The organism is Stenotrophomonas sp. 82F1, from assembly GCF_056861525.1.
On record NZ_JBSPUD010000001.1, the window covers coordinates 399,545 to 448,081 of the forward strand.

Annotated in this window: 53 protein-coding genes, 6 tRNA genes, 1 pseudogene and 1 riboswitch (1 of these 61 running past the window's edge); of the genes and pseudogenes, 43 read left to right on the forward strand and 17 right to left on the reverse strand. The window is 65.5% G+C overall.

Annotation, left to right across the window (positions count from 1 at the left end; genetic code table 11):
• On the reverse strand, positions 1 to 314 hold the 5' end (the start) of the coding sequence (locus AC13GI_RS01775; protein WP_089240063.1) for a MipA/OmpV family protein. It extends 454 nt beyond the left edge of the window; the window shows 314 of its 768 coding nt (coding positions 1-314); the start codon lies at positions 312 to 314; the stop codon falls past the left edge of the window.
• Between the two features lie 143 nt (positions 315 to 457).
• Between AC13GI_RS01775 and AC13GI_RS01780 the strand changes: the two genes are divergently transcribed.
• From AC13GI_RS01780 to AC13GI_RS01850, 15 genes are all read left to right on the forward strand, one after another.
• Positions 458 to 1,129, forward strand: a complete 672-nt coding sequence (locus tag AC13GI_RS01780) for a response regulator transcription factor (RefSeq protein WP_025875225.1) — start codon at positions 458 to 460, stop codon at positions 1,127 to 1,129.
• Position 1,130: 1 nt separating this feature from the next.
• Positions 1,131 to 2,474: a sensor histidine kinase gene (locus tag AC13GI_RS01785; protein ID WP_380654850.1), complete on the forward strand. Its 1,344-nt coding sequence runs from the start codon at positions 1,131 to 1,133 to the stop codon at positions 2,472 to 2,474.
• Between the two features lie 70 nt (positions 2,475 to 2,544).
• The gene (locus AC13GI_RS01790) at positions 2,545 to 4,956 is read left to right on the forward strand and encodes a DNA internalization-related competence protein ComEC/Rec2 (protein WP_482995324.1); all 2,412 of its coding nucleotides are present in this window, start codon (positions 2,545 to 2,547) and stop codon (positions 4,954 to 4,956) included.
• Positions 4,957 to 4,959: 3 nt separating this feature from the next.
• Positions 4,960 to 5,622 carry a MotA/TolQ/ExbB proton channel family protein gene (locus AC13GI_RS01795; RefSeq protein ID WP_025875219.1) on the forward strand — a complete coding sequence of 221 codons (663 nt, stop codon included), beginning with the start codon at positions 4,960 to 4,962 and terminating at the stop codon, positions 5,620 to 5,622.
• Positions 5,623 to 5,625: 3 nt separating this feature from the next.
• A complete protein-coding gene (locus tag AC13GI_RS01800) occupies positions 5,626 to 6,048 on the forward strand; it encodes an ExbD/TolR family protein (protein ID WP_025875217.1) in 423 nt (140 codons plus the stop codon).
• Entirely contained in the window at positions 6,045 to 7,793 is a 1,749-nt protein-coding gene (gene msbA, locus AC13GI_RS01805) for a lipid A export permease/ATP-binding protein MsbA (RefSeq protein ID WP_099820048.1), read from the forward strand. Before AC13GI_RS01800 ends, msbA begins: the two co-directional genes overlap by 4 nt.
• Positions 7,793 to 8,812 carry a tetraacyldisaccharide 4'-kinase gene (gene lpxK / locus AC13GI_RS01810; RefSeq protein ID WP_482995325.1) on the forward strand — a complete coding sequence of 340 codons (1,020 nt, stop codon included), beginning with the start codon at positions 7,793 to 7,795 and terminating at the stop codon, positions 8,810 to 8,812. The genes msbA and lpxK overlap by 1 nt, the downstream gene beginning before the upstream one ends.
• 75 nt (positions 8,813 to 8,887) lie before the next feature.
• Entirely contained in the window at positions 8,888 to 9,661 is a 774-nt protein-coding gene (gene kdsB / locus AC13GI_RS01815) for a 3-deoxy-manno-octulosonate cytidylyltransferase (RefSeq protein ID WP_482995381.1), read from the forward strand.
• Positions 9,658 to 10,146, forward strand: a complete 489-nt coding sequence (locus AC13GI_RS01820; RefSeq protein WP_099820050.1) for a low molecular weight protein-tyrosine-phosphatase — start codon at positions 9,658 to 9,660, stop codon at positions 10,144 to 10,146. Before kdsB ends, AC13GI_RS01820 begins: the two co-directional genes overlap by 4 nt.
• The gene (locus AC13GI_RS01825; protein ID WP_482995326.1) at positions 10,143 to 11,555 is read left to right on the forward strand and encodes a hypothetical protein; all 1,413 of its coding nucleotides are present in this window, start codon (positions 10,143 to 10,145) and stop codon (positions 11,553 to 11,555) included. The genes AC13GI_RS01820 and AC13GI_RS01825 overlap by 4 nt, the downstream gene beginning before the upstream one ends.
• Complete coding sequence (uvrC, locus tag AC13GI_RS01830) at positions 11,552 to 13,396, forward strand: excinuclease ABC subunit UvrC (RefSeq protein WP_367785452.1); 1,845 nt, start codon at positions 11,552 to 11,554, stop codon at positions 13,394 to 13,396. Before AC13GI_RS01825 ends, uvrC begins: the two co-directional genes overlap by 4 nt.
• 17 nt (positions 13,397 to 13,413) lie before the next feature.
• Positions 13,414 to 14,040, forward strand: coding sequence for a CDP-diacylglycerol--glycerol-3-phosphate 3-phosphatidyltransferase (pgsA, locus tag AC13GI_RS01835; RefSeq protein WP_099820053.1), 627 nt, complete (start codon positions 13,414 to 13,416; stop codon positions 14,038 to 14,040).
• Between the two features lie 242 nt (positions 14,041 to 14,282).
• Positions 14,283 to 14,358 (forward strand) — tRNA-Gly (locus tag AC13GI_RS01840).
• A gap of 138 nt (positions 14,359 to 14,496) precedes the next feature.
• Positions 14,497 to 15,603, forward strand: coding sequence for an NAD(P)/FAD-dependent oxidoreductase (locus AC13GI_RS01845; RefSeq protein ID WP_482995327.1), 1,107 nt, complete (start codon positions 14,497 to 14,499; stop codon positions 15,601 to 15,603).
• A 105-nt stretch (positions 15,604 to 15,708) separates the two neighbouring features.
• Positions 15,709 to 15,784, forward strand: a tRNA-Gly gene (locus AC13GI_RS01850).
• Positions 15,785 to 15,851: 67 nt separating this feature from the next.
• Here AC13GI_RS01850 and AC13GI_RS01855 read toward each other — a convergent pair.
• A complete protein-coding gene (locus AC13GI_RS01855; RefSeq protein ID WP_482995328.1) occupies positions 15,852 to 16,199 on the reverse strand; it encodes a hypothetical protein in 348 nt (115 codons plus the stop codon).
• A 161-nt stretch (positions 16,200 to 16,360) separates the two neighbouring features.
• Here AC13GI_RS01855 and AC13GI_RS01860 point away from each other — a divergent pair, with 161 nt between their 5' ends.
• Genes AC13GI_RS01860 through AC13GI_RS01875 form a run of 4 tightly spaced genes read left to right on the forward strand, consistent with a single transcriptional unit; the run spans position 16,361 to position 20,640 of the window.
• Entirely contained in the window at positions 16,361 to 17,857 is a 1,497-nt protein-coding gene (locus tag AC13GI_RS01860) for an efflux transporter outer membrane subunit (protein WP_482995329.1), read from the forward strand.
• Positions 17,854 to 18,993, forward strand: a complete 1,140-nt coding sequence (locus tag AC13GI_RS01865; RefSeq protein WP_482995330.1) for an ABC transporter permease — start codon at positions 17,854 to 17,856, stop codon at positions 18,991 to 18,993. The genes AC13GI_RS01860 and AC13GI_RS01865 overlap by 4 nt, the downstream gene beginning before the upstream one ends.
• Before the next feature lie 10 nt (positions 18,994 to 19,003).
• Positions 19,004 to 19,732 (forward strand): ABC transporter ATP-binding protein, encoded by a 729-nt coding sequence (locus tag AC13GI_RS01870; RefSeq protein ID WP_482995331.1) that lies wholly within the window; start codon positions 19,004 to 19,006, stop codon positions 19,730 to 19,732.
• Entirely contained in the window at positions 19,729 to 20,640 is a 912-nt protein-coding gene (locus AC13GI_RS01875) for an HlyD family secretion protein (RefSeq protein ID WP_482995332.1), read from the forward strand. The genes AC13GI_RS01870 and AC13GI_RS01875 overlap by 4 nt, the downstream gene beginning before the upstream one ends.
• Before the next feature lie 10 nt (positions 20,641 to 20,650).
• On the opposite strand, the gene AC13GI_RS01880 is transcribed toward AC13GI_RS01875, so the two are convergent.
• The 3 genes from AC13GI_RS01880 to AC13GI_RS01890 all read right to left on the reverse strand — a co-directional run bounded on the left by AC13GI_RS01880 (position 20,651) and on the right by AC13GI_RS01890 (position 23,992).
• Positions 20,651 to 21,094 (reverse strand): hypothetical protein, encoded by a 444-nt coding sequence (locus AC13GI_RS01880; protein WP_482995333.1) that lies wholly within the window; start codon positions 21,092 to 21,094, stop codon positions 20,651 to 20,653.
• Positions 21,095 to 23,356, reverse strand: coding sequence for a T6SS immunity protein Tdi1 domain-containing protein (locus AC13GI_RS01885; RefSeq protein ID WP_482995334.1), 2,262 nt, complete (start codon positions 23,354 to 23,356; stop codon positions 21,095 to 21,097).
• A gap of 177 nt (positions 23,357 to 23,533) precedes the next feature.
• Entirely contained in the window at positions 23,534 to 23,992 is a 459-nt protein-coding gene (locus AC13GI_RS01890) for a hypothetical protein (RefSeq protein WP_482995335.1), read from the reverse strand.
• Positions 23,993 to 24,066: 74 nt separating this feature from the next.
• Here AC13GI_RS01890 and AC13GI_RS01895 point away from each other — a divergent pair.
• The 4 genes from AC13GI_RS01895 (at position 24,067) to AC13GI_RS01910 (ending at position 25,211) form a co-directional block, all read left to right on the forward strand.
• A tRNA-Gly gene (locus AC13GI_RS01895) sits at positions 24,067 to 24,142 on the forward strand.
• A 154-nt stretch (positions 24,143 to 24,296) separates the two neighbouring features.
• Positions 24,297 to 24,372 (forward strand) — tRNA-Gly (locus AC13GI_RS01900).
• 66 nt (positions 24,373 to 24,438) lie between these two features.
• Positions 24,439 to 24,512, forward strand: a tRNA-Cys gene (locus AC13GI_RS01905).
• Between the two features lie 129 nt (positions 24,513 to 24,641).
• Positions 24,642 to 25,211, forward strand: a complete 570-nt coding sequence (locus AC13GI_RS01910) for a DUF998 domain-containing protein (RefSeq protein WP_482995336.1) — start codon at positions 24,642 to 24,644, stop codon at positions 25,209 to 25,211.
• A 46-nt stretch (positions 25,212 to 25,257) separates the two neighbouring features.
• On the opposite strand, the gene AC13GI_RS01915 is transcribed toward AC13GI_RS01910, so the two are convergent.
• Positions 25,258 to 25,899: a flavin reductase family protein gene (locus AC13GI_RS01915; protein WP_482995337.1), complete on the reverse strand. Its 642-nt coding sequence runs from the start codon at positions 25,897 to 25,899 to the stop codon at positions 25,258 to 25,260.
• 105 nt (positions 25,900 to 26,004) lie between these two features.
• Here AC13GI_RS01915 and AC13GI_RS01920 point away from each other — a divergent pair, with 105 nt between their 5' ends.
• On the forward strand, positions 26,005 to 26,709 hold the full coding sequence (locus AC13GI_RS01920) for an ArsR/SmtB family transcription factor (protein ID WP_482995338.1): 705 nt from the start codon (positions 26,005 to 26,007) through the stop codon (positions 26,707 to 26,709).
• A 133-nt stretch (positions 26,710 to 26,842) separates the two neighbouring features.
• Positions 26,843 to 27,112 (forward strand): hypothetical protein, encoded by a 270-nt coding sequence (locus tag AC13GI_RS01925; RefSeq protein ID WP_482995339.1) that lies wholly within the window; start codon positions 26,843 to 26,845, stop codon positions 27,110 to 27,112.
• Positions 27,113 to 27,125: 13 nt separating this feature from the next.
• Here the strand turns inward: AC13GI_RS01925 and AC13GI_RS01930 are convergent, their stop codons facing one another.
• Positions 27,126 to 28,208, reverse strand: coding sequence for an alpha/beta hydrolase family protein (locus tag AC13GI_RS01930; RefSeq protein WP_482995340.1), 1,083 nt, complete (start codon positions 28,206 to 28,208; stop codon positions 27,126 to 27,128).
• Between the two features lie 261 nt (positions 28,209 to 28,469).
• On the opposite strand from AC13GI_RS01930, the gene AC13GI_RS01935 reads away from it, so the two are divergent.
• Both AC13GI_RS01935 and AC13GI_RS01940 read left to right on the forward strand, forming a co-directional pair.
• Entirely contained in the window at positions 28,470 to 28,985 is a 516-nt protein-coding gene (locus AC13GI_RS01935; protein WP_346577614.1) for a P-loop nucleotide/nucleoside kinase family protein, read from the forward strand.
• 94 nt (positions 28,986 to 29,079) lie between these two features.
• A complete protein-coding gene (locus AC13GI_RS01940; RefSeq protein ID WP_482995341.1) occupies positions 29,080 to 29,913 on the forward strand; it encodes a cupin domain-containing protein in 834 nt (277 codons plus the stop codon).
• A gap of 3 nt (positions 29,914 to 29,916) precedes the next feature.
• Here the strand turns inward: AC13GI_RS01940 and crcB are convergent, their stop codons facing one another.
• Positions 29,917 to 30,309 (reverse strand): fluoride efflux transporter CrcB, encoded by a 393-nt coding sequence (gene crcB / locus AC13GI_RS01945; RefSeq protein WP_099820067.1) that lies wholly within the window; start codon positions 30,307 to 30,309, stop codon positions 29,917 to 29,919.
• An 81-nt stretch (positions 30,310 to 30,390) separates the two neighbouring features.
• Positions 30,391 to 30,454: riboswitch (Fluoride riboswitch) on the reverse strand.
• A gap of 22 nt (positions 30,455 to 30,476) precedes the next feature.
• Complete coding sequence (locus AC13GI_RS01950; RefSeq protein WP_223880016.1) at positions 30,477 to 30,917, reverse strand: helix-turn-helix domain-containing protein; 441 nt, start codon at positions 30,915 to 30,917, stop codon at positions 30,477 to 30,479.
• 78 nt (positions 30,918 to 30,995) lie between these two features.
• Between AC13GI_RS01950 and AC13GI_RS01955 the strand changes: the two genes are divergently transcribed.
• Together AC13GI_RS01955 and AC13GI_RS01960 are read left to right on the forward strand one after the other, a co-directional pair.
• Positions 30,996 to 31,205 (forward strand): helix-turn-helix domain-containing protein, encoded by a 210-nt coding sequence (locus AC13GI_RS01955; protein ID WP_099820068.1) that lies wholly within the window; start codon positions 30,996 to 30,998, stop codon positions 31,203 to 31,205.
• A gap of 351 nt (positions 31,206 to 31,556) precedes the next feature.
• Complete coding sequence (locus tag AC13GI_RS01960; protein ID WP_025875165.1) at positions 31,557 to 31,793, forward strand: hypothetical protein; 237 nt, start codon at positions 31,557 to 31,559, stop codon at positions 31,791 to 31,793.
• Between the two features lies 1 nt (position 31,794).
• Here AC13GI_RS01960 and AC13GI_RS01965 read toward each other — a convergent pair whose 3' ends face one another.
• The gene (locus AC13GI_RS01965) at positions 31,795 to 32,844 is read right to left on the reverse strand and encodes a 4Fe-4S dicluster domain-containing protein (RefSeq protein ID WP_380655479.1); all 1,050 of its coding nucleotides are present in this window, start codon (positions 32,842 to 32,844) and stop codon (positions 31,795 to 31,797) included.
• Positions 32,841 to 33,125, reverse strand: coding sequence for a hypothetical protein (locus AC13GI_RS01970; RefSeq protein WP_089240191.1), 285 nt, complete (start codon positions 33,123 to 33,125; stop codon positions 32,841 to 32,843). Before AC13GI_RS01970 ends, AC13GI_RS01965 begins: the two co-directional genes overlap by 4 nt.
• Positions 33,126 to 33,305: 180 nt before the next feature.
• On the opposite strand from AC13GI_RS01970, the gene AC13GI_RS01975 reads away from it, so the two are divergent.
• Both AC13GI_RS01975 and hemN read left to right on the forward strand, forming a co-directional pair.
• Positions 33,306 to 33,746: a group III truncated hemoglobin gene (locus AC13GI_RS01975; protein WP_380655475.1), complete on the forward strand. Its 441-nt coding sequence runs from the start codon at positions 33,306 to 33,308 to the stop codon at positions 33,744 to 33,746.
• Between the two features lie 44 nt (positions 33,747 to 33,790).
• Complete coding sequence (gene hemN / locus AC13GI_RS01980) at positions 33,791 to 35,200, forward strand: oxygen-independent coproporphyrinogen III oxidase (protein ID WP_380655472.1); 1,410 nt, start codon at positions 33,791 to 33,793, stop codon at positions 35,198 to 35,200.
• 9 nt (positions 35,201 to 35,209) lie between these two features.
• On the opposite strand, the gene AC13GI_RS01985 is transcribed toward hemN, so the two are convergent.
• The gene (locus AC13GI_RS01985) at positions 35,210 to 35,689 is read right to left on the reverse strand and encodes a hypothetical protein (protein ID WP_380655469.1); all 480 of its coding nucleotides are present in this window, start codon (positions 35,687 to 35,689) and stop codon (positions 35,210 to 35,212) included.
• A gap of 303 nt (positions 35,690 to 35,992) precedes the next feature.
• Between AC13GI_RS01985 and AC13GI_RS01990 the strand changes: the two genes are divergently transcribed.
• The 6 genes and pseudogenes from AC13GI_RS01990 to AC13GI_RS02015 all read left to right on the forward strand — a co-directional run bounded on the left by AC13GI_RS01990 (position 35,993) and on the right by AC13GI_RS02015 (position 39,016).
• On the forward strand, positions 35,993 to 36,169 hold the full coding sequence (locus AC13GI_RS01990; RefSeq protein WP_230110705.1) for a hypothetical protein: 177 nt from the start codon (positions 35,993 to 35,995) through the stop codon (positions 36,167 to 36,169).
• Between the two features lie 157 nt (positions 36,170 to 36,326).
• On the forward strand, positions 36,327 to 36,881 hold the full coding sequence (locus AC13GI_RS01995; RefSeq protein WP_230110704.1) for a hypothetical protein: 555 nt from the start codon (positions 36,327 to 36,329) through the stop codon (positions 36,879 to 36,881).
• Positions 36,882 to 36,972: 91 nt separating this feature from the next.
• Positions 36,973 to 37,110: pseudogene (locus AC13GI_RS02000) on the forward strand (SOS response-associated peptidase family protein); the annotation flags it as partial.
• 106 nt (positions 37,111 to 37,216) lie between these two features.
• Positions 37,217 to 37,699, forward strand: coding sequence for a hypothetical protein (locus AC13GI_RS02005; RefSeq protein WP_230110703.1), 483 nt, complete (start codon positions 37,217 to 37,219; stop codon positions 37,697 to 37,699).
• A gap of 219 nt (positions 37,700 to 37,918) precedes the next feature.
• Positions 37,919 to 38,458, forward strand: a complete 540-nt coding sequence (locus AC13GI_RS02010) for a GNAT family N-acetyltransferase (protein WP_482995342.1) — start codon at positions 37,919 to 37,921, stop codon at positions 38,456 to 38,458.
• Between the two features lie 48 nt (positions 38,459 to 38,506).
• On the forward strand, positions 38,507 to 39,016 hold the full coding sequence (locus AC13GI_RS02015; protein ID WP_482995382.1) for a hypothetical protein: 510 nt from the start codon (positions 38,507 to 38,509) through the stop codon (positions 39,014 to 39,016).
• Between the two features lie 63 nt (positions 39,017 to 39,079).
• On the opposite strand, the gene AC13GI_RS02020 is transcribed toward AC13GI_RS02015, so the two are convergent.
• The 3 genes from AC13GI_RS02020 to AC13GI_RS02030 all read right to left on the reverse strand — a co-directional run bounded on the left by AC13GI_RS02020 (position 39,080) and on the right by AC13GI_RS02030 (position 40,996).
• Positions 39,080 to 39,673, reverse strand: a complete 594-nt coding sequence (locus tag AC13GI_RS02020) for a hypothetical protein (RefSeq protein ID WP_482995343.1) — start codon at positions 39,671 to 39,673, stop codon at positions 39,080 to 39,082.
• Positions 39,674 to 39,872: 199 nt separating this feature from the next.
• Positions 39,873 to 40,757: a tyrosine-type recombinase/integrase gene (locus AC13GI_RS02025; protein WP_482995344.1), complete on the reverse strand. Its 885-nt coding sequence runs from the start codon at positions 40,755 to 40,757 to the stop codon at positions 39,873 to 39,875.
• Between the two features lie 152 nt (positions 40,758 to 40,909).
• Positions 40,910 to 40,996: transfer RNA gene (locus AC13GI_RS02030), tRNA-Leu, on the reverse strand.
• A gap of 115 nt (positions 40,997 to 41,111) precedes the next feature.
• On the opposite strand from AC13GI_RS02030, the gene AC13GI_RS02035 reads away from it, so the two are divergent.
• The 5 genes from AC13GI_RS02035 (at position 41,112) to AC13GI_RS02055 (ending at position 46,234) form a co-directional block, all read left to right on the forward strand.
• Positions 41,112 to 42,134 carry a TraB/GumN family protein gene (locus AC13GI_RS02035; RefSeq protein ID WP_482995345.1) on the forward strand — a complete coding sequence of 341 codons (1,023 nt, stop codon included), beginning with the start codon at positions 41,112 to 41,114 and terminating at the stop codon, positions 42,132 to 42,134.
• 58 nt (positions 42,135 to 42,192) lie between these two features.
• On the forward strand, positions 42,193 to 42,645 hold the full coding sequence (locus tag AC13GI_RS02040) for a BLUF domain-containing protein (protein WP_240196353.1): 453 nt from the start codon (positions 42,193 to 42,195) through the stop codon (positions 42,643 to 42,645).
• 111 nt (positions 42,646 to 42,756) lie between these two features.
• The gene (locus tag AC13GI_RS02045) at positions 42,757 to 44,043 is read left to right on the forward strand and encodes a nucleotide sugar dehydrogenase (protein WP_482995346.1); all 1,287 of its coding nucleotides are present in this window, start codon (positions 42,757 to 42,759) and stop codon (positions 44,041 to 44,043) included.
• Positions 44,044 to 44,088: 45 nt separating this feature from the next.
• Positions 44,089 to 45,711, forward strand: a complete 1,623-nt coding sequence (locus AC13GI_RS02050; protein ID WP_099820075.1) for an FMN-binding glutamate synthase family protein — start codon at positions 44,089 to 44,091, stop codon at positions 45,709 to 45,711.
• A gap of 61 nt (positions 45,712 to 45,772) precedes the next feature.
• A complete protein-coding gene (locus tag AC13GI_RS02055) occupies positions 45,773 to 46,234 on the forward strand; it encodes a GNAT family N-acetyltransferase (RefSeq protein WP_482995347.1) in 462 nt (153 codons plus the stop codon).
• 25 nt (positions 46,235 to 46,259) lie between these two features.
• Here AC13GI_RS02055 and AC13GI_RS02060 read toward each other — a convergent pair whose 3' ends face one another.
• The gene (locus tag AC13GI_RS02060; protein ID WP_482995348.1) at positions 46,260 to 47,507 is read right to left on the reverse strand and encodes a TIGR03862 family flavoprotein; all 1,248 of its coding nucleotides are present in this window, start codon (positions 47,505 to 47,507) and stop codon (positions 46,260 to 46,262) included.
• Entirely contained in the window at positions 47,494 to 47,928 is a 435-nt protein-coding gene (locus AC13GI_RS02065; protein ID WP_099820078.1) for an FKBP-type peptidyl-prolyl cis-trans isomerase, read from the reverse strand. The genes AC13GI_RS02060 and AC13GI_RS02065 overlap by 14 nt, the downstream gene beginning before the upstream one ends.
• A gap of 68 nt (positions 47,929 to 47,996) precedes the next feature.
• On the opposite strand from AC13GI_RS02065, the gene AC13GI_RS02070 reads away from it, so the two are divergent.
• Positions 47,997 to 48,362, forward strand: coding sequence for a DUF6164 family protein (locus tag AC13GI_RS02070; protein ID WP_089240209.1), 366 nt, complete (start codon positions 47,997 to 47,999; stop codon positions 48,360 to 48,362).
• The last annotated feature ends 175 nt before the right edge of the window (positions 48,363 to 48,537 follow it).

Below are 48,537 nucleotides of genomic sequence, written 5' to 3' on the forward strand. Positions count from 1 at the left end.
TGTGGATCGTTCACGTCGTCGGTCTTGAAGCGCAACGTGTAGGGCGTAGCCACGGCCGACACGCGCAGGCCATCGGCCTTGTAGAGGTTCATGCCGAGCGAGCCAGGGCTGGCGAAGAAGCGCTTGCCCTGCCAGGACAGCGCCGGCAGCACCAGCGGCTTGTCGTCATAGTGCGCGTAGGCGCCGGTGGTCGCGCCGAAGGTGATGCCGGCCTGTACGCCCGGGGCCTGTTCCTGCGCGTTTGCCAGCAGCGGCGTGGAGAGAGCGACGGTGCACAGCAGGGGGCGCAGCAGGGCGGGGGGCAGCGAGGTCATCAACGTACTACTTTGCGGGGATGGCGGTGCATGCTGCGCGCACAACATTGTCGGAACATTGCGCGGGCGCAATCTGCTGCATCGGCGCCACTTGCACGCCGAAGGCACTATGATCGGCTCCGTTTTCGGTTGCCGAGCCCCCGATGCGCATTCTCCTGGTCGAAGATGATCCCGATCTCTCGCGAGCCCTGCAGTCCGGGCTTGAGCGCCAGGGTGTGGTCGCCGACGTGGTTGGCAGCCTGGCCGAGGCGGCGCTCGCCCTGCGTGAGCCGGTGCACCAGCTGATGCTGCTTGATCGGCAGCTGCCGGACGGTGATGGCGTGGGTTTCGTGGCGACCGCCCGTGCCCTGCGGCCGAATTTGGCGGTGATCATGCTCACCGCCAAGGGGGGGCTGTCAGACAAGGTGGAGGGGCTGGATGTCGGTGCCGATGACTACCTGGTCAAGCCGGTAGCGATCGAAGAGTTGATGGCGCGGATCCGCGCCGTATCGCGTCGACCGTCGGCCATGGTGACCCCCCGGTTGCGGCTGGGCCGGCTGGAGTTTGATTTCGAATCGCTGCAGGCGCAGGTGGATGGACAGCCGGTGGCACTGCCACGGCGGCAGGTACTGGTGCTGCAGGCGCTGGCGATGCGGCAGGGTCGTACGGTCACCCGCAGTGCGCTGGAAGCGGCGGTGTACGGGTTCGATGATGAGATCCAGTCCAATGCGCTCGACGCGCATATCTCCAAGCTGCGCAAGGCGCTGCAGCAGGCCGGGGCAGGCGTGGAGATCCACGTGATCCGTGGCGTCGGCTACCTGCTGGCGGAGGCCTGAGATGGCACGACCGATCCGTTCGATCACGCTGGGTCTGGCATGGCGGTTGTTCCTGGCGCAGGCTTTCACGGTGTTGTTCGCCGTGGTTGCGTTGATCCTGACGTGGGGCGACAAGGACACCTGGGGCATGGACATGTTCATGGCCGAGAGCGCAGCCAACGCCGTGCACAGCGAAGGCGGCCGGCTGGTGCTGGATGAAGCGCGCTGGCAGAAGCTCGATGCGCGTGCCGGTGGCAACCTGTGGTTCGCGGCAGTCGACGATCGCGGCGCATGGCTGCAGCGCGGCACGCTGCCTGCCATCCACGCGCCGCTGCTGGCCCGCCTGCCGACACTGGGTGCCACCGAGCTGGGGTCGCTGGTACCGCCGTACCTGGACGTGGCGCGGGTGATGATCCGCAACGAGGACGGCCGCCGCATCACGGTAATGGTGGGCGGGGCGCCGAAGGGCGGCCTGCTGGATGGCGCGTTGATGGTGCTGCGGTTGATCGGCCTGTGGTTCTTCCTGCCGTTGATCGTGGTCACGCTGCTGGTGATGCCGACGGTGATCCATCGGGCCATGCGTGGCGTGCGCCGGTCGGCGCAGCAGGCCAAGGAGCTGGATATCGGCCAGCCCGGTGCGCGCCTGGACGCGCAGCTGGTGTCGACCGAGGTGGCGCCTCTGGTCGAAGCGTTCAACGATGCGATCGACAAGGTGCAGCAGGGCTACGCAGCACGCGACAAGTTCCTGGCCGATGCCGCGCATGAACTGCGGGTGCCGATTGCGGTGGTGCAGGCGCGCTTGTCGCAGTTGCCGCAGGGGGAGTTGAAATCGCAGTTGCTGACCGATGTCGCCCGCCTCGGCAACGTCGCCGAGCACCTGCTCGACCTGCAGCGCCTGGACCGCAACATCGCCGCGTTGCAGCGGCTGGACCTGGCGCATGTCGTGCGCGAAGCGGCCGCCGACCTCGCGCCGCTGGTCGTTGGCGCCGGCTATGGCTTCGAAGTGGATGCGCCGGAGACGCCGGTCTGGATCCATGGTGATGGCCTGGCACTGGGCCGGGTGATCGCCAACCTGGTGCACAACGCCATTGTCCACGGCGGCGGGCGCGGCACCATCTGCGTGCGTCTGGACCGGCAGGGCCTGCTGGAAGTCAGCGACCAGGGCGCCGGTGTGCCGGTCGGTGATCGTGAGGCGATCTTCGAGCCGTTCCACCGCCTGCGTGCCGCTGGCAGCGGCAGCGGCCTGGGCCTGCATCTGGTCAAGGAGATCGTGCAGCACCACGGTGGCACGGTCAGCGTGGGCGAGGCGGTCGGCGGCGGCGCCAGTTTCCGGGTCAACTTCCACCGCGGCAACGTGCGTCGTTAGTGGGGCGCTGACAGCACCGCACGGCGTTGCCTGATGGTTGCGTGAGGCCGTACCACGGCACGCTGTGTCGATGGCTGCCGATCGGACCGTGTCGCCGTTGCTGGGCCCCGCGTGCGCAGCCGGCGTGGTCACCGGCGCGTTGGCCTGCGTGCTGTTGCCTGTGTTGCCACCGCTATGGGCGTCTGTTCCGGCAGCCGCGTTCGCGGCGTTGGGCTGGGTATTGCGCTGGCGCGGGCGCGCGGCGGCTGCGTTGCTGTTCGGCCTGGCCTGGACGTCCTGCCATGGATACTGGGCACTGCAGGCGCAGCTGCCGGCCGGTGCTGCCGCGCAGGATGTGATCGTCCGGGGTCAGGTCGTCGATCTGCCAAAGCAAGCGCTTGGATACACCCGGTTCGAGTTCCGGGTCGATGCGTCCGATGCGACCCCGATGCTGCGCGGAAAGCGGCTGCAGGTGTTCTGGCACGCGCCCCGGCGCGGGCCGGTCGACGCCGGGACAGATCAGAGACATCGCCTGCACGCTGGCGCGGACTGGCAGTTGTCGCTGCGCGTGCGGCCGCCACGCTCGCGCATCAACCCGGGCGGCTTCGATGGCGAGCGGCACGCGCTGCTGCACGGATTGGCCGCGAGTGGCAACGTGCGTGACGCCGGCGCTACGCGGCAGCTGCGCCCCGCACATGGCCTGCCGGCCTGGCGCGAGCGCACCAGTGCGGCCATCGCCACGCAGATCGCACACCCCTCGGCGCGGTTCATCCAGGCCCTGGCGCTGGGCGATACGCGTGGCCTGTCCGATATCGACTGGGCGCAGCTGCGCGCGCTGGGCCTGACCCACCTGATCGCCATCTCCGGCTTCCATGTCGGTCTGGTGGCGGGCTTCGCCGCCTTGCTGTGTTCTGTTCTCTGGCGGTCCTGGCCAGGACTTGCCGGGTTCTGGCCACGACCGCAGGCGGCGGCCTGTGCCGCTGCGGTGGCGGCGGCCGGCTATGCCGTTGTTGCAGGCAGCGAGCTGCCGACCGTGCGCACCGCGTTGATGATCGCGGTGGTGGCGTTGGCGCGCGTCGTCCGCCGTCCGGTGACGGTCGCACAGGGCCTGGCGCTGGCCGCGTTGGCGATGCTGCTGCCGGCACCGCTGTCGGTGCTGTCTGCGGGCTTCTGGCTCAGTTTCGGCGGCGTCCTGTGGTTGTTGTGGTGCCTGCCGCAGGGGCGGCCGAAGGGGCTTGCTGCAATGCTGCGCGGCGCTCTGGCAGGACAGGGGGTGGCCAGCGTCGCTCTGCTGCCGCTGGCAGTGGCGCTGTTTGGCGGCACCGCACGGCTGGGGCCGCTGGTGAACCTGCCGGTCATTCCGCTGTGGAGCCTGCTGGTAGTGCCTTTGGCCCTGCTGGGAACCGCTCTGGAGGCCCTGCGCAGCGGGGCAGGGCAGTGGCCCTGGCGCGCGGCAGCCTGGGTGTTCGATGCCAGTTGGCAGCTGATGCGGCCGTTGGCCGAGCACCCGCAGGCAATGTGGTGGCTGGCGCAGGGGCCTGCCTGGGCGTTGCCGGCGGCCTTGCTGGGGGTGTTCTGGTGGCTGTTGCCACGCGGTGCGGGTGCGGTGCTTGCCGGGTCATTGCTGTGCCTGCCCCTGCTGTGGCCGGCACGGTCGGCGCCACAACGGGGCGAGCTGGAACTGGTGGTGCACGATGTCGGCCAGGGCACGGCGGTGCTGTTGCGGACCGCCCACCACGCACTCTGGTACGACGTCGGTCCGCCCGCAGGCAGCGAGGGCGAGGAGCGGATGCTGCTGCCGACGTTGCGCGCGTTGGGGCAGGCACCTCCGGCGCGGGTGATGATCAGTCACGACCACCTTGACCACAGCGGCAACCTTGCTGCGCTGCGCCGGCAACTGCCGGGGTTGGAGATACTGGCGCCACGGGGCAGTGCGATTGCCACTGCCGGCACCTGCCAACAGGGACTGCGCTGGCAATGGGACGGGGTCGATTTCCAGGTGCTGCACCCACCTGACGCTGTCCCGGCCGCTGGCATGAAGGGCGCCGACAACGAGGCCAGTTGCGTGCTGCGGGTTGCCGGCGCCCATGGGGTGGTGCTGCTGCCCGGCGACATCGGTCGGCCAGGCGAGCAGGCGCTGCTGGCGGGCGCTGCCGGCGCGCTGCGTGCGGACGTGGTGCTGGTGCCCCATCACGGCAGCGGGGGCAGCTCCACTGCGGGCTGGGTGAAGGCGGTGGCGCCGCAGCTGGCGCTGGTCTCGGCCGGGCACCAGAACCGCTTTGGCCACCCGAAGCGTGACGTGGTGCAGCGCTGGCAGGCGGCCGGCGCCGAAGTACTGTCCACCGCCGAGTCCGGCGCGATCCGCGTATGGCTTGGCGCACAAGGCCTGCAGCTGCGTGAACAGCGTATCCACGCAGCCCGGTGGTGGGATGCCGCTGGGCGGGCACGGTCGGCTGCTATCCTATCGCCGATCGAACAAGCGGCCGTTGGGCCGGAGGGTTGAAACGTGTGGGAACTGGTCAAGGCCGGTGGCTGGCCGATGGTGCCGCTGCTGCTGTTGGGCGTACTGGCTTTGGCAATCGTCCTGGAGCGTTTCTGGTCCCTGCGGCGTAACGAGGTGCTGCCACCTGGCCTGGGCCAGGAAGTGCGCAACTGGGCCGCGCGCGGCAAGCTTGACCCGGCGCACCTGCAGACCCTGCGTGCCAACTCACCGCTGGGCGCCCTGCTGGCCGCCGCACTGGAAGCGCGCAACCGCCCGCGCGACCAGATCCGCGAGCGCATCGAAGACACCGGTCGCCACCTGGTGCACCGCATGGAGCGTTTCCTCAACGCGCTGGGCACCATCGCCTCGGCCGGCCCGCTGCTGGGCCTGCTCGGCACCGTGGTCGGCATGATCCAGATGTTCCTGGGCATCCTCGACCACGGCGTGGGGGATGTGAACCAGCTTGCCGGCGGTATCGGCAAGGCGCTGGTGTGCACCGCCACCGGCATGATCGTGGCGATCCCGGCGCTGATGTTCCACCGCTTCTTCAAGGGCCGCATCCACGGCTACGTGGTGGAGATGGAGCAGGAAGCCAGCGCATTGCTGGATACGCTGGATGGTCGCCCCGGGGTGATGACCCCGGCTCCCGCCGCGCGCGCGTCCTCCGCCGCCACGGCAAAGGCCTGATCGATGCGTATCGGCAACGACCGGTCCCAGGATGAACCGCATATCGACCTGGTGCCGCTGATCGACGTCATCCTGGTGCTGATCATCTTCTTCGTGGTCACCACCACCTTCGATGCGCGTTCGACCCTGCAGGTGCAGCTGCCGACCGCCAGCCAGCAGCAGACCAACGAGCCGCCGCGATCGCTCAGCGTGTTGATCAACGCGGACGGCCGCTATTTCGTCAACGATCAGGAAGTGCTGCGCAGCGACGTCGAATCGGTCAAGCAGACGATCGCCGCCGTCGCCGGCAGCGACCGTGAACAGACCGTGCTGCTGCGTGCCGACGCACGCACTCCCTACCAGGCCGTGGTCACCGCGCAGGATGCGCTGGGCCAGCTCGGCTTCCGTCGTATCGCCATTGCAACAGCGCCAGAGGTGCGTCCATGAGTTCCCATCACGCGCCAGTGTGGCCGATCTACAAACGTCTGCTGGGCTATACCCGCACCTACTGGGTGTTCATGATCGGCGCGGTCATCGCGATGGTGGTCGAAGCCCTGGCCGGCTATCACTTCACCAAGCTGATGGAGCCGCTGGTCAACCGCGGCTTCGTCAACCCTGAGCCGCGCATGGCGGTGATCCTGCCGCTGACCATCCTCGGCCTGTTCCTGATGCGCAGCGTGGCCACCTGGGTCAGCGACTACACGCTGGCCAAGACCGGCCGCAGCGTGGTCCGCGACCTGCGCGAACAGGTGCTGCAGAAGTACCTGCACCTGCCGTCCTCGCACTTCGACGCCGAAGCGACGCCGGTGATGGTCAGCCGCCTGAACTTCGATACCGAACAGGTCACCCAGGCCAGCGCCGATGCGCTCAAGACCGTGGTGGCCGACACCCTGACCATCATCGCCATGCTGGCGGTGATGCTGCAGATGAGCGTCAAAGTGACCTTGGCGATGCTGGTGGTGGTGCCGCTGATCGGCGTGATCGTCTCCTACGTGGGCAAGCGCTACCGGCGCATCAGCCGCGGCATCCAGGACGGCATGGGCACCATGGCGCAGACCGCCGAGCAGTCGCTGGCCGCGCAGCAGGAAGTGAAGGTGCACGGCACCCAGCAGCACGAGATCTCGCGCTACTCGCGCCTGGCCAACCGCATGCTGGCGCTGAACATGAAGGTGGAAGTGACCCGCGCGGCGGCCTCCAGCGTGGTCCAGTTCCTGGCGGCGCTGGCGCTGGCGGTGATCGTATGGGTGTCCACCCGCGAAGCGCTGGCCGGCAAGCTCAATGCGGGCCAGTTCATGGGCCTGATGACCTCGATGATGGCCATCATTCCGTCGCTGCGCCGGCTGACCAGCGTGCAGACCTCGATCTCGCGCGGCGTGGCCGCTGCCGAGCGCCTGTTCGGCATCATCGACATGCCGGTCGAGCGCGACGAGGGCAAGCACACGGTGCAGCGCGTACGCGGCGAACTGGCCTTCGAGCACGTCATGCTGCGTTACCGCGAAGACAGTGGCATCGCCCTGGACGACATCAGCTTCGTTGCCAGGCCGGGTACGGTCACCGCCATCGTCGGTCGTTCCGGCAGCGGCAAGACCAGCCTGATCCGGCTGGTGCCGCGCTTCTACGAACCCAACGGCGGCCGCATCCTGCTCGACGGCGTTGCCCTGGATGACTACCCGTTGGCCGATCTGCGCAGGCAGGTGGCCATCGTCGGCCAGAAGGTGATGCTGTTCGACGACACCATCGCGGCCAACATCGCCTACGGCATGGATGCAACCGACGAGCAGATCCGCGCGGCGGCCGAAGCGGCCAATGCCTGGGAGTTCATCGCACGCATGCCGCAGCAGCTGCAGACGCCGGTGGGGGAGAATGGCGCGCTGCTGTCCGGCGGGCAGCGCCAGCGCCTGGCGATCGCCCGCGCGATCCTGCGCGACGCGCCGATCCTGATCCTGGACGAGGCCACCGCGGCGCTGGACAACGAATCCGAGCGCCTGGTGCAGGACGCCCTGCAGCGCCTGATGCCCGAACGCACCACGCTGGTGATCGCGCACCGCCTGTCGACCATCGAGCATGCCGACCAGGTGCTGGTGATGGACCATGGCCGCATCGTTGAGCGAGGCACCCACCAGGAACTGCTGTCGATGGGTGGCCTGTACCAGCACCTGCACAACATGCAGTTCCGCGAAAGGCAGGACTGATGGCGGGCAAAGGTACCCAGACCCCGCCGTACTGGTATGACGGCAGCCCGGTGCCGTGGCCGATGCGATTGCTGGCACCGCTGTACGCGGGCGTCACCGCGCTGCGCCGGCGCCTGTACCGCCGTGGCTGGTGCAAGCGCCATGCGCTGGCGGTGCCGGTCATCGTGGTCGGCAACATCACCGCTGGCGGCACCGGCAAGACGCCGCTGACCATCGCTCTGGTCGAGCGCCTGCGCGCCGCGGGCTGGAAGCCCGGCGTCGCCAGCCGCGGCTACGGCCGGGAGCAAGCGGACAAGGCACGTTGGGTGGAAGCCGATACGCCGACCGCCCTCGGTGGCGACGAGCCGGTGCTGATCGCCTGGAAAACCGGCGTGCCGGTGCGCGTGGACAGTGATCGCGTGGCGGCGGGCAAGGCGTTGATCGCCGCCGGCTGCGACGTGATCGTCTGCGATGACGGCCTGCAGCACTACCGGCTGGCGCGCGACATCGAGATCGAGGTGGTCGATGCCCAGCGTCGCTATGGCAATGGCCTGATGATCCCCGCCGGCCCGCTGCGCGAGCCAGTCAGCCGCGCCGCCGAATGCGATTTCCGTGTGGTCAACCTGGGCCAGGCGGATGCAGCGACGGCTGCCCAGGCCTGCGGCTTCGGCCAATGGCCGATGGCCCTGCACATCGACAGTGCACAACCACTGGCCGGTGGACGGGCGCGTCCGCTCTCGTACTTCGCGGGCCAACGCGTGCATGCCGTGGCCGGCATCGCCCATCCGCAACGCTTCTTCGACATGCTGCGCGCGCGTGCGATCGGCGTGGTGCCGCACGCCTTCGCCGACCATCACGCCTACCAGCCGCAGGATCTGTCCTTTGGCAGCCAGTTGCCGGTGCTGATGACCGAAAAGGATGCCGTGAAGTGCCGTGCGTTCGCCAACGACTGGCAGTACGCCGTGCCGCTGCGTGCCGAACTGCCCGCTGCATTCTGGATCGCGCTGACCGATCGCCTGGACAAGCTGCGACCGAACTGAGGGGCCGTGCGGCGCTTGCAAATGCACGCCGCCGGCCGCATTCCTGCTGTATCGCGCCTGCCGAGTACCGCCCGCATGACCGAGTTCGTTGTTGCCATCCCGGCCCGCTATGCCGCTTCGCGGCTGCCGGGCAAGCCGCTGCGCCTGCTGGGCGGAGAGCCCATGGTGCTGCATGTGGCCCGCCGCGCGCTGCAGGCCGGCGCGGGTGAGGTCTGGGTCGCGACTGACGACCAGCGCATTGCCGACGCCTTGTCCGGCCTCGGGGAAGTGAAGGTGGCGATGACCGCTGCTTCGCATGCCTCCGGCACCGATCGCCTGGCAGAATGCGCGCGCATCGCTGGCTGGGCTGAGGACACCGTGGTGGTCAACCTGCAGGGCGATGAACCGTTCGCACCGGCTGCCGGCATCCGCGCCGTCGCCGCGGCACTGGTGGAAGGCAGCGCGCCGATGTCGACCCTGGCCACGCCGGTCGAGGATGCACACACGCTGTTTGACCCCAACGTGGTCAAGCTGGTGCGCAACGTGCGCAACGAGGCCATGTACTTCAGCCGTGCGCCGATCGCCTGGCATCGCGACGGCTTCGCCCGCAGTCGCGAGATCCTGCCCGAGGGCCACCAGTGGCTGCGCCACATCGGCATCTATGGCTACCGTGCCGGCTTCCTGCAGCAGTTCGCCTCGATGCCCCCGGGCACGTTGGAACAGGTGGAATCGCTGGAGCAGCTGCGCGTGCTGGAAGCGGGCTATCCGATCGCCGTGGCGATCTCGCCCGAACCTTTCCCGCCGGGCATCGACACCCCTGAAGACCTGCAGCGCGCCGAAACGCTGCTGCAGGCGATGGCCGCGCGATGAAGCTGCTGGTCGTCTGCCTCGGCAACATCTGCCGTTCGCCGATGGCCGAAGGCGCGCTGCGCGCCCGCCTGGATGCCTCGGCGCTGGCGGGGCGGGTGCAGGTCGACTCGGCCGGTACCGGTGACTGGCATGTGGGCCAGCCACCCGACCGGCGAGCCATTGCGTGCGCGGCCGGGCATGGCGTGGACCTGGGCAGCCTGCGCGCGCGGCAGCTGCGGCCGCAGGACTTCGACACCTTCGACTGGATACTGTGCGCCGACGAGGCCAATCTGCGTGATGCCGCGCGCCTTGCCACCGCCGACCAGCGCGAGCGCCTGGCGCTGTACCTGCCGTGGTCGGGCGGGCAGGGCGAACGCGCGATTCCCGATCCCTATACCGGTGGCAGCGATCATTTCGAACAGGTCTGGTCGCTGGTCGACGCCGCTGCCGAACGTACCGTGGCACGCCTGTTGCATCACGCCGACTCCGGCATAATCGGGCCATGAACATCCAGCCCGTCCCGGACCTGCCCGAGTTCGCCGCCTGGCTCAATGCCGCGCCCTGCACCCTGACCGAACTGCGTGGCCGGCCGGTCGCGCTGTTGTTCGTCAACGCGGCTTCAGCGTGGAGCGCGCAACGGCTGGCCGAGTTCAGCCAGTGGCTGTCACGCCACCCCGGCAAGCTGCAACCCCTGGTGCTGCAGGTACCGCGTTTCGATTTCGAGCGTGATGCCACGGCTGCATTGAAACTGCTGCGCCGCCAGGGCCTGACCATGCCGGTGCTGCTCGATGCCGATTGGGATGGCTGGCGCCGCTTCGGCGTCACCGCGTGGCCGACCATGGTCTTGCTGGACGCGCAGGGTCGCGAACAGCAGCGCTTGATCGGCCAGGGCGTGCCCGGCGAGCTGGAGCGGGCCCTGAATGCCCTGTGCGAGGGTGCGCCGTCGGCTCCTTCGCGCGGCGGCAGCGAACTGCACCCCGAGCCGCGCCAGGCGCTGCGATTCCCCATGGGGCTGGCAGTGAACCAGGAACGGCTGTACATCGCCGACAGCGGCCACCACCGCATCCTGGAATGCAGTCACGGCGGCCGCGTGCTGCGCCAGTTCGGCCTGGGCACCGCCGACTTCATGGACGGCAACCTCGCCGAAGCTGCTTTCCACCGGCCGCAGGCGCTGGCGCTGGAGCGCGAGTCGCTGTACGTGGCCGACACCGGCAACCACGCCGTGCGCCGCATCAACCTGCTGACCGGCCTGGTCGACACGCTGTGCGGCAACGGTCGTCCGGGCGCTCCCGAGGAAGGGCCGGTGGCGCAGCCACGACAGGTGTCGCTGGATCATCCGGTCGGCCTGGCCATCGCCGAAAACCAGCTGCACATCGCCATGGCCGGCGACAACCGCATCTGGAGCTATCACCTCGGCCAGCGCAGCCTGCAGTGGCGTGCCGGCAGTGGCGCCATCGACGAGCGCGACGGCAGTGGCCACCTGGCCGCGTTTGCCCAGCCCACCGCCGTGGCCGTGGTCCAGCAGGTGCTGTACGTCGCCGACGCACTGGGTTCATCGATCCGTTCGCTGCAGCTGCGCGGCGATCTGGTGCAGACCCTGGTCGGGCAGGGCACCTGGCGCTTTGGCGAAGACGATGGCCCGCGCGCGCAGGCCAGCCTGCAGTTCCCGCAGGCGATCGCGCTGAGCCCGGATGCGCCGTTGCTGTGGATCGCCGATACCGGCAATGGCCGCCTGCGCACGTTGCGCCTAGGCGGCGGCGAACTGACCACCCAGCCCTTGCCGCGGCGCCTGCACGGCCCGGCCGGCCTGGCCGTCGGTGCCGGTGCCGTATGGATCGCCGAAACAGATTCGCACACCGTACTGCGTCTGGACCCTGACAGCGGCGTGCTCAGCGAAGTGCCGATCAGCGAATGACCGTTGTTCCCGTCCCGTCCTTCGATGGCAAGGCATTCGCGGCCCAGCTGAGTACCGCCCCGGGCGTGTACCGCATGTACGCGGCCGACGACACGCTGTTGTACGTCGGCAAGGCCCGCGCGCTGCGCAACCGCGTGGGCAGTTACTTCAATGGCAGTCCGAAGAACGCGCGCATCATGTCGATGCTCTCGCAGATCGTGCGCATGGACGTGACCGTGACGCGCTCGGAAGCCGAAGCGCTGCTGCTGGAAAACCAGCTGATCAAATCACTGTCGCCGCGCTACAACGTGTCCCTGCGCGACGACAAGACCTATCCGCATGTGCTGCTGACCCGCGAGGACTGGCCGCGCATCGCCCTGCATCGTGGCCCGCGCGCCATTCCCGGGCGCTATTTCGGACCGTATCCCGGCGTCACCGCGGTGCGCGAAACGCTGAACCTGATGCACAAGCTGTTCAAGCTGCGCAGCTGCGAAGACAGCGTGTTCCGCAACCGCTCGCGGCCCTGCCTGCAGTATCAGATCGGACGCTGCAGCGCGCCGTGCGTGGAGCTGGTGCCAGCGGCGGACTACGCCGAGTCGGTGCGCCGCGCGGCGATGTTCCTGGAGGGCAAGAGCGATGAGCTGACCCGGGAGCTGGGAGAGCAGATGCAGGCCGCCAGCGAGGCGCTGGAATTCGAGCAGGCCGCGCGCCTGCGCGATCTGATCACCTCGTTGCGCAGCATGCAGACCCGCCAGTACGTGGACGGCCGCGCGGCCGACCTGGACGTGCTGGCGGTGGCCATGCAGGGCTCGCAGGCCTGCGTGATGCTGCTGGCCTTCCGTGACGGCCGCAACCTGGGCACCCGACCGTTCTTTCCCCGCACCAACGGCGAGGAAAGCGCGGACGAAGTGCTGGCGGCCTTTGTCTCGCAGTACTACATCGAATTCGAGCCACCGCGCGAGATCCTGCTCGACCGCGAAATTCCCGATGCCGATCTGATCGGTTCGGCGCTGTCGGCCTCGGCCGAGCGCAAGGTGCAGCTGAAGTGGAACGTCCGTGGCGAGCGCGCCGGCTACCTGGAACTGGCCAGCCGCAACGCGCAGTTGACCCTGGCAACCGAGATCAACAGCCGCACCGCGCAGCACGCGCGCAGCGAAGCGCTGCGGGTGATGCTGGGGCTGGCCGAACCGGTGAAGCGGGTGGAGTGCTTCGACATCAGCCACACCATGGGCGAAGCCACCGTGGCCTCGTGCGTGGTGTTCGATGCTGCCGGCCCGGTGCGCGCGCAGTACCGCCGTTTCAACATCAGTGGCATCGAGCCGGGCGATGATTACGCGGCGATGCGCCAGGCCATCGACCGCCGCTTCCGCCGCGCGGTGGAAGAGCAGGGCGTGCTGCCTGACGTGCTGCTGATCGACGGTGGCGCTGGCCAGCTGGCGCAGGCGCAGGCGGCGTTGGCCGATCTGGGCGTGGAAGGCGTGCTGCTGGTGGGTGTGGCCAAGGGCGTGGAACGCCGTGCCGGCCACGAAGCCCTGGTGATGCCCGATGGCCGCGAACTGCGCCCGGGTGCGGCCGATCCCGCCCTGCAGTTCATCCAGCAGGTGCGCGATGAAGCGCACCGCTTTGCCATCACCGGCCATCGCGGACGCCGGCAGAAGGCGCGGATGACCAGCAAACTGGAAGATATCCCCGGCATCGGGCCGCGCCGGCGCGCCAGCCTGCTGAAGCATTTCGGTGGCCTGGTCGGCCTGAAAGCGGCCGGAGAAGCGGAAATCGCCAAGGTGGAAGGCATCAATGACGCCCTCGCCGCGCGCATCTACGCTAACCTGCACGGGTTGGCCGCGCCTGATCCGGCCGAGTAGAGAGAGAATAAAGCAGCATGACGTTGACCCTGCCCACCTGGCTGACCCTGTTGCGGATCGTGATGATCCCGGTGCTGGTGCTGGTGTTCTACCTGCCCTACACCTGGACCAACTTCGCATCGGCGGCGATCTTCGGCCTGGCCGCGATCACCGACTGGCTTGATGGCTGGATCGCGCGTCGATACGGCCTGGAATCGGCGTTCGGCGCCTTCCTCGACCCGGTCGCGGACAAGCTGATGGTGGCGGTGGCGCTGTTCCTGATCGTGCAGGGTCATCCGACACCGTGGATGGCGTTCTGGGCGGCGGTGATCGTCGGCCGCGAGATCGCGGTGTCGGCACTGCGCGAGTGGATGGCCGAACTCGGCCAGCGTGCCAAGGTACGCGTGGCGATGATCGGCAAGGTCAAGACCACCGCGCAGATGGTCGCGCTGCTGTGCCTGCTGTATTCAGTGGCACCCAACGTGCCGGTCAACGACATCTGGATGGGCCCGCCGGTATTCCATATCGGCGACTGGACCCTGGCCATTGCCGCCGTGCTGACCCTGTGGTCGGGCCTGCAGTACCTGCACGCCGCCTGGCCGAGCCTGCGTGATGATGAGCGCGCTGCGCGCGAGCGTGCGCGGCAGAAGAAGCTGGGTAACTGAGCACCGGGGTCGGAGCACCGGGGTCGGATCCCTTTCCGCAGGAAAGGGCTCTGACCCCATCGCCGCCCGCATCCACGCATGGCGTGGATCTACTGAAGCGTCCATCCACGCGCGGATCTACCGATTTGTGGGGGCGTGGAGTAGATCCACGCCATGAGTGGATACGCGGTGCAAGGCGCCTCGCTGACCCCGAAAAAAGCGCTTGACGCCATTTCCAGAATAGGTAAAATTTCGCCTCCCAAGCGGGAATAGCTCAGTTGGTAGAGCGCAACCTTGCCAAGGTTGAGGTCGCGAGTTCGAGTCTCGTTTCCCGCTCCAGATTCAAGAAGAACGCTCCCGCAAGGGGGCGTTTTTCGTTTGCGTCCAGCGCGCTTCATATCCACTTCACCGCCACTCCATCGCCTCACCACGCGCACTCGCGAAGCTGCATCTCCCTTCTCAAGTGGTGATGCCGCGATGCCTCACACTCCCACCGCCAACGACTACGACGTGATCATCGTCGGCGCCAGTTTTGCAGGTGCTGCCTGTGCACTCGCCGCCGCCCAGTACGGCCTTCGCGTCTGCGTGCTCGAACGCAAGGCCGACCCCGGCGAGCGCCTGCATACCACCGGCATCGTGGTGAAGGAAGCGATGGAACAGACCTGGCTGGGGCGCATGCCCGAACAGCTGGTGCAGCGCGTGGCGCGCGTGCGCCTGTACGCACCGAACCTGCGCAATGTGTTGCTGGCCGCACCGGGCTACTACTTCCTCACCACCGATACACCGAACCTGATGCGCTGGCTGGCCAGCGAGCTGCGTGCCAGTGGCGTGGACCTGCGGCTGCAGCAGTCGTTCACCGGGGCCTGCCGCGACGGCGACGCATGGCAGGTTGAAGGGGTGGGGCGCACCGGCTATCTGGTCGGCGCTGACGGCGCGCGTTCACGCGTCGCGCTGCGCACCGGCCTGGGCCAGGTGCGCGACAACCTGTACGGCGTCGAGCGCGAGTTTGCCGGCGTGCAGCTGCCGGAAGGCGACGCCTTGCACTGCTTTGTCAGCCGCCGCTTCGCACCCGGCTACATCGGCTGGGCGGCGCAGAATCCCACCGGTGTGCAGGTGGGGCTGGCCCTGCGCCACGATTCCGCCCATGCCCGCCCGCCGGATATCGAGGGTTTCCTTGAACACGTGCGCGACGTGGTGGGTCTTCCGCGTGCGGCCGAGGCTGCCGGCACCCGCGCGGGGCTGGTGCCGTGCGGGTTGCCGGATGGCCCGATCACCGCGCCCGGCGTGATCCTTACCGGTGATGCGGCGGGTGTAGTTTCGCCGCTGTCGGCAGGCGGCATCCACTCGTCATGGCGGCACGGCTGGGCGGTCGGCGATGCCATGGGCCTGCACCGGCGTGGCAAGGGACCCGCCGCCGAGCAGGTGGCACGGCAGGCGGCGCCCACTTTTCACCGCAAGCGCGTGCTGCGCTGGGCCATGGACCACCTGCAGCGGGACTGGCCGGTCGACGCCCTGCTACGTACCGGCCCGGTGCGCCGGCTGGCCGAACAGATCTACTTCCACCGACGGGGCGTTCGGGCGTGATCCGGAAGCTGAACGCTGGCCGGTAAAAGGGCTGCAGAATCCTGTTGACGCCGTGCAGCAATATCGACACAATAGCGCTCCTTCGACGCAGGTCGAACGGAATCTGCGGGAATAGCTCAGTTGGTAGAGCGCAACCTTGCCAAGGTTGAGGTCGCGAGTTCGAGTCTCGTTTCCCGCTCCAGATTCAAGAAGAACGCTCCCGCAAGGGGGCGTTTTTCGTTTGCGCGCCGCGCTGCAGGTGCAGCCTGCTAGCGCGGAACGCCCCGGCTAGCGCTGCACCAGGTACGCACGTCCGCACGGTCGAAGCCGGCGCAGGCGTTCTTCCGCGGGATGTACAGATAGGGCGCGTCGGCCTGGTAGGTGAAGTGGTAGTAGTAGGTGCGGTCCTGGCCATACAGCCAGTAGTTCGACGAGCCGTCACTGATCACGTACGGCTCGAAGGAAAAAATCGACGACTGCGCGGGAATGAAGTTGCTGCGGTCCATCAGCAGCATGGCCGCGTTCGACGCCAGCGGCGTGGCCAGGCAGATCACCATCGCGCCCACGGTAAGCACGGCCATGAAGATGCCGAGCGCGCGGCGGGAGCTGGATTTCAAGCGTGTTGCCTGCCGGTAGGAGCGTTCAGGCCAATGTGCCGCAGCGCCCCCGAACAGTCCAGCGTTCAGTTTGGCGGCGCCCATGAAAGGCTGGGGAAAGGCCGAGGGTTCGCAATGCAGGCACCGCATACGCGCTGTAACGCAGCTCCGACTGATTCTCCATGTCCACTCCACAATCGCGGCGTAGCCTCCCCGGCTTCTCTCTCCACGAAGGTGGGCGGGTGGCCAATCGTTTCACTTCCCCTGCAGTGTCCGCTCAAAGGTATGTCGCCGTGCCGCGCAGGGTGTTGCGTAGCGGGGTGCTGCTGGCCAGCGTGATGCTGGCCGGCTGCATGTCGGTGCCGGTTCCTGACCTGCCCGATCGCACTCCAGTGGTCTGGAATCAACCGGCCCCTGGGCAGGGCGTGGCGGTCGATGCGCGCCAGTGGTGGAAGGTGTTGGCCGATGCGCGCTTGAACGCACTGGTGGAAGAGGCCATCGCCGGCAATCTGGACCTGCAGCAGGCCACCCTGCGGCTGCAGGCGGTACGGCTTGTGTCTGGCACCGCCGATGCGCGCTTCCGTCCGGAGATAACGGCCAGTGCCAAGCAGGTACAGGACGCCGCCGCGGTCGACACCTACTTCCACGCCGGTGTCGAAGCGATCTGGGATCTTGGCCTGTTTGGCGCAGCGGAAAGTGCCCGGCTGAGCGCGCAGGCGGCCAACGGAAATGCAGAAGCACTGCGCGATGCCGCGCAGGTGGCGGTCATCGCTGATGTGGTGCGCAGCTATCTGGATCTTTCCGTCGCGCAGGCGCAGTCGGATCTGTTGCGCAAGCAACAGGCCGTTGACGCACGCGGCGAGCAACTGGGGCTGGTGCGGCAGCGCCTGCATCTGGACGAGCCTGGCGAACTGGATCGCCTGCGTGCGCGGCAGGCGGCCACACGCGCTGCCATTGCACAGGCGGATGAAAATGCAGGCAACGCCGCGCGCGCGCTGGCGCTGCTGCTGGGGCGCGATGGGCCGGATCCGGCCTGGAATGCCTACCGCACGCCGCCGCAGTTGAGCGCCTTCACCCTGCAGCAGGTCCCGGCCGATCTGCTACGCCATCGCCCGCAGATCCTGCTGGCCGAGGCCGATGTACTGCAGGCCACCGCCGAAAAGGGCAGCGCACGCGCGGCGATGTTCCCGAAACTGAGCCTGGGCGGCTCCATCCTGTACGCCTACAACCTCACCCAGAACGCACGCTCCAACTCCGATTCCAGCCCGTCGATCGGTCCCTACATCGACATTCCGCTGTGGGATTGGGGCCAGCGCCGCGCGCGCTACCAGTCCGACGACAAGCAGCTGGATGCGGCATTGCTGGGCTATCGCAAGGCCGTACTGCAAGGCGTGGCTGAAGTGGAAGGCGCATTGGGCAGCCTGGGCCGCCAGGACAGCAGCATCCAGTCGCTGCAGGTGGCCGACGAAACTGCCCGGCAGCAGGTCGCGCGACAGGCCCGGCAGGTGCAGCTTGGCCTCTCCAGTGAGTTCGACGGGCTTGAAAGCCAGCGTGCGGCATTGTCCGCGCAGGCCGATCTGATCGGCGCGCAGGGTGCGCGCGTGCTCGCCTTCGCGTCGCTGTACCGCGCCGTGGGCGGCGCACCTTTGCCGGTCGAGCCAGAAGGCGACGCGCAATGATCGCGCTTGCCCGCAAAACGCTGGTTTACGAGTGGCGCCGGTTCCTGCCGGTGGTGCTGGCCATGTGTTTCGCCGGTGTCCTGCTGATCGTGCAGGCGGCACTGGTGCTGGGCATCTTCGGCACCGCTGCGATCTACGTGAAGGCATCGACCGCCGATGTCTGGGCTGGTTTTGCCGGCACGCAGAGCGTGAACTACGGCCATGCGATCAGCGCGGATGTCGAGAGCCGGCTGCGCATGGACCCGGATGTCACCCGCGTCGAGCCCTACGAATGGGTCGATGGCGAGTGGCGCTCCAGCGCGCAGGGTACCGGCAACGTGTCGGTGTATCTGTCCGGCATCTCCACGGCGAACGACGCGATGATGTTCTCGCGCATCCTGCCGCCTGGGCTGCGTGCACAGTTGCGCGAACCCGGTGCGGTGATCGTCGACAGCGCTGACCTGGACACCCTGGGCGTTGATCTGCGCAGCAACCAGGCCTGGATCAACGGCAAGGCCGTGCGTGTGGTCGCCGCACAACCCGGCCTACGTGGTCTTGGCGGCGTCAACGTGCTGGCGTCACTGGACACCGCGCGTGCCATCGCCGGAACCGACCCGCATGAAGGCAGCACCTATTTCGTGGCGGGCACGCGATCACCGGAGCTGGCCGGTCGCGTTCGCGATCGCCTCAGCGCTTCGACAGGCCGCGCCACACCCGTCGAATTCTGGACAGCACCGGAGTTTGCCAGCCGCTCGCAGCAGTACTGGCTGTTCGACACCGGTGCCGGTATCGCGGTGCTGTTCATGGCCGTCATCGTCTGCTTCGTCGGCGCGGTGATCACCAACCAGTCGTTCGCGGCGGTGGTGGCCGGTTCGGTACGTGAGTACGCCACGCTCAACGCGCTCGGAGCAGGCCGTTATGCGCTGGCCCGTGTGGTGTTCGAACAGGCCGTGCTGATCGGCGGCGTCGGCATGCTGCTGGCCGCCGCCTTCAGCACGGTGGTGCTGTTGGCGGCGCAGACCCAGCGCGTGCCGGTACAGCTCACGCCGATGGTGGTTCTCGGCTGCGTGGCGCTGGTCGCGGTGATGGCCATGCTGTCGAGCATCATGGCGGTGCGCAGCGTCGTCCGCTCCGATCCATCGTTGCTGTTGCGTTGAAGGGCGACCGATGACGAACACCTCCATCACTTCCCCGACGCTGCGTGCCGACGCACTGGAAAAGGGCTTCGTGTCCGGCGATGTGCACGTTCCCGTGCTGCGCGGCCTGTCGCTGGACATCTATCCCGGCGAACTGACCCTGGTGTCGGGTCCCTCAGGCTGCGGCAAGAGCACGCTGCTGTCGCTGATGTCCGGGCTCTCAACGCCCGACGGCGGTCGCGTGCATGCGCTGGGCCAGGACGTCAGCCATATGACCCGCAGTGAGGTGGAGCGCTTCCGCCTGCATCATGTTGGTTTCGTGTTCCAGGGCTTCAATCTGTTTCCGGCGCTGACCGCGTTGGAGCAGGTGCAGCTGCCCTTGGGCTATCGCGGCATGCGCAACCGTGACAGCGAGCCTTTGGCACGGCAGGCGCTGGACGAGGTCGGCCTCTCGCACCGCAGCCACATGCGCCCGGCGCAGTTGTCCGGCGGTGAGAAGCAGCGCGTAGCGGTTGCCCGTGCGTTCGCCAAGTCACCCACGCTGATCTTCGCCGATGAGCCCACCAGCGCATTGGATGCCGAGAACGGCCAGCGCGTGATCGACATCCTGCACCGTTATGCACGCGCACATCAGGCCACGGTGCTGTGCGTAAGCCACGACCCACGCCTGATCCGCCATGCGGATCGGGTGATCGCCATGGAAGACGGCACGGTCCGCGATGACCGCCGCCAGAACGAAACCGCAGAGCCCAGCCGATGACCAGATTGCCGCCGTTGTTTTCCCTCAGCATCTCCTTGGGCGCGGCATTGCTGCTGGGCGCCTGCAGCAGGGACGCACCTGCGCCCGTGCGGCCGGCGGCGACCACGCCCGCTACGGCGGACAAGGTAGCCGTAGCCCGCGGCATCATCGATGTGGAAGGCGGGCTGATTACACTGGTTCCAGCGATGGATGGTTCGGTCAGCACCGCGCCGGTGAAGGAAGGGGCGGCGGTCCGCAAGGGTGATGTCCTGCTCACCTTGGACGGCGCGCTGCTTGAACAGGAAGTGGGGATGGCCAACGCCGATCTCGCGCTGGCTACCGACCGGCTGAAGGGCACCCAGGCGCAACTGCGCGAGTTGGAGCGCAACGCCACCCGCTTGGCCACTGGCGCCAGCGAGGGCGTGTCTTCCAACCAGCAGGCCGACGCGGCAAAGCAGCAGCTGGCTGGCGTTCGCGCTGATGTCGATGTGGCGGGCGCGCAGGTCGAGATGGCCCAGCACAAGCTGGAGCACGCCAGGCTCAAGCTGCGGCAGATGTCGTTGACTGCGCCGGATGCCGGCACCGTGATCGGCCAGGTGCCGGGCGTCGGTGCATTCGTGCAGGCCGGCAAGCCGGCGATGTCATTGCTGCCGGCGCGGCCGCTGCAGGTGCGCGCCGAACTGAGCGCGGCCTATGCCGATGCAGTGCAGGTGGGCATGCGCGCGACGGTGGTGATCGATAGCGATGGCACCGAGGGCAAGCCGCTGCCGGTGGCACGCGTGGTCCGCATCAGCCCGGTGTTCGCGCCGGCGCGGTTGCCGGAGGATGCAGGGCGTGGCGTGGCCAAGGTGGTGGAGTGCGTGCTGGAGTTCGAGAGTGCGGCAAAGGCGCGCGTCGGCCAGCACGTGCGGGTGGAGTTCCGGAAGTAGGGCTGCTGGGTCAGCCGCTGAGCCAGCTTCGCAGGCGCGGCCAGACCGAGGCCGGGACAATCACGAGCAGCGCCAGCAGGTGAATGGCGGCAACGGCCAGCAGCCAGTTGAGGTGCACGTCGCGCACGGGGGATTGATGCATGGCGGCCATGCCCCACAGAGCGGTCCATCCCAACCACGGAAAGACGCCGATCAGCATCCGCAGCCACAGGCGGTGGAACCGCCATGGCTTTGCGATCAGCCCAAACACTGCGATCTCCACAAGGACGATCAGAGCGAACGTGATGACTGACGCTGTGGGGTAGGGCAGAGTGCCGGACTCGATGTGACGCAGCCGCCAGTGGTCTGGCTGGAAACCGGCGTGGATGAGCGCGCAGAAGAGCAGCAGCCACACAAGAAATGCGAGCAGCCAGAAGGTTCGGTACGGGGCGGGCTGGCGGAGAGAGGGCTTCATCTATCTGGTCAGGTAACCCTGTTGCGTCCAATAGTCCATCGCGAAGGCATCTTCATCCGCAAAGCAGGGCGCTTCACCGTCGAGCAGGGTAGCGTTGGTGCGACGCATTTCCCGAGCGCCTAGCTTGAACAGTCGCAAAGCGGCGGCCAAGCCAGGCCCGCCAACAGGATCGATCTGGGCCGGCGCCTCATCCGCGTCCTGGTCGGCCTTGTGGCGGATACGGACGCGTTCCTTGCCGTCCATGCACGTCTCAATGTCGTAGTAATAGCTTTCGATAACGCGGGACCCGTTGGGCTGATGCATTTCCTGGGACAGGCGAAGTATCGGCTCTTCAATGACTGGAGCAGTCTTCTGCTGGCGAAACGCAGCATGACAGCGGCCGACCCAGAACCCGCACCGATCCTCATCGTCGTAGTCATCGTAGGGTTGGCAGATAGCCAACGCGAGTAGATTGCGGATTTCCTCCGGCGAAATGATCTGCGGTGTCCAATGGCGACTGGACGTTCCTTCCTGGAGGAATCGCCAGCCCTCGAGGATCAGCGCAACATGGGGTGGTTGGATTTCATTCGCTTCGACTTGCCTCCATTCCGCCTTGTTCTGACTCGTATCGTTGCAGACGTATTTCCAGAGGCCCCAGGTCTCCCGAGGTCGGCGGCCCATGAGGCGATCAATCACTCCGACGTCGGTCTCAACGCGCTCCATTACGAAGCGGGCGCCAATTCTCTGTGACAGATCCTCCATCTGCACGATGTAGGCAGCAGCTTCCGGATGCCCGGTGTCCGCCTGCACGTAAAGTGAAATGCCGCTGCGAATGAACTGATAGTCACGAGTGTCCATCGGCAGCATGTCTTCGCCACACACTCTCAGGAAGTTCTCTGGGCTGACATTGGCATCACCAAACAAGTTGAGTGTGCACAGCAGGGGATCTGCCACTGACAGGCCCTCCCTCCGGATGACGCCTTTCCCTGATTCCAGCCTTTCGAGTATCGCTTCCGCACTCAGCGACCAACGACTGTCTGGATGAGGGTCCTCTCTGAACAGACAGTCCGCCTCGATGAGCTGCGCCAGTTCATCGCCATCCATGGCTTCGACATCGTCGATCCTGCGCAGGAACTGAATCGGGCCATCAAGCTCCACGGAATAGTCGGTTTGGATGAATAGCGCGGCCTCGGTACTTCCTACAACATGCAGGCGTCCGTGGTTGTAGTCGCCCCAGAACAATTCATGGACACGGAGATTTCTGCCGACTCGGATTTCCTGTCCGCCGACGATGGCATTGGTGGTCGTCAGGTCACCCGACACAATCAGTCCACATGCGCCGTCGGTCTCCAGGCTATGAACGTGTCGGGCTATCGTCATGTTGCCGCGAACGAAGATGAACCATACATGCTCGCCAATGTTTTCATTCCGCCATGGAGCCAGCGGGTCGTCCAGGTCCAACGTGTCGAGTATCAGGTCGCCATCGGCGAAGAGGACCACTTCATCCTGCTTCTCGGCAGGTTGCCGCCCGCAGCGGTAATTCGAGTCCTCAGGTATTTCATCAGCAATGTCCGCGTAGCGAACAATCTGGAATGGGCATTCCGGAGAAAGTCGCGTGGCGATCTGATGCGGAGTCGGTACCGATGATCGTCGTGTTACCGGGGAGAGTTCCCCATTCGGGTCTTCGCGGACGAGTTGGAAGTCGGCGAGTTGGGCAAGTATTGAAAAATGAACCGGCGCGTTCACCGCCTGCAGAGAGTCAAGGTGCGCAATGCCGCCCAGTCCCAGTGCAGGAAAGAATCCAAAGCACTGCCCGACGCCCAAGGGCCCATGCTTCAGAGTGGCAGCGTCGAACAATGGCTGGCCGTCATGGCTGATGAGGTCCAGCATGTCGTCGGGGAGTCGGAACGGAGAGGTCGCGCCTTGTCCGGTATCGCATGATGAGGATGGCCCCTCAGTCAACTGTTTGCAAAGGATCGTACCGTTCAAGAGGTCGATCTGACCTGCGCCGTGCAGCCCATGGACGAAGTAGATGGTACCGAACGCGGAGTACGCATAAGCATGCGTGTCGGAAGGAGCAAGATCAACGTTATGCGCGAGGATCTGGTCCATCACCATCGCGAGATCCTGGGGATGGCATAGCTGGATTCGTCCATTTCTGAAGATGGATCGCCCACGCCGGATCAGCAGGCTCCGGAGAGTGGTCGGCAGTACCTCATCAAGCGCTTCGATCTCCGCGCAGTTGAGTAAGATCGATGCGACGTGGTTGTTCGACTGCTGCATGGACGGTCCTGGATCGGAAAGAGATCAGGGCGCGGCATGGTCAACAGGAACATGGCCGACGCCAGATGCTCGGGTCGCATACTGTCCGTTATTCATTCGCCATAGGGCCATGCAACTATTCTGAAAAAACTGCCATGACCGGTTCGCCTTCTTGATCGGAGCGTCTCGCTCATCAACTCAGCGCGAACCTCCATGCTTGCTGGCTGTTGGCCTCCCGTACGCTCGCCACGCGCTGACCAGCGACACCACGCACAGCGCCAGCAACAATCCCACGTCCAGAAGCAGCAGCCACAGCAGGTGCATTCCCTGTACCGGTGGCTGGTGCATCATCGATGCCAGCCAAGGGAAGGTCCACGCCAGCAGCAACACGCAGGCGATCAACAGTCGCAACCACAAGCGACCGAACTTCCAGGGGCGCACGATCAGCGCAGCGATCACCAGCTCGACCGTACTCAACAGCGCGAACACGACAACGCTGCTGGTCGGGTAGGGCAGGGTTCCGCCTTCGAAGTGCCGCAACATCCAGTAGTCCGGCGTGAAGCCGGCATTGACCAATGCGGCGATCACCGCCAACCAGGTGAGGGCGACAAGGATCCAGAACAGGCGAGCGTAGCGAGGTCTCGTGGGCGGGTTCATCGGGTAGGCGGGCTGTTGACGGCGTGAAGGAATTTCGACACAATAGCGCTCCTTCGACGCAGGTCGGAGAATCTGCGGGAATAGCTCAGTTGGTAGAGCGCAACCTTGCCAAGGTTGAGGTCGCGAGTTCGAGTCTCGTTTCCCGCTCCAGATTGCACAGGGCCCCGGTTGGGGCCTTGTTTTTCTCCCGCCACGGCAAGGCGGGGCACGTTGAGCCACAAGGCTTTGCGCGCAGTCAGAAAAGTGAAAACTGTTGTGAAATGGCTGGTGTGTGTCCCGGGCTTCCGGTACCATGACGGCTTATGCGGGAATAGCTCAGTTGGTAGAGCGCAACCTTGCCAAGGTTGAGGTCGCGAGTTCGAGTCTCGTTTCCCGCTCCATGTTCCGACAGGCCCCATCGCGGGGTTTTGTCATGTCAGGGGCGTCGTTCCTGATCGCAGTACGTTGGCCTCATGGCAGAGTGGCTATGCACCGGATTGCAAATCCGTTTACAGCGGTTCGATTCCGCTTGAGGCCTCCAATTGAAAAGCCCTGATTTCGATCAGGGCTTTTTCTTTGCGCGGAACCTGGCACCCGCAGGCTGTACCAAAATGCACATGCGACCCGGCGGGGGCGGCTGCTAACGTCGCCGCACTTCTCTTCAGCAGTGGTGGCCGCAGTGCGAAACCTGGCGATCCAGCAGGCCGTGTATGTACCCTTCGGCGCCATGCTGGCGTTGATCGCTTTTGCTTTCACCGTGCCCGGCTACCACTCGCTCTCGCAGCACCTCAGCGAGCTTGGCCTGCTGCCGGGGCTGCAAGCCAAGGCGGTACAGGTCGGCCCGATGGTCAGTGGCTCGGCCATCCTCCTCTTCAGCCTCGCGTTGCTGGCGCAGAGTCGACGTTTCGCGCTCACTGCGCTCACCTCCACCCTGTTCGGGGTGTCCATGGTCAGCAATGGCGTCTTCACCATCGGCAGCCCCATGCATGGCCTCTATGCCATCGGCATCTTCTCGATCCTCACCCCGCTGCTGTTCCTGGCAGAGCTGGGCCCGCAGGCGTCCACGCGGATGGCATGGTTTGCGCGCGTCAGTTCGCTGCTGGGCATGGCCTATCTGTGGCTGATGATGTCCGGCTTCGATCCGGAGCCCTATCGCGGCCTCACCCAGCGCCTTGCGCTGCTGCCGGCGTTCGGCTGGTACACCCTCGCGGCGCTGGAGCTGCGTCGATTCCGCGGTTGAGCCAAGCGCTTCCTGCAGCAAGCGCTGGCAGTCTGCGGCCAGACATTCAAGCCGCCGCTGGCGCCGGGTCGTCAGCACGGAAATTGCGCGACACCGGCGTCGTCGTGCCCACATAGTGGCGGAACAGGTAGATCAGCGGTGCCCAGCGCTGCACGTCGATGTGCTGGGTACCTGCAATGGTGATCGCCTCGTGTGCATGCACCCGGCAGATCCGTCCCTCGACGATCATGAAGCCCTGATCCTGCGTTCCGCTGGGTCGATGCGAGGCAAGCAGTACCACCTCCACCTGCAGCGGGCATTCGGCGATCGCCGGCGGTGCCACCAGCAGCGAGTCGACGCGGCTGAAGCCGCCCAGTGCGAATTTGTCACGCACATGCACATAACCCATATCACGCTTCGAATCCGGCACAGGGGTGCGCGCAGTGGCGCGGGCGATGGCTTCAACCTGCGTCGCCTGCGTGGCATCTGCGAAGTTCAGCACGCATTCGCCGCGTGCCAGAAGATTGCTGCAACCCTGGCCCTGTTCGCCGATGCCGAGCACCACGCGGTCGCCCAACGCCCAGAATGACGAAAGCGGGCTGATGTTCGCGCTGCCGTCTTCATTCAGCGTGGTCATCAGCACCACCGGCGTTCCCGGATAGAGCACGGAGGGAGTGATACAGCGGCGTTGGATGTCTTCCGGTGGCATGCTTGAACTCGTGGGTTGCGGGCGATCACTGTGCCCTGTGCAACGGCGCGGACGCTTCGATCCAGGTCGAACAATGAGTGGCAGGCGGCATGCCACACTGTGGCCATGGTCCAGACCTCCCGCTCTTTCATCAATGTCGGCACCTTGGTCGGTGACCACGCACGCGCGGCCATGCTGTTGACGTTGATGGATGGCCGCGCGCACACGGCATCCGAGCTGGCTGGCGTGGCCGGCATCTCGCCACAGACGGCAAGCAGTCATCTACGGCGGTTGCTCGACGGCGGCATCCTGGTCGTGGCGGTGCAGGGGCGTCACCGTTATCACCGTCTGGCTTCGACCGAAGTCGCCGACATGCTGGAAGGCATCCTGCGTTTCAGCGATCAACTGCCACAGCGCTCTCCGCGAGCCGTAAGGGTCGATGGCGGCTTCCGCCGGGCGCGTACCTGCTATCAGCACCTGGCTGGTGAATACGCCGTCGCCATCTCCGACCATCTGCTGGGCACCGGGGCGATCACCGCATCAGCAGACCACTGGCAGCTGACGGCTCATGGCGCCGACGTCCTGCGCGCCGTGGGCGAGCCGCTGGCAGAGCTGATCGAGCGATCACCGCGGGTGAGGCCCGAGCGCTACTGCCGCGGCTGCCTGGACTGTACCGAGCGTCGTCCGCACATGGCCGGCATGGTCGGCGAAGCCATGCTGCAGAGTTTCCTGCTGAACCACTGGCTGCACCGCCTCGAGGGGCGGCGCGAACTGCGGGTCACGCCAGCCGGGCAGGCAGCGTTCCGCAGGTTGTTCGACGTGGGCGCCTGAGACCCGCCACGCGCCCCTGTCAGTCTCAGCCGGCCACGACATGGCGACGGGGTATGGTCGAGTTCTGGTCTTCGGGAGCAGCAATGGCAGGCAAGGACATGAGGGGCTGCATGCATGATGCAGCTGGCGGGCAATGAGCAGATCCACCGCAGATGTGCGCTGGCTTACATTCCGGCTGAAGAACGGGCAGTCCATCGGCCCCGATCAACTTAAGGACGGCTGGGTCCTCGCCTCGGAGAACCGTCATTGTGACGTGCGCCGCGAACGCATCGAGGGCGCAGGCGTGGTCTATGCGCTGTATGGCCCGCCGGATCTTCCGTCGCCCCGCCGCGCCGAGCTGCGCATGCGCGACTTCCTCATGCGCTCCGGCTATACCTTCACCATGGGTACGCTGGGGCACTGATCCGGTTGGGCATTCAGCGGGCAACCGCTGCTGCCTTGAGCGCCTCGACTACCTGTGAATCGGTAAAGCCACAATGGCCTTCGCCAACCGGCGGCAGCACCCGCGGTAATGGTGTTGCGCCTGCGCGTTTGGCCAGGTGCGGGTACACCGTCTGCATGCGCGGCACGATGCTCGGGTCATCGTTGTTGAACTGGATCACCAGCGGTCGCTTGACTGTGCCGGTCAACGCCAGCTTTTCGCGCACATATCGCTGTGCCGGCGCAGCAGGTGCCAGCCGCTGCACGCCCGCGTTGAACGCCTTGTCGTCACCGAATCCACGATAGACCGTCGTCAGGTTGCCGACCGGCATGCCGCCGGCGCGCGTGGCCAGTTCGTGCAGGATCATCGCGTGCAGGCTGATCGTGCCCGGCAATGCCTCCACACTTACCTGCAGCCGTGTCGCCAGTTGCGCGGCCACGGCGGGCCGGGTCTGTAGCGCGGCAGCGATGCCTTGATAAAGCGCCATCTGTGGCAGTGCTGCAGCGTCCGCCGATGCCAGGCCCTGGCGGGGCAGCCCTTCGGCCTCGGGGAAGAAATAATCGAACGCCACCAGTGTAGTCAGCAGGTCGCTGGCCAATTGTTCGCCGGGCAGGTTGGCGCCGCACAGCGATACGCCACCGCTGTAGCGCTGCGGCAGGCGTTCGAGAGTGGCGATGGCCACCGCACCGCCCATCGAGAAACCGAGTATCCAGGTGCGACGCACGTCCTTCAATTCGGACAGGGCGTGCACGCGCAGGCGCTCCATGTCGTCGATTGCATCGGCCACGGCCCAGCCCTGGCTGGCATAGGCGCTCTGCGCAACGGCGTAGCCGGCTGCAAGCAGGCCGGCGGTGCTGTCGTTGGCTGGCATCGGCGATTGCCGCGGCGCGCCAACCGGCTCGTAGCCATGCGCCAGCATCACCAGTTCACCGTTCCAGCCGGCGGACACATCCAGGCGCCAGCGTGCACCCTGCAGCTCGCCGCTGGAGGTGTGCGGTGGGGCTGTGGGTGCGGCGGACAGCGGGGTGTGTGGCAGCAGCAGGGCCACGGCCAGGGCGAGTCGAAAACGTGGACGCATCGTGACCTTCCTTGCAGGGCGTGTGGCGAGGATAGGGCTGGATAGTGCAAGGGGCGCGCTGCACCGCATCAGTGGCTTGCCCAGGCGCCTGATCTGACGCTAGTCTCGGGGAATGGTGACCCAGCGCATTCCGGCGATTATCCGAATTCCCCACGGGAAGGCGGGTTAGCGCGCGGCTGTTCCAGCCATGCAACCCGCCCGGGAGGGCGGGCTGCCACCGTTCCCGGGCGATCGACGTTCCTTCGCCCTCGGAGATGGCACATGCAGCTACTTCCCACCAGTACACACGATTGCCCGGCCACCCTGCACCTGGTATGCGGCAAGATCGGAGCAGGCAAATCCACGCTGTCCCGGCAGTTGTCGATGCAGCCGCGGACTGCACTGATCTGCGAAGACACCTGGCTGGCGGCACTCTATCCCGGCCAGATCACGTCCGTGGCCGACTACCTGCGGAACGCGGCGGCGTTGCGCGGCATTCTTGCCGACCACGTCTGCTGCCTGCTGCAGGCGGGGGTGTCGGTAGTGCTCGACTTTCCCTCCAATACCCCCGCCAGCCGCGCATGGGCACGGCAGATATTCGTTCGCGCCGGCGCGGCGCATCGGCTGCACTTCCTGGACGTCCCTGATGAGGTCTGCAAGGCGAGGCTGCACGCGCGCAATGCTGCTGGCGCGCATCCATTCCAGGCCACGGAGGCCGAGTTCGAGCGGATTACCCGCCATTTCGTTGCTCCTGCCGAGGAAGAAGGATTCGACGTGATCCACCATCCCGGAGGATGAGCCCTTGTTCCGGCTTGGGCCGCCGTGCCGGTAGGTCTTGAATCCGATACGATCTGGCGTATCTGCCTCCCTTCGTTTGACCTGGAGTCCCGCCATGGCCGATCGTCTCGCCATCCTGCTCGAACGCTTCGCGGTCACCGCCTCGGTGTTCCATGCCGGCGCGCTGTGTGGCATCAACAGCCTTGAAGGAGAGGGCGAGGCCGGCCAGTTGCATCTGGTGCGGCGCGGTCCGTTGCAGGTCAGTCATGGGGCGCAGACGATGCAGGTCGACGTTCCCAGCCTGCTGCTGTATCCGCGCCCGCTGCCGCATCGCTTCCACACCGATCCCCAGCTCGGCGCCGACATGGCCTGCGCCAACCTCCACTTCGAGGGCGGCAGGCTCAACCCGATCAGTGCGGCGCTGCCCGACTTCATCTGCCTGCCGTTGACCGAGCTGTACGGTGGCCATGCCGCGCTGGAGCTGCTGTTCGAAGAGGCATTCGAGCAGCGCTGCGGTCGCACGGTGATGGTCAACCGCCTGTTCGAGGTGGTGATGATCCAGGTGCTGCGGCAGTTGATGGAGGGCGGCGAGATGCGCGGCGGCCTGTTCGCCGGGCTTGGCCATCCGCGGCTGCGGTTGGCGCTGGTGGCGATGCATGAGGCACCGGCGCAGGCGTGGACACTGGAAGATCTGGCCGACGTTGCTGGCATGTCGCGCAGCGTGTTCGCCGCCAGTTTCCGCGAGGCCATGGGAACCACCCCCGGGCATTACCTGCAGGGGTGGCGGGTAGGCCTGGCGCAGCAGGCGCTGCGCCAGGGGCGACCGTTGAAACGGATCGCCGACGAGGTCGGCTATGGCAGCGAGGCGGCGTTGTCGCGCGCGTTCAAGGCGCACACCGGGCAATCGCCACGGCAGTGGCGCGGGCAGGCGCGCGTTGCCGCGAGCTGAGTGTCACCCCAGCGCGAGCCGGGTCAGCTTCATGCCGGCGAACAGCCCGGCCAGGCCAAGGGCGACCGAGCCCCCCGCGTAGAGTGCGGCCAGCCCATGCTGGCCCCGCTGCAGCAGCAGGCCGGTTTCCAGCGAGAAGGTGGAGAAGGTGGTATAGCCGCCAAGAATGCCGGTGGCCAGCAGCAGGCGCAGTTGCGGTGACGCGCCATTGCGCAGGGCAAATGCCTCCACCACCACGCCCATCAGCAAGGCACCGCTGATGTTGACCAGGAACGTCGACCACGGCCAGGAACTGCCGACGGCGACGCGGGTGCCGATCAGGTTGCAGGCGTGGCGCAGGCAGGCGCCGACACCGCCGCCCAGGAATACCAGCACATAGTTGTTCAACGTCTGCATTGCTTGCCTCGCGTGCGTGTTCGCAGGTTCGACGGCGTACGCAATGGCGGGCAATACCTGCCATCGACGAACGCCGGGTTCGTCGCAGCAGGAGCCATCAGCCATCTCAGGCGGTTATCGGGGGAGCCCCATCCCCATCGACGGCCATGCTACCAGCCCGCGATGGGTCAGGGCAGGGCCGTCATCACCACGCGTGCGACCTTGCCGCGGCTGACGCCCTCCATCAGCAGGTCATGGGCCATCAGCCCCAGCGTGGCCTCGCGGCGGTAGCCGACTTCCAGGCCTCGCTCGGCAAGGATGTGGGCGACCAGCTCATAGGCCGCTTGCCAGACATCCAGATGGGCTTCGCTGGGCATGTGCATGTAGGCCGTGCCGCGTTCGCCGACGCCCCGTCCCAACGGGCCGAACAGCAGCTCGCGCGGGTCCAGCTTCACCGCATCGGCGATGCGGAACAGCTGTTCGGCTTTCACGTGGTTGGCCTTGACGTGGTCGTTGAGCCAGTTGCTGACCGTTGCCGTCGTCGTTTCGGCGGCACGCGCCAGGTCGGCCGGGCGTGCATGCCCGGCGTCCTTCATGGCGACCGCGAGTCGTTGTCCAAGAGTATTCATCTATGCAAGCCAGCTTAACGCGTGGAATCGAAAGAGGCCTTGGCGCAAGAATAAGTTTGATGATGAAAGGGATCGAAAATGGACGAATTCTGGAGCAAGCGGCAGGTCCGCATGCGGCTGGGCTTTTCCACCGACGCAGAGCTCGCCAAGCTCTTTGGAATCAGCAGATCCGCTGTCTCGCAATGGCCCAGAGGCTTTCCCATCCCGCCGCTGAGGCGCTACATCCTGCAACAGCGTTACCCTGCGTTGTTCCCGATGGATCAGGGGCCAAGCGATGAAACGGCATGAGATGCGTCTAGGCCTGTCGCAGACAGACCGCTAAGATCAATGTGCTAAGCATGCTTAGCAAGATAGGCAGAATCGATCGCCACGCTCGCAGCGACGGCCTGATCTGTGATGGGTACCCGGCTTCGCTGGCGGGCGGTGTCGACATCGGCACGGAGATTCCCGATCTCCTTCGTGACCGTCCTTCATGAACGATTAATAATTTCAATCGCGAAAGTCGCGTCTTGTAATTGACGTGTCGTGAAATCTATGACTAATTGGCATCAACCGGTTGTGAAGGCCGGGAGTCTTTCAGTAGCTCGCAAGTGAATCGGTCGACCGTCAACGATGCAGAACAAGTCCAACGGAGGTCGTATGGAATACGGCATGCATGGCTTGGCTGAACGGGTACGCCGCGAACTGGAAGCCAGTTATCACAAACACGGATGCGGTCCGGCGTTCTGGGATACCTACCAGCAGGTGCTTGACCGTCTGGTTCCGCAGGGGACCGGGCGGACCGATGTCACCAACGAAATGGCGCTGATCATCGAGCAACTGGGCATCGTCCGTCGTGCCCAGCTGGTACCGCCGCGCCCGGGCGACCCGGGCTGACTCAGAGCAGGCGCCAGGCGCCACAGGCCAGCAGGGCCAGCAGCATCGATGCCAAGGCGGTGGTGCGGGGGCGCCACCACCGACGTGGCTGGCCGGCCATCACCTGCGGGCTGCAATAGCTGATCAGGCCGGGCCCGAAGCCCGCCTGCTGCTGTTGCCGGGTGCACGCTTGCAGACAGGCGCCACAGGCCAGGCAGTCGGCCTGTGGGCCATGGCGGATGTCCAGCTGCATCGGGCAGGCGCTTACGCAGGCCATGCAATCGATGCAGTCGCCCAGGCGATCTGCACTGAAGGTCGGCATCGGTCCGGCCAGCAGTGGATGTGCGGCACGGAAAACGTAGTCATGCGCGGTGGTCGGGTCGAGCAGCCCACGACCGCGGCCGAGCACGCCCCCCAATGCCGGCGGGCGCGCACCGCGCGGTTCACCACGGCGCGGGTCATACAGCATGCGCGGGGTGTGCGGGTCGGTCAGCAACGGTTGCATGCGCGCGAATGGACAGAGCGATCGGCACACCTGTTCGCGCAGGAACCCGGCGTTGCCCCAGGTGGCGGCGGCATAGAACAGCACCCAGAAGGTCTCCCAGCCGCTCCAGCCGCCATCGAATGCGCCGGCGACCAGTTCGCGGATCGGACTGAAGAATCCCACGAAGGTGATCCCGGTCCAAAGCGACAGCAGCAGCCAGGCCAGCTGGGTGGCCGGTCGCGCCAGCTGCGCAGGCAGGGCGCGGGACAGTGCCTGCGCGATCCCGTCGAAGGCCCGTGTCCACAGCGTCTGCGGGCAGGCATGTCCGCACCACACGCGACCGGCCAGATGGGTGAGCAGGGCCAGGCCCACCGCCATCACCGCCAGCAGGCCCAGCAGCACGCCGACGTCATCCGGCCACAGGGTCCACGCGAACAGGTCGAAGCGGCGTGCGTCGAGGTCCAGCAGCAGGGCCTGCCGGCCATCCCACTGCAGCCACGGCAGCGCATGGAACAGGACCAGCAGCGCAAGGCCCAGGGGGCGGCGCCAATGCCACGGGCGCGGTGGCGGCGAAGCGATGATGCTCATCCCAGCGGCAGCTCCTCGTCCTCGTCGTTCGGCATCGGCCGCAGCAGGTAGCCGGTCACCGCGCTGGAAAGTGCGGTGACGGCCCAGAACATGAAGAACCCTGCGGTGTAGCCCAGCTCACGGCTGATGGCCGTACCCGGGAAGCTGATCGCCTGCAGCCGCAGTGGATCGACGAACGCAAAGAACACCACGCAGGCCAGGCCGGCGGCGATGAAGCTGGGCCACAGGACTGCGCCCCAATGCTGGATCAGCCGCTGGCGGCTGGAAGACGGTGTGTTCATGCGGGTTCGGGTCGAAGAAGAGGGCGGCGCGTATACTTCGCCGTGGTTGGCGCAGCATCCGCAGGGCATGCTTCCTGCAAGCGTGTCAGCCTAGGTGCGCCGCAGTGCGCTGACATTGATCTGGATCAACAGTAGTGGTGGCGGCCTGCGGCACACTGCCGATCCGCATTTGGTGCCCTGATGAACGCAACGCCCAAGACCGATATTCCCGTTGCTTCACCAGAGCTGTGCAGCGAGGAGGAAGTGACCCGGCTGGTTCACGATTTCTACGCGCGCGTGCGTGACGAGGAGCGTCTGGGGCCGGTGTTCGAAGGTCACGTCAAAGAGTGGCCCGAACACCTCGCCCAGCTCGTGGATTTCTGGTCGGCGATGCTGCGCGGGACGCGCAGGTTCAAGGGCTCGCCGATGTCCAAGCACATGGCAATCGATCTGGAAAAGGATCTGTTCGATCGCTGGCTGGTGCTTTTCCACATCACCACGGCCGAATGCAACAACCCGCCGATGCAGGCGCTGGCCGACGATGTGGCCGCCCGCATCGCCGAGACCTTCTGGCGCCGCTACCAGATGCTGCGCTGGCCGCAGGTCATGCTGCCGGTGCTGGGCGTCCCCGCCAAGGATTGATCTGGGTCAAGGCGCACCGCCTGGCTTGGCGCGATGCTGGCGCCATGGACACGTTCTCTCCCGCTGCCGGTGGCCTGGCCTGGACCTTCGATCCCGATCTGCTGCGCCGGCATGACCGGCCCGGCCCGCGCTACACCTCCTATCCCACCGCGCCGCACTTCCATGACGGCTTCGATGCGCCGGCGCTGCGCCAGGCGATCGCCGACAGCAACCCGCTGGCGCGCGCGCTGTCGTTGTACGTCCATGTGCCGTTCTGCTCCAGCCCCTGCTTCTACTGTGGCTGCAACCGGGTGATCACCCGCGACCGCGGACGTGGCCACAGCTACGTGTCACGCGTGCTGGCCGAGGCGGACCTGCTGGCACCGCAGTTCGCCGACGGCCGTGAAGTGATCCAGCTGCACCTCGGCGGCGGCACGCCGAATTTCCTGGATGCCGATGCGATGACGGCACTGGTCGAGGGCCTGCGCCGGCGCTTCGATTTCAGCGATGCCTCGCAGCGTGATTTTTCCATCGAACTGGATCCGCGTTTCATCGACACCAGCGACGTGGCGATGCTGGCCCGGCTCGGTTTCAACCGCGCCAGCCTGGGGGTGCAGGATTTCGACCCGCAGGTGCAGGAATCGATCAACCGCGTGCAGGGCGTGCGGCAGACGCTGGACATCCTGCGCGCGTGCCGCGACAGCGGCATGCGTTCGGTCAATGTCGATCTGATCTACGGACTGCCCGGGCAGAGCCTGGAGGGCTTCGGCCGCACCCTGGAACTGGTGCTGGCGCTGCGCCCGGATCGACTGGCGGTGTACGGCTACGCGCACCTGCCACACCTGTTCCGCGCGCAGCGGCAGATCGACGAAAGCCGCATGCCGTCGCCGGAAGACAAGCTCGCGCTGCTCGGCCTGGCGGTGGAGCGCCTGTCCGCGGCCGGCTACCAGTACATCGGCATGGACCACTTCGCATTGCCGGAAGAAGATCTGTCGCGTGCCCAGCGCGCCGGCCAGCTGCATCGCAACTTCATGGGCTATACCACCCACGCCGACACCGATCTGCTTGGCCTCGGCGTAAGTGCGATCAGCCACATCGGTGCCACCTACAGCCAGAATCCGCGCGACCTGCCATCGTGGGAAAACGCGGTGGACCAGGGGCAACTACCGGTCTGGCGCGGCGTCGCGCTCAGTGCCGACGACGAGCTGCGCGCCGAGCTGATCCAGCAGTTGATGTGCCAGGGCGAAGTGGATGGCGCGTCACTGGCCCAGCGCCATGGCATCGACTTCGAGGCCTACTTCGCCGAAGACCTGCAGGCCGTACAGCGCCTGCAGCAGGATGGCCTGGCCGAGTACCGCGATGGGGTGGTGCGCACCAGCGAGCCGGGGCGGCCGCTGCTGCGCCTGCTGGCGATGTGCTTCGATCCCTATCTGCGTGTCGCCCAGGAGCAGCCGCGCTACTCGCGGGCGATCTGAGCGCAGGCCTCAGCGCTTGCCGACGCCGCGTTCGGGGTGGCGCGCGGCCATGCCTCCACTGGAGGTGGTGGTCCAGTTGCCGCTGAGATCGCGCACGCTGGTCGAATAGGAACCATCGCTGTATTCGGTGCGCCACCTGCCGCTCAGGTCACGCTTGCTGACGGAGTAGGCGCCGTTGCTGTACTCGGTGCGGATGTTGCCGCTCAGGTCGGTGCTGCTGTTGGAGTAGCTGCCATCGCTGTGGGTGGTGCGCTTGCGGCCACTCAGATCAGTGGTGGTGGTCGAGCGGCTGCCGTTGCTGTGCTCGGCGATCTCGCGGCCGGACAGATCGCGCTTGATGCGGCTGGACGATCCGTCGCTGTTGCGGATATCCCGACTTCCGTCGAGGTTGTGGTGGCTGTCCGAACGGCTCTGTGCCGATGCGGGCGCGGTGGCCTGCGCGAGCAGCGTGACCAGCGCCAGCGATGATGCGAGCCATATCCACTTCATGGGGGATCTCCTTATGCGTCGTTCGGCGGCCGAGGCGGCGCGTCCGATTCTGCCATGCCGGCCTGAAGCCGTCTCGAACGCAGCGACGGCAGCCGGATGGCCGTATCCCGTTCAGTGGGCTGCTGTAGAACCAGCGATGCGCGGGCCTGGTGCGGGGGCGTCGGTGCGTGATTGGGTGGTGCCCGGAGCCGGAATCAGAATCCCTTGTGCTGCATCGGTCAGTTCTTCCCTGGCGTGAAGATTGGCATCGCCATCCCATCGCCGCGGTTCTACTACTTTGCGCAGTCCCAGGACCGCTGCACGATGACGGCTGACTACTTCCACATGACCAGTGACAACCGGATCTTCATTTCCCGGCTGCAGACGGTCCAGCAAACCCTGATCACCAACACCTTCCCGGTGGGTGGCGTGACGATGGGGCCGCAGAACGCCACGATCTTCATCGTGGACCTGACCGAGGTGCCGTTGGGTTTCGGATAGAGCGCCGGAAGGCATTGGCGAGCCACCATTCGAACTTGGTCATATTGCACGCCAAATACGATCTAGGTCTCGGTGGCACAAATTTTCCTGCTCTAGAATCGACGTGCGGGCAAGACGCCCGCTGGAAATCTGTACGTCCATTCTCTAAGGAGTAGATGTGAAGAAGATGATTGCTGTTGTAGCTGTCTTGGCCGGATCGATGGCGTTCAATGCATCCGCGCAGGAAATTGAGTACTTGGGAGCGTCTCCGAAGATCCTTGCAGAGGCGAATGCCTATGCAGCTGATTTGCCCGCTGGCGTCCAGTTGGTCGAGCTGGAACGATGGCGGTGGAGGGATAACACTTTCACTGCGCGGCCGATCACTTCGGCAGGATCGCGTCACCCCGGCAATCGGGAGGGCATTCTGGGCTTCATCTCGTACTACCCATTCGAGGGGAGCATCACCCTTTATGCTTGCCTGCATAACAACTGGATGGATTCATTCTCGTCGCGAGATCCGAACTGCGAAGGTCATATGAAGACGACCAACGGTATGCCAATCACTGGCTACATGGCGGGTACGCAGCTTCCCGGGACTGTGCCGCTCTATCGCTGCACGCGAAACATCCCGAAGGTCTACGCCTACAACGATCATTTCGATACGCTTGATCCAAACTGCGAAGGCAAGTATCAGGCCGTGTTCGAAGGAATTCAGGGCTACATTTGGCTCTGATCTGTTCGTCATAGATTCGTTGAAAGACGCCCCTTTGGGGGCGTCGCTGCCCTCACGCCGCCTCAACGGCTTCTGGGGCCAGATTGCGGTCATGTGCTATTCCGCCCAAATCGAAGCCGCCTACCAGAAGCTGGTCCGCATGACCGGCGCGACGGTGTCGCTGCAAGAGTTCGCCGCGCTCTATGCTCACGATCCGGGCAAGAAGCGGCCTAAGTCGACCAAAGGCGTTTGACAAAGCCACCTCGGTTTGACCGAGCCATATGTCTGGGGTACAAACGACTTGCCAGCGAGAGGATTTTCGCGTGCTCGCATCCATGTTGACAAGGAAGATCCATATGAATTTGCAGAAGGTACTGCTTTCGGCGTCTTTGGGTTTCGCTTTTGCTGGATTGGCTTTGCCAGCGTTTGCTGCACCCAAATCCAGCACAGTAGTAGTCAGTTCCAAGTCGGCATACGCATCGGGGTCGGCGGAAGCAAGTGAGGTCCTGAAGTGGATCTCAACACACGCGCCTGAGTACAGTCCGATCCTTACAGGTGTTACGGTTGAAGTCGCACACAAGTCGTCGCTGAAGACCTCAAACAGTGGCGGTAGGATTGTTGCCGCTTCTCCCCCGCCGCCGCCCGTTGCTCCGCCACTGAACGGGCAGCCGGGCGACGAGTTCACGGTGACGATCCGTGATCGTGCTGGCAATACCGAAACCTGGGGCTTCACCTACGTTGGTGGGGGAATGGGGAACGGTGGGTGGGTATGTGTCGAGTACCACTACAAGAATGTCGACTTCGAAAATCAGGACTCTCCTGAGACCCTCGGCGGCTAGTAGCTGTCTCTTGGCCACTGACTGACCGGGACTTGGCGTTACCCCGCCCGTCGCAACATTAGACGGGCGGTCTTGCCTGGTAGAGGCAAGCCAACCCGGAGGCGCCTGAGTAGCGCCGGGCCGGCACCAATTCAGCCAGGTGCTACCCATGTTCGCAGGATATGCGGCCGCGGTCTCCGTTTGATCCCGCTGAGACATCCTTTAAGCAATAATAAGCCAATGAATTGCCAGATAGACTCTGAGCGGCTTTGGCTGACGCCGTTTGCTGAGAAGGATGCGGATGCGGCTTTTCCCGCTATGACGCCGTCATTGACGCGATACATGGCGTTTGATCTGCCCGAGTCACAGAGTGACTTTGAAAAAGTCTGGCGTGAGTGGCTTATCACTGGCGAAGAGGGAACCGACTACGCGTTCACTATTCGGTCTAAACATGATGGTCGCTTCATTGGACTGGCGGGCTTACATGATGCGCGCGAGGTGCGCCCAGAGCTTGGAATCTGGATCAGTGAATCAGAACACGGGCATGGTTACGGCTTCGAGGCTGTGCAGGCTGTAGCCCGGTGGTGTTCCTCGAAGGGTTCTCCCACCGCGTTTCGTTACCCTGTCGCCGAATTGAATCAATCCAGTAGACGCATAGCCAAGCGCTTAGGCGGAACGGTAGTGGCATTCGAAGTGACACCGAAGTACAAATCAGTCATCTATGAAATTCCCCCGGTAGTTGATCCTGGTCTCATGAAGGCCCGACGATTCAGCAGCTGAATCAGCTTGATCGCAGTCGTTGAGACGCTCAGGCGTATCCTTCCGGCCATGCTCCCCTCGCACGGCTACCAAGGCTTCCGCTCAGCACCGCCACCCTCTGGCTGGGTCCAGATGGGGGAGGGCTGGGTGCTGTGGTGGAATGGCCCGCAGATCGCCCATGTCACGTCGGCCAAGGATGGCGGGGTTCGCGTGCACCTTGATGCCCGAAAGGTGTGGGACACCAAGAACGTAAGGGCGGCCAGCATCCAGCAAGGCAAGCGCTATGCCGAGCGGTGGTGCGCGGCCCGGCTCCACCCCGAGCTGAGGCTGCGGGAAGCGGTAGCTAGGCTGGTGGATAGCACGCCGACCGAGCTGCCGCCGCCGATGCCTGGATTGCCGCCCACACCTGAGCAGCTGCAACAGGCCCGCCGCCTGGCTGAGGCCGGGACGACGGAGCTGGAACGGGTCAAGGAAGCGTTGGAGCCGCGCAGGCCGCCGAAGGAGACTAAGCCCAGGGCGAGGTATCCGATGAAGAATTGGGTGAAGACGGGAAGGGCTCAACTACGCCGCGGCTACTGACCGCCGGGTGCCTTCAGGGGACTCAAGCAGCAGTCCGGTGGCACGACGAGACACGTCGCCTCTTCAAGGCTGGAGGCTGGTCTTTACCGCAGAGTAGTCAAGGAAGGCGGTGTCGCGCTCCTTGTAGATTGAGTGGTACTCGATCTTCAGTTGTGTATTTGCGAACCGTCCATGTATGACATTCCAGTCTTCCTCCTCTTCCGTATGAATGAAGATGATCGGCATTGTCTCTCCGGCGGAAATGACGGTGCGATTGGACAGGACCGTGAACTGATGACTGAGGGGGCCTTCCTCAGTTTCGTCGGTTTCAGCGGCGACTAGTCCTCTGATCATCTGCGCAACGAAAGCCTCAAGCTGGTTTTCTACTAGAAGATCGTAGGTCTTGCCGTCAAATACTGCGCTTATCGAGTCCACTAGCGCAGGGCCCAGTCCAGAATTCCTAAGAATCAACGTGTTAGGTTCTGGGTTGAGGTCAATCTCCATTAGGGGTTTGGCGCTAAGACGACTATTTGTTCGCTGAAGCCAGCTTGCATAGAGCGTTGCACAAAGCGCTAAGAAAGCAATAAAGGCCGACGTGGCAGCTATGAAATCTGCCGTGCTCGCTGATGCGAAATGGGAGCCGCATTGAAAAGATGTTGCTTCTACGATGACTTGCATTTGGGCGGTCCTTGCACCTTTAGCTCTGTGACCTACATCGGCGCTCAACCGTTAACCTTTAGCCCAGATCCTTCGAAAAAGTGTCAACGATCCGCCCGGGGCACTAGTGTCATCCCAGTTGTCGAGCGATCTCTGAGGCCGGCTCGTGGTATTAGATCATTAAGGACTTGAGATCTCGATGGCCTATGATCCGCGCTAGTTACAGGATGTCCAACTTCTTTGAGAGCCTCCAGATGGCCTCAGCTCGACTATCGTGGAAGTGGACCTCTCGGTGCCCGGTCCTGTCGCGGATCTTCCGCCAAAGTGCGTCCCGTATGCTTGCCTTAAGGTGAAACACTGGTCCGAATCCCAAGGGTAGCGCCTTCAGGATTTCGCATGCTCGCCGACTAAGCGGAACGTCCCGTGCGTCACCGTTCTTGGTCTTCGGCAAGTGCACATATTGCTCAGATAGATGCACGTTCGGCCATGTAAGCGACAGAATTTCGCCTGATCGCATAGCTGTTTCGAGGGCGAGCAAGAAGGCCAAACCCGTCCGTTGGGTTGCAGTCTCCCCAAGTAGGCCCGTATGGAGGCCAAACGCTGCGACCAAGTCGGCCTCCTCGGTTGGGGACACACGTCGCGCCCGACCCTTGGGCCGCTGGGGCCGACGAACATCAGACATCGGGTTCTGCGTGATCCACTTCCACTCGCGGCGCGCTGTCTCAAACACGGACCGCATCAGGTTCATATCCCGGGCAACCGTTCCAGGTTTGACCTGCTTAAGCCTTCCATCCCGCCAAGCGATGATGTCCGAGGCATCAATTGCGGCAATGCGCCGATCCATGAGTGGTAACGATCGTTCCCAAGCAGCAATGCGTACAGACTCCCACCGCTCCCCAGCTCGCTTGGGCGCCTCTTCCTTGACGTAGCGACGCATGGCTTCACGAAGCGACTTGTCAGGCAGCTTCCCGCCGTGCAACTCAGCCTCGCGCTCAAGAGCCCACTTCGCAGCTTCCTGCTTTGTGTGTTTGGTAGTGGAATCGCGAACGCCCGCCACGTACACCTGCACGCGCCACTTGTTCCCTGATCGTTGAATGCTGGCCATGGCCGCATCATATGGGGAAATTTTGGGGAGAGTAGCCGGGCAAGTCCGGGCAAACCGGGGTGAGTGCGGATTATTTTATCCGCCTAAGTGGCTGATTTTGTGTCGATTCGTGGCGAATCGTTGTGAGGGCGTAGGCTCCCCAAAACATGCAGTGGTGCCCGGAGCCGGGATCGAACCGGCATGAGGTTGCCCCCGGCGGATTTTAAGTCCGATGCGTCTACCAGTTTCGCCATCCGGGCCTGCAGCGCGTGCCGATTGTAACGGAATCGCCGCCGCTGCCGTCGGCTAACGCGGCTTTTACGCAGTCGGGCGCGGGGCTGGGTACAGTCCGCCAACGTTTCCGGGAATGGCAATATGCGTGCACGTGGCAAGCGATGGATCGGATGCAGTGCCGTGCTGGGGCTGATGCTGGCGATAGGCTCTGCCACCGCGCAGCAGGCACCAGCACCCACGGGCCCGGTGGTGGACATGGACACGGTGCAGGTGACCGGCGAACAACCCGGCCCCGGCCTCTGGAAGGTCACCGCTCAACAGGGGCATGTGCTGTGGATCCTGGGGACGGTCTCGCCGTTGCCAAGCGGCGTGCAATGGCGCTCGGATGAAGTCGAACGGACCATCGCCGGTGTCGACCATGTGCTGGGCGATCCCGGTTTCAGCCTGGATGCGAAGATCGGTGTGTTCAAGGGCCTGACCCTGCTGCCGCTGGCGATGAAGACCGCGCGCGATCCGCAGGGGCGCACGCTGGATCAGATCCTGCCGGCGGCAACGTACGCACGCTGGCTGGGGCTGAAACAGACCTACCTGGGCAATGACCGTGGCGTGGAAAAGGACCGTCCGCTGGTGGCCTCCGGTCGCCTGTACCAGGCGTTCCTCAAGCGCAACGGCCTGCGCGACGGCAAGCAGGTGAAGGAAGCGCTCGGGCGCGCCTACAAGGCCCGCGACCTGAAGCCGGAAGAAGTGCAGGTGAAGCTGAAGGTCGACGACATCCGTGGCACGTTGAAGGAACTGCAGGCCACCGAAGTCGATGACCGCGCATGCTTCGAACGCACGCTCGACACCGTGGAATTCCAGGCACCGGTGTTGCGTGAGCGGGCCAATGCCTGGGCACTCGGCGATGTCGCTGCACTGCGTCGGCTGTCGGGTTCGGCGATGGCGCAGACCTGCCGCGAACTGCTGCAGGATTCGGCCTTCGTGCGCAGGCGCGGCTGGAGCGACATGCCGCAGCAGGTGCGCACGCGCTGGCTGCAGGGCGTGGATGCGGCGTTGGCCCATCATGCGGGCACCTTCGCGACGGTGCCGGTCAGCCTGCTGCTGGGCGAAGGCTATCTGGACGCGCTGGTGCAGCGCGGCTACCAGGTAGAGGCGCCGCCGGAATAACCAACGCTTGAAGTCCTCGTGCTTCCTGTCATATTCCTCTGCACTCAGGAGGGGAGTGATGGACATGCCGTTGCATGCGTATGCCTATGTCAGCACGGCCAGGGAGGGACTGGACGTGCCCGAGCTCGATGCGCTGCTGGCCGATGCGACCGCCTTCAATCGCATGGCCGGAGTCACCGGGGTGCTGATGTTCGATGGCAGCCGTTTCCTGCAGTACATCGAAGGTCCGCGGGATGGTCTGGCCTCGGTGCACGCGCGCATCAGCAACGCGCGGCGCCACGGCAGCGTCGTCCAGCTTGCCGCAGGCCCGATCGCGACCCGCTGGTTCCCGCGCTGGACGATGGCCAACCGGCATGTGGATCCGGCGACGCTGGCCAGCATCGTAGCGGCCCCGTGGCACGGTTTCAGCCTGGAACAGAACCATCTGGACCACGGTTTCTGCCTGTTGCTGCGGGCCTGGACCGGGGGCCACGGCGAGCTCGAGCCGGCTGCCGTCAGCCTCGGATCCTGATCCGGGCGTGGTCTGCCGCCGCCGCCGCGGTTAACCTTGTCGGCATGATTGCCTGCACCCGGACCCTCGCATGACCCAGTGGACCCCGTCGCCAGCTGCCGGACGCCGCGCATGAGCGCGCCCATCGGCGCAGCCCAGATGCCGTCTCCGGCCATCATCGGCCTGGGGTACGTCGGGCTGCCGTTGGCGGTGGCCTTCGGCCGCCAACTGCCCACCCTGGGGTACGACATCGATGCCGCACGCATCGCCGAACTGGCCGGCGGGCAGGACCACACGCTGGAGATGGAGCCGGACGAACTGGCCAGCGCGTCGCTGCTGCGCTACAGCAGCGATCCGGCACAGCTGGACGCCTGCAACATCTACATCGTCACCGTGCCCACGCCGATCGATGCCTACGAGCAGCCCGATCTGGAGCCCTTGCGCTCGGCGACGCGACTGATCGCCAGCCATCTTCGCGCCGGTGACCTGGTGATCTACGAATCCACCGTCTACCCGGGTACCACCGAAGAAGTCTGTGTGCCGCTGCTGGAGCAGGGCTCGGGCCTGCGCTTCAACGAGGATTTCTACTGCGGCTACAGTCCCGAGCGGGTCAGCCCCGGCGACCGCCAACGGCGCCTGGCCGACATCCGCAAGATCACGTCCGGTTCAACGCCGGAAGTGGCGGCGGTGGTCGATGGCCTGTACCAGCGGATCATCACCGCCGGTACGTTCCCGGTGCCGTCGATGCGGGTCGCCGAAGCGGCCAAGGTGGTGGAGAACATCCAGCGCGACGTCAACATCGCGCTGGTCAACGAGCTGGCCCTGATCTTCGATCGTCTCGGCATCGATACCCAGGATGTGCTCGACGCCGCAGGCAGCAAATGGAATTTCCTGCCGTTCCGGCCGGGGCTGGTGGGAGGCCACTGCATCGGCGTGGACCCGTACTACCTGCTGCACAAGTCCGAAAGCATGGGCTACCACCCTGACCTGATCCATACCGCGCGACAGGTCAACAACCGGGTGGGCGAACATGTGGCTACCCGTGTGTTGGCGATGCTGGCCGAGCGAGGTCGTGCGCCGGCGCAATCGCGCATCCTGGTGCTGGGCGTGACCTTCAAGGAGGACTGCCCGGACCTGCGCAACAGCCGCGCGCTGGAACTGGCCCAACGGCTGACCGACAGTGGCGCGCAGGTGGACGTCAGCGATCCCTGGGTGGGGCCGGCCGCACTGGCGGACGAAGGTGTGAACTGGTTGGCCGAGCCGGTGGCCGGCAGCTACAACGCGGTGGTGCTGGCGGTGGCGCATGAGCGCTTCAAGGCGATGGACATTGCCCACATCCGCAGTCTGCTGGCACCCGCTGGACTGGTCTACGACGTGAAGTCTGCCTGGCCGCGCAGCGTGGTCGACGATCGCCTGTAGGTGCTTGCGCGGTAGACTCGGGGGCAGTTGCAACCGAGGAACGCCATGCACCGGTATATCGTCTACCTGCTCGCCATCCTGATGTTTCCGATCTGCCTGTGGCTGGCCACGATCTGGCCGGCCTGGTATTGGGGCGTCGGCCTTACAGCCGCGATGGTGGCGCTGGGGACCTGGGACCTGCTGCAGAAGCGCAGCACCCTGCGCCGCAATTATCCGGTGATGGCGCACTTCCGCTACGGCCTGGAATCCATCGGTCCGGAGATCCGCCAGTATTTCGTGCAGAGCGATCTGGAAGATGTGCCGTTCTCGCGGCAGCAGCGCGCGCTGATCTACCAGCGTGCCAAGAACCAGATGGACACGGTGCCCTTCGGCACCCTGCGCAGCACCTACGCGGTGGACTACGAATGGATCAACCATTCGCTGGCGCCGACCACCATCGCCAAGCACGATTTCCGCGTGCTGATCGGTGCGAACTGTGCCAAACCCTATTCGGCGAGCGTGTTCAACATCTCGGCGATGAGTTTCGGCTCGCTGTCGGCCAACGCGATCCGCGCATTGAACGAAGGCGCACGCCGGGGTGGTTTCTACCACGACACCGGCGAAGGCTCGATTTCGCCCTATCACCGTGAGATGGGCGGCGACCTCGTCTGGGAGATCGGCTCGGGCTACTTCGGCTGCCGCGACGACAAGGGTGGCTTCAGCGAGGAACGCTTCGTTGCCAATGCCAACCACGATCAGGTCAAGATGATCGAGATCAAGCTGTCGCAGGGTGCCAAGCCCGGCCACGGCGGCGTGTTGCCGGCGCCGAAGGTGACGGCCGAGATCTCGGTGACCCGTGGCGTGCCGATGGGCGTGGACTGCGTGTCACCTTCGCGCCATTCGGCGTTCTCCACGCCGGTTGAACTGCTGCAGTTCGTCGCCCGCCTGCGCGAGCTGTCCGGTGGCAAGCCGGTCGGCTTCAAGCTGGCCATCGGCCACCCGTGGGAGTGGTTTGGCATCGCCAAGGCGATGCACGAGACCGGTCTGCTGCCTGACTTCATCGTCGTCGACGGCGCCGAAGGCGGTACCGGTGCGGCACCCGCCGAGTTCGTCGATCACGTGGGTGTGCCGATGCACGAGGCGTTGCTGCTGGTGCACAACACCCTGGTGGGCCTGGACCTGCGCGAGCACATCCGTATCGGCGCGGCCGGCAAGATCACCAGCGCGTTCGATATCGCCCGCACCATTGCGATGGGCGCCGACTGGTGCAATGCCGGGCGCGGTTTCATGTTCGCGCTGGGCTGCATCCAGTCGCTCAGCTGCCATACCGACAAGTGCCCGACCGGCATCGCTACCCAGGATCCGGCGCGCTGGAAGCATCTGGATGCACCGGACAAGGCCACGCGCGTGTACAGCTTCCACGAGCACACCCTGCATGCGTTGAAGGAGCTGCTGTGTGCGGCGGGCTTGAACGATCCGGCCGAGCTTGGCCCGGAACACATCCTGCGCCGGGTGTCGCCGGTCGAGATCCGTTCGCTGGCCTCGTTGTACCGCTACCTGGAGCCGGGCGAGCTGCTGCACAAGGTGCCCGACCACGCGGTGTTCCATTCGTTCTGGGCCGATGCGCGCAGTGATTCCTTCCAGCCGCCGCCGAAGATCCAGGCGCTGCGGGCCAGCAAATCGCGATGATCGCGTAGTAGAGCCGAGCCGGTGCTCGGCTGTACGAAAGCCAGAAACATACGGAGATTGCATGCAGTTCAGGACCGGCACCAACGATGATGTGAGCACGCTGTGGGCATTGCGTACGCGCTGCGTACGCGAGCTGTGCAGCAGCCACTATCCGCCAGAGGTGATCGCGCCGTGGTCGGCATCGCCACCGCCGGTGCAGTACTCGCGGTTGCTGGGGCAGGGCGGCTGTGTCGTCGCCGAGGATGATCGGGGCGACGTGCTGGGGTTCGGTGTGCTCGACGCCGAGGGTAATGAGATCGACGCGCTGTTCGTTGATCCGGATCGAGGCGGGCAGGGGGTTGGCCAGGCGCTGATGCAGCGGCTGCTGGCGATGGCCGATCCAACGCGCGAGGTGGTGTTGTCGGCCTCGCTCAATGCCGTGCCGTTCTACCAGCGGCAGGGCTTTGTCGCCGAACGTGAGGAACTGTATCCGCACCCCAGTGGCGTAGCGTTGGCGTCGGTGAAGATGCGCCGACCGGCCTGATATCCCCGGCGCAACTGCGGGTGGATCAGCGCGTGGCCAACCACCCCGTCACGCCCTCTGCCGCGCGCAGTCCGCTGGCATAGCACGCCGTCAACAGGTAGCCACCGGTCGGTGCTTCCCAGTCCAGCATTTCTCCCGCGCAGAACACCCCCGGTAAGGCACGCAGCATCAAGCCGTCGTCCAGCGCACCCAGGCGCACGCCACCGGCCGTGCTGATCACCTCGGCCATCGGCCGCGGGCGCAGCAGGCGCAGCGGCAACCGCTTCAATGTGGTGACTACGGCGGACAGATCGTTGCCGGCATCCTTGCCCAGTGTTTCAAATACCAATGCAGTCTTTACTGCATCCAGCCCAGCCTGGCGACGCAGGTGTTCGCCGAAGCTGCGACCCTTGCGCGGCTGCGAGAGATCGGCCTGCAGGCGCGCCTCGTCGCGGCCCGGCACCAGGTCCAGCCACAGCGTGGCGTGGCCGTCGCGGTTGATGGTGTCGCGCAGGTCGGCCGACAGGGCATAGATCAGGCTGCCTTCGATACCGTACTCGCTGGCCACGCATTCGCCCTGCAGCGAGCGGGGCTCACCGTCAAGGTCATGCCAATGCGCGACGACCGGCTTCAGTGGTGCACCCGCGTGGCGCTGCGCGAAGAACGGTGTCCAGGCAACGTCGAATCCGCAGTTGGCCGATTGCAGCGGCGCGATATCCACGGCGCGGGCCTGCAATACCGGAACCCATGCGCCGTCGCTGCCGAGCTGCGGCCAGCTTCCGCCACCCAGCGCCAACACGGTCGCGTCGGCGCGCACGTCCAATGCCCCGTTTTCGGTGGCAAAGCGCAGTGCGCCGTCTTCGCCCCAGCCCAGCCAGCGATGGTTGACGTGCAGGCGCACGCCCTGTTCCTTCAGCCGGCGAACCCAGCCGCGCAGCAGCGGTGCGGCCTTGCGGTCGACCGGAAACACGCGGCCGGAACTGCCGACGTAAGTTTCCACACCCAAGCCCGCTGCCCAGTCGCGCAGCGCCTGTGCGTCAAAGCCGTCCAGCCAATGGCCAACATTGGCGGCCTGCTCGCGGTAGCGGCTGTCGAACAGCGGGCGTGGGTCGGAATGGGTGAGGTTGAGCCCACCCTTGCCAGCAATCAGGAACTTGCGGCCCGGCGAGCCCTTGGCCTCGTACAGATCAACGTCGAGTCCGGCCGCGCGCAGCCGTTCGGCGGCAAACAGACCCGCCGGGCCTCCGCCGATGACGGCGACGCGACGCGGCGGGAGTACGTCACTGTTGGACATTGAGCAGCTCGACATCGAACACCAGCGACGAACCTGCCGGGATCGGGCCGACCTGGCGATCGCCATAGCCGAATTCCGGCGGAATCATCAGCGTGCGCTTGCCGCCGACCTTCATGCCGGCCACGCCTTCATCCCAGCCACGGATGACCTGGCCGGCGCCCAGCGTGAAGGTGAACGGCTCGCCGCGTTCGACCGAACTGTCGAAGGTCTTGCCGTGCTTGTTGTCGGCGCGCTCGTCGTAGATCCAGCCGGTGTAATGCACGCTGACCTTCTGGCCCGGCACGGCCTCGGCGCCGCTGCCGGGCTGGGTATCGATGCGCTCGAAAGCGGCGATGGTGCCTCCCGGCGGCGGGCCAGGCGGTTCCGACGAGCAACCAACGGCGGCGAGGGACAGCAGCAGGGGAAGCAGCAGGCGGCGCATCGGCGTCTCCGTGGGTGATGAGTCAAGGGCGGCAAGGTTAGCGCATCGGCGCCGGGTATCATGGGCACATGGCAAAACTCCTGCTCAATCTGCGCAATGTCGGCAACGACGAATATGCCGATGTCTGCACGCTGCTCGACCAGCACGGCATCGCCTGGTACCGCACCGAACCCAGCCCCTGGGGCATCTCCAATGGTGGCCTGTGGCTGCGCGAGGACGCCGACCAGCCGCGAGCCAAGGCGCTGATGGCCGAGTACCAGGCGGCCCGCGGCGTACGGGTGCGCGCCGAGCGCGAGCAGGCCCTGCGCGATGGCACCGCCGAGACCTTCGGCAGCCTGTTCCGGCGCCGCCCTGGGTTCGTGGTGCTGGTGCTGCTGGGCATGGCGGTGGCGGCGGCACTGGTGCTGCTGCCGTTCATGCTGCTGCGGGGGTAGGGGTGTTCGGCCGGGTTGCACCCGGCACCCGCAGAGGCAACGGCAACGTCAATAGCGGGTTTCCCGTGATTGGGCGGGGCGGTGTGGGCAGGCGGGACACGCCGTAGACCCATCCTTGGGGGCTCGATGGCGCCATCCATGGCGCCAACGGTCCCGCCTGCCCACACCGCCCCGC

Bases quoted from the DNA above. Each gene is read 5' to 3' on its own strand.
- AC13GI_RS01875 (WP_482995332.1), top strand. From the start codon at position 19,729: ATGACCAGATTGCCGCCGTTGTTTTCCCTCAGCATCTCCTTGGGCGCG.
- AC13GI_RS02045 (WP_482995346.1), top strand. From the start codon at position 42,757: ATGAGCGCGCCCATCGGCGCAGCCCAGATGCCGTCTCCGGCCATCATC.
- AC13GI_RS01960 (WP_025875165.1), top strand. From the start codon at position 31,557: ATGGAATACGGCATGCATGGCTTGGCTGAACGGGTACGCCGCGAACTG.
- AC13GI_RS02070 (WP_089240209.1), top strand. From the start codon at position 47,997: ATGGCAAAACTCCTGCTCAATCTGCGCAATGTCGGCAACGACGAATAT.
- AC13GI_RS01965 (WP_380655479.1), bottom strand. From the start codon at position 32,844: ATGAGCATCATCGCTTCGCCGCCACCGCGCCCGTGGCATTGGCGCCGC.
- AC13GI_RS01825 (WP_482995326.1), top strand. From the start codon at position 10,143: ATGAACATCCAGCCCGTCCCGGACCTGCCCGAGTTCGCCGCCTGGCTC.
- AC13GI_RS01865 (WP_482995330.1), top strand. From the start codon at position 17,854: ATGATCGCGCTTGCCCGCAAAACGCTGGTTTACGAGTGGCGCCGGTTC.
- hemN (WP_380655472.1), top strand. From the start codon at position 33,791: ATGGACACGTTCTCTCCCGCTGCCGGTGGCCTGGCCTGGACCTTCGAT.
- pgsA (WP_099820053.1), top strand. From the start codon at position 13,414: ATGACGTTGACCCTGCCCACCTGGCTGACCCTGTTGCGGATCGTGATG.
- AC13GI_RS01785 (WP_380654850.1), top strand. From the start codon at position 1,131: ATGGCACGACCGATCCGTTCGATCACGCTGGGTCTGGCATGGCGGTTG.
- AC13GI_RS02060 (WP_482995348.1), bottom strand. From the start codon at position 47,507: ATGTCCAACAGTGACGTACTCCCGCCGCGTCGCGTCGCCGTCATCGGC.
- uvrC (WP_367785452.1), top strand. From the start codon at position 11,552: ATGACCGTTGTTCCCGTCCCGTCCTTCGATGGCAAGGCATTCGCGGCC.
- AC13GI_RS01780 (WP_025875225.1), top strand. From the start codon at position 458: ATGCGCATTCTCCTGGTCGAAGATGATCCCGATCTCTCGCGAGCCCTG.
- AC13GI_RS01990 (WP_230110705.1), top strand. From the start codon at position 35,993: ATGACGGCTGACTACTTCCACATGACCAGTGACAACCGGATCTTCATT.
- AC13GI_RS01820 (WP_099820050.1), top strand. From the start codon at position 9,658: ATGAAGCTGCTGGTCGTCTGCCTCGGCAACATCTGCCGTTCGCCGATG.
- AC13GI_RS02015 (WP_482995382.1), top strand. From the start codon at position 38,507: ATGCTCCCCTCGCACGGCTACCAAGGCTTCCGCTCAGCACCGCCACCC.
- AC13GI_RS02065 (WP_099820078.1), bottom strand. From the start codon at position 47,928: ATGCGCCGCCTGCTGCTTCCCCTGCTGCTGTCCCTCGCCGCCGTTGGT.
- msbA (WP_099820048.1), top strand. From the start codon at position 6,045: ATGAGTTCCCATCACGCGCCAGTGTGGCCGATCTACAAACGTCTGCTG.
- AC13GI_RS01845 (WP_482995327.1), top strand. From the start codon at position 14,497: ATGCCTCACACTCCCACCGCCAACGACTACGACGTGATCATCGTCGGC.
- AC13GI_RS01920 (WP_482995338.1), top strand. From the start codon at position 26,005: ATGGTCCAGACCTCCCGCTCTTTCATCAATGTCGGCACCTTGGTCGGT.
- AC13GI_RS01950 (WP_223880016.1), bottom strand. From the start codon at position 30,917: ATGAATACTCTTGGACAACGACTCGCGGTCGCCATGAAGGACGCCGGG.
- AC13GI_RS01880 (WP_482995333.1), bottom strand. From the start codon at position 21,094: ATGAAGCCCTCTCTCCGCCAGCCCGCCCCGTACCGAACCTTCTGGCTG.
- AC13GI_RS02050 (WP_099820075.1), top strand. From the start codon at position 44,089: ATGCACCGGTATATCGTCTACCTGCTCGCCATCCTGATGTTTCCGATC.
- AC13GI_RS02055 (WP_482995347.1), top strand. From the start codon at position 45,773: ATGCAGTTCAGGACCGGCACCAACGATGATGTGAGCACGCTGTGGGCA.
- AC13GI_RS02040 (WP_240196353.1), top strand. From the start codon at position 42,193: ATGGACATGCCGTTGCATGCGTATGCCTATGTCAGCACGGCCAGGGAG.
- AC13GI_RS02005 (WP_230110703.1), top strand. From the start codon at position 37,217: ATGAATTTGCAGAAGGTACTGCTTTCGGCGTCTTTGGGTTTCGCTTTT.
- AC13GI_RS01790 (WP_482995324.1), top strand. From the start codon at position 2,545: ATGGCTGCCGATCGGACCGTGTCGCCGTTGCTGGGCCCCGCGTGCGCA.
- AC13GI_RS01925 (WP_482995339.1), top strand. From the start codon at position 26,843: ATGAGCAGATCCACCGCAGATGTGCGCTGGCTTACATTCCGGCTGAAG.
- AC13GI_RS01955 (WP_099820068.1), top strand. From the start codon at position 30,996: ATGGACGAATTCTGGAGCAAGCGGCAGGTCCGCATGCGGCTGGGCTTT.
- AC13GI_RS01885 (WP_482995334.1), bottom strand. From the start codon at position 23,356: ATGCAGCAGTCGAACAACCACGTCGCATCGATCTTACTCAACTGCGCG.
- kdsB (WP_482995381.1), top strand. From the start codon at position 8,888: ATGACCGAGTTCGTTGTTGCCATCCCGGCCCGCTATGCCGCTTCGCGG.
- AC13GI_RS01985 (WP_380655469.1), bottom strand. From the start codon at position 35,689: ATGAAGTGGATATGGCTCGCATCATCGCTGGCGCTGGTCACGCTGCTC.
- AC13GI_RS01890 (WP_482995335.1), bottom strand. From the start codon at position 23,992: ATGAACCCGCCCACGAGACCTCGCTACGCTCGCCTGTTCTGGATCCTT.
- AC13GI_RS01930 (WP_482995340.1), bottom strand. From the start codon at position 28,208: ATGCGTCCACGTTTTCGACTCGCCCTGGCCGTGGCCCTGCTGCTGCCA.
- AC13GI_RS02025 (WP_482995344.1), bottom strand. From the start codon at position 40,757: ATGGCCAGCATTCAACGATCAGGGAACAAGTGGCGCGTGCAGGTGTAC.
- crcB (WP_099820067.1), bottom strand. From the start codon at position 30,309: ATGCAGACGTTGAACAACTATGTGCTGGTATTCCTGGGCGGCGGTGTC.
- AC13GI_RS01935 (WP_346577614.1), top strand. From the start codon at position 28,470: ATGCAGCTACTTCCCACCAGTACACACGATTGCCCGGCCACCCTGCAC.
- AC13GI_RS02020 (WP_482995343.1), bottom strand. From the start codon at position 39,673: ATGCAAGTCATCGTAGAAGCAACATCTTTTCAATGCGGCTCCCATTTC.
- AC13GI_RS01870 (WP_482995331.1), top strand. From the start codon at position 19,004: ATGACGAACACCTCCATCACTTCCCCGACGCTGCGTGCCGACGCACTG.
- AC13GI_RS02010 (WP_482995342.1), top strand. From the start codon at position 37,919: ATGAATTGCCAGATAGACTCTGAGCGGCTTTGGCTGACGCCGTTTGCT.
- AC13GI_RS01975 (WP_380655475.1), top strand. From the start codon at position 33,306: ATGAACGCAACGCCCAAGACCGATATTCCCGTTGCTTCACCAGAGCTG.
- AC13GI_RS01940 (WP_482995341.1), top strand. From the start codon at position 29,080: ATGGCCGATCGTCTCGCCATCCTGCTCGAACGCTTCGCGGTCACCGCC.
- AC13GI_RS01970 (WP_089240191.1), bottom strand. From the start codon at position 33,125: ATGAACACACCGTCTTCCAGCCGCCAGCGGCTGATCCAGCATTGGGGC.
- AC13GI_RS01800 (WP_025875217.1), top strand. From the start codon at position 5,626: ATGCGTATCGGCAACGACCGGTCCCAGGATGAACCGCATATCGACCTG.
- lpxK (WP_482995325.1), top strand. From the start codon at position 7,793: ATGGCGGGCAAAGGTACCCAGACCCCGCCGTACTGGTATGACGGCAGC.
- AC13GI_RS01860 (WP_482995329.1), top strand. From the start codon at position 16,361: ATGTCCACTCCACAATCGCGGCGTAGCCTCCCCGGCTTCTCTCTCCAC.
- AC13GI_RS02035 (WP_482995345.1), top strand. From the start codon at position 41,112: ATGCGTGCACGTGGCAAGCGATGGATCGGATGCAGTGCCGTGCTGGGG.
- AC13GI_RS01915 (WP_482995337.1), bottom strand. From the start codon at position 25,899: ATGCCACCGGAAGACATCCAACGCCGCTGTATCACTCCCTCCGTGCTC.